The organism is Pediococcus inopinatus (assembly GCF_002982135.1).
In the GTDB taxonomy this organism is placed as follows: Bacteria; Bacillota; Bacilli; order Lactobacillales; family Lactobacillaceae; genus Pediococcus; species Pediococcus inopinatus.
In genome coordinates, this window is record NZ_CP019981.1 from 1612790 (window position 1) to 1670460 (window position 57671).

The window sequence follows — 57671 nt, forward strand, 5'->3', positions numbered from 1 at the left end:
TGTTGCTAGTGGCGTCCGTGCAGCCATGCCTCATGGAGCGGCCACAACAAAAGTAATCAATTCTGGCGAAATGATCACCATCGATTTTGGTTACTACGTAAATGGATATACTTCTGATATTACTCGGACAATTGCTTTAGGTGACCCAGATCCTAAACTAAAAGAAATTTACAATATTGTCAAAGTTGCCCAACAAAAAGTAATGGACGCGGTTAAACCAGGAGTTTCTGGTAAAACTTTGGATAAAATTGGCCGTGATTTTATTACTTCTAAAGGCTATGGTAAAGAATTTAATCATGGAATGGGCCATGGCATTGGTTTAGATATTCACGAATATCCTGAAAGTTATGGTGCTATGCCAGCATTCAAAGTTTCACAAAACGAGATTTTAACTGTGGAACCGGGAATCTATGTAAAAGATCTTGGTGGTATTCGGATTGAAGATGATGTTCTAGTTACCGCTTCAGGTTGCCAACGACTTTCTCAAATCACACAAGATTTAATTATTTTATAGTAAAAATGACTGTTTGCTTTGGATTTCAAAATCCATTTCAAACAGTCATTTTATTTTATAGTTTAATGTTTCGCAGTTCGAAGACGGCTTTGCAACCAAGGAACCATCCGACCATAAATAATTCCAGTCGCAAGTCCAACAACTGCCCCCTTAATCAGATTAAATGGTAAAACACCATACAGCACCATTTTAAGGGTTGATAAGTTAATTTGGAAACTTACTAATTTAAAATAAAGCGGCAATAAAACAAACAAATTAGCTAGGCTCATAAACACTGCCATTGATATGGTTCCTACAATAATTCCGCGGATCACATATTTAATTTGTTTACGAATTCCTTCTGTTACATGCTTACGAACCGCATAATAGATTGGCAATGCAAAGCACATTGTGGCTAAGAAATTCGCAATAATACCAATAATGCCAACCATGCTACTGTCTTTTGTAACAATGTCCAGTAGTCCTGCCACGGCCGTTGTGGCAATTCCTGCTCCTGGCCCATACATTAGCATGATGATTAGGATCGGTACATTCGCGAAATCAATTTTCAGGAAACTAAACCCTGGTAAAATTGGAAACCCAAACAACAATAAAATATATGAAATTGCAGCCATCATTGCAATGACCACCAAACGTGTAACATTTTTGCTACCCATGTGAGACATCCTCCTTGAATGACTCATCTCAGGTGACTTATTCGTATTCAAAAAAAAATGGTTCCTTATGCTGAAACAGAGCATAAAGAACCAATTGAATTTAAAGTACACAAATAACCCAATCTTCTTTATCTAGACTTTAACTATCGGTATCGGCATTTCACCGATTCAACCATCACAATGATGGGTCGTGGACTGTATAACCACCGGTCGGGAATTTCACCCTGCCCCTGAAGACGAACCTTATTTAATTTTCAAAAATAATATTACACTACTTATCTAGAAATAACCAGTAATCATTCTTATCAGTCCAAAAATTAAAATAACTTCCGAGTATGACATCAAAAACTCAAGTACGCTACTTTCAAATTTTATAAAATTATAAAACCCGATTAGTGCAAGATTTTTTGAGTGAAATTCATATTACTTCGATTTTTATAATAAAACTTAGTCTGACCTGACAATATGTCGAGATTCTTCACATATTTCCTAAATGGCACATGAGTCGTCAATGTGAAGGTAGTATGAAATCATGGACACGATTTAGTATAATTCCATAATAGGAAGGATTGTGTTTTTATGACCAAGAAAAAGTACTCAGTAGATTTTAGAAAAATGATTGTCAAGCTGTACCAGGATGGCGCCCCGGTAGCTGATCTTACAGACGAATATGGTGTATCAAATGTAACTATTTACAAATGGATTAATCTATATAAAGAAGACAAAGGAAGTGGAATTTCCAAATCAGATGTTTTAGCGTTGCAAAAACGTTTGAAACAGCTAGAAAGTGAGAATGACATCTTAAAAAAAGCCTTAACCATATTCGCCAAAAAGTAAACCCAGATGACTGGCAGACAGCCGTTGATATTAATTTGAAGCACCATAGTATCAAAGAAACCTGTAAAGTACTCTCAGTTCCACGCTCAACTTACTATGAACATCAGCAGAATCATGTATCGCCACAAGCCAAGCGTCGTAAGACACTTAGCCAGTCGATTAAACGCATTTACTTTAATTCTAGACGTATCTACGGGGCACCTAAAATTCTAAAAGCGTTACAAAAAGAAGGTAAGACTGCCAGTATTAAGCTAGTTCAACGATTAATGCGCCAAATGGGGTTAAAATCAATCACGCGCAAGAAGTGGCATTATCAACAAACTAATGATATTGATGCGACTGATTATTCAAATATACTCGCGCAAGATTTTCGTACAACCAGTCCAAATCAAAAGTGGTGTGCAGACATAACTTATATTCACACCAAAGCCAATGGCTGGTGTTATTTATCAAGCATTCAGGATTTATATTCACGTAAAATCATTGCCCATAAAATCAGCCGTCATATGACTGCTGATCTTGTGATCAGCACTTTTCAACAAGCCTTTGAAACTAGAAAGACGACTAATAACTTAATTGTGCATACCGATCTGGGTAGCCAGTACCGCAGTGCTGGCTTTGAACAGATCTTAGCGCAACACCATATTCGCCATTCTTATAGCAAGCGTGGCTGTCCCTATGACAATTCATGTTTGGAATCATTTCACGCCAGTTTGAAAAAAGAAGAGGTTTACCAACACCATTATCAGGATTTTGAAGAAGCAAATGCTGCAATATTCAGCTACATTGAGAGCTTTTATAACAGTGCTCGAATTCACAGTAGCATTGATTATTTAACTCCAAATGAAAAGGAAAAATTAGTCGCTTAAATTATACATAAAATGTGTCCAGATTCTTGACCTAAATCCAATGTTTTATTAGTGTTAAGCCAAGCCTCATTACTTGTTCTTATTGAATTCGCGTTATGGTTGATTCCCATAATTAATAATAAATTTGTAGATACTAACCCAACTAAAATAAAACTAATAAAATTAAGTTTTGAAAGATTAAAATTTGTATTTCTAAATGTCACATGAAAAGCATAATTGGCAATCAATATTGCAACTAACACCATAAAAATATAATTTCCAAAATACTCCCTTACACGCAAAGGACTTGCAACAATCAAATAAGGACCGGCTGTAATTCCTCCGGAAATTTGAAAAAATATGGCCAAACCTTTTAAATTTTTAGGTAACAAATACAATATCAATATGAGCACAAGAATCCAGAAAGAAGTCATTACAAAAGTATCCAAATATGCAATAGTCTTATTCAAGTTATTAACTATAAACAAAAAACTAACAGTCTTATAATCAATATATTTATTAATACCGACAAAGTAAACCAAATATCCAATAAGTATTGTCACAATTATTTTTCTAAAACGAATATTTTTATTTGAAAGTAAAATCATAATAAATAGAATGGCAATTAATACGTTTAACAAAAAGTTAAATGTCAAAAAATAAAAATGTGTTTAAAAAACATAATTATGCATAATTTGTAATATACTATGTGAGGTTTGCCTATAACTAGAATTACTAATCATATGATAGGACGGATTGATCACCATTAATATAGTTCCAATAATTGATCCGACAAAAGCAAAGTAATTATATTTACTGACTTTATCTTTCAAAACATATTTTTGAAGAATTATCATAAAAGCAACCATTAAAAACTGATAGATTGTCATACTTTCTAAAAACAATTGGCCACAAAGCATCAGAATCAACAAAAATACATCAAGTCCATAATTATCTTTAAGTCCTTGTTTATTAATCCAAATAAACGTTAAAGACGTCACCATTGGTGGCACATAATTAACAAATGCTGCATTCCACGCAATTACATCGGTAAAAATACCAGTCGGTATCAATAGAATCGCAAGTGTTGCCAAAATCAAAGAAATATTGTTTGATCCACAAATCTTATAAATCAAGTAAATTAAAAGAGTTAGAAATATACCATAAGCAAGCATACCAACAATCAAATGCCTAACTGAATAAATTTCAAGAATACTGCCCAAATATCTACCATTGCCACTTCCGCCAAATGTGGAGTTACCAACAAAAAAATGATGCAAAAGATATTGTCCCTTATCCCCTGCCCAAAAAAAGTCATCACTACATAATATTAGAAAATATCTAAAACAAACAAAAAATATAAAAATGAAGCTAAAATATATTCCTTTTGTGAATCTTTTTACCATGAAAAAGTCTCCTTAATTTCATTCATTTATTACCATTTCAGTAAGTAAACGTGAACCAATTAGCCGTCCATAAAAACGCGATTCTATTCATACACAGGGTTAATTTTAACTAGCTAACAATACACTCAACCATATTAAGAAAATTCGTCATTAGTCATTTATTGTTATTAGCACACCTGAGCACAACAGCATTAATTATATCATTATTTATAACAAATCAATTAATGGTATCGAATTTGACTTTAAATCACCAATTATTTCATCAAACCAGTTAATATTTTTTTGTTCAATTATAGTTAAGCAAAAAAATTCAGGAAAAAATTCACCTGACCACATTTGCAAATTCACACCAAATTCATGGTACTATATTAGAAGATGTGAAGGTAGTATGAAATCATGGACACGATTTAGTATAATTTCATAATAGGAAGGATTGTGTTTTTATGACCAAGAAAAAGTACTCAGTAGATTTTAGAAAAATGATTGTCAAGCTGTACCAGGATGGCGCCCCGGTAGCTGATCTTACAGACGAATATGGTGTATCAAATGTAACTATTTACAAATGGATTAATCTATATAAAGAAGACAAAGGAAGTGGAATTTCCAAATCAGATGTTTTAGCGTTGCAAAAACGTTTGAAACAGCTAGAAAGTGAGAATGACATCTTAAAAAAAGCCTTAACCATATTCGCCAAAAAGTAAACCCAGATGACTGGCAGACAGCCGTTGATATTAATTTGAAGCACCATAGTATCAAAGAAACCTGTAAAGTACTCTCAGTTCCACGCTCAACTTACTATGAACATCAGCAGAATCATGTATCGCCACAAGCCAAGCGTCGTAAGACACTTAGCCAGTCGATTAAACGCATTTACTTTAATTCTAGACGTATCTACGGGGCACCTAAAATTCTAAAAGCGTTACAAAAAGAAGGTAAGACTGCCAGTATTAAGCTAGTTCAACGATTAATGCGCCAAATGGGGTTAAAATCAATCACGCGCAAGAAGTGGCATTATCAACAAACTAATGATATTGATGCGACTGATTATTCAAATATACTCGCGCAAGATTTTCGTACAACCAGTCCAAATCAAAAGTGGTGTGCAGACATAACTTATATTCACACCAAAGCCAATGGCTGGTGTTATTTATCAAGCATTCAGGATTTATATTCACGTAAAATCATTGCCCATAAAATCAGCCGTCATATGACTGCTGATCTTGTGATCAGCACTTTTCAACAAGCCTTTGAAACTAGAAAGACGACTAATAACTTAATTGTGCATACCGATCTGGGTAGCCAGTACCGCAGTGCTGGCTTTGAACAGATCTTAGCGCAACACCATATTCGCCATTCTTATAGCAAGCGTGGCTGTCCCTATGACAATTCATGTTTGGAATCATTTCACGCCAGTTTGAAAAAAGAAGAGGTTTACCAACACCATTATCAGGATTTTGAAGAAGCAAATGCTGCAATATTCAGCTACATTGAGAGCTTTTATAACAGTGCTCGAATTCACAGTAGCATTGATTATTTAACTCCAAATGAAAAGGAAAAATTAGTCGCTTAAATTATACATAAAATGTGTCCAGATTCTTGACCTAAATCCAATGCCACAAATATATTGAAGGGGCCTTATTCATGATTTTTTCAAAACTAAATCGAAAATCAGCAATTTTAACAATAGCATTGGGATTCATATTTGTACTAACTATATTCTGTTCTATTATTTATAACGCCTCTAATCTAAAACTAGCATCATGGAGTCTTAGCACATTGAAAATGATAGGTGGCTTTCAAAAAACTAGTTTGGTACTTCTCGCCTTTTTTCTTGGGGAGGCGTTAAATTTTCATCAACTTAAATGGGTTACAGTACTAAAATTTTATACTGTTCTTTTATGCTTTTCCATACCACTTACGCCATTGCTTTTCAGCATCGACGTTTCAACTATAAATGTGAACACATTTATAAATTCATTCTTCCCTTTTTTAATTAAAAATTATTGGTTTTCAACGATAATTATTTTACTAATGATTTTTCTGACAATATTCAAGCGGAAATCGCAAGAACAAGTTAGCCACCCCGCAGGCGAAGTTGCGGGGCAAGTCAGAATATCTATTGAAGGTCAAGATAATAGCTACGCACTACATGATTTACGAATACGTGCTGCTTCAATTTGAAAAGCTTCTTTTGGGGTTTGATACTTCAAGATACGTCGCGGTAATTGGTTAAGACGACTTTCAACCATTGAAACCGTCTTGGGACCAATCGTATCTAATGAGTGTCCCTTAGGTAAATATCGTCTAATCATGCGGTTATGAGTTTCATTGGTTGCTCTTTCAAAGGAACTATACGGATGGGCATAATAGATGTCAGCTACGCCGTCTAAGACTGCATTCAAGGCTGTGAACTCCGTTCCGTTGTCAGCAGTAACAGATTTAATAAGATCACCAAATTCAGCACAAATTCCCTTAAGTGCATACGATACCGAATCAGCATCTTTGCCTTCAATCAAGCGAACAATATCATAACGAGTTTTACGTTCCGTGAAGGTCAATAATACACTTTCATGTCCACTTCGTTTACCAACTACAGTATCAATCTCAAAGTGGCCAAATTCCTTGCGTTTGTCGACCCTTTTAGGACGTTCCTCAATACTTTTACCAGCTAAACGTCGATGCTTGTTTGACCAGTGATGTTTAGTACGACGGTTAGCCTTCTCCACCAAATCAAGATTACGGATCTCTAACAATTGCGCATCGATATAGTTGTAGAGAGTTTTCGTACAAACCATCTCCGTGCGCTTAAACAGATGTTGTTGGTGGGCGAAGCCGACTGCTGCATCAGGTGACCAATCATCTTGGTGGAAATGATCATCAAAGTAAGCCAGAAAGTTAGTAACAAATTTAAATTTTAGAGGTCGATGACAGCGTTGTCGATTCGTTTGATACCGAACTTGGGCCGTATCAGGCGCATAAACGCTAAAGTACTGTTCTTTACCATTGAGTTTCTTTACCTGTTGAATGCGGCCACGCTTAAGCTCATTATTAATAGTTTGATGACAGACACCAATTTCAGCGGCAATTTGACGAGCAGATTTGCCTGCAGAAAGTAAGCCAGCAATTCTGCCTCGCTCAATTTGAGTTAAATGATGACCCTTTACGTGAGATGTGATAAGCTGTTCTTGCACCAAGACGAAAACCTCTTTCATTGTTTAGTGTGGGAACTTCAATGATACCTGATTTTTTCGTCTTGGTGTCTTTTATTTGGCCACTTTTAAAAGGTGGCTAACTTGATTATAAAATTCGCGGACAATATTCAAGTTAAAACCTTTGAAAATAAAAAACCAAACTGCAAATATTCTTTTTGTCGGTATATTGGCTTTATTATTAGTTGAATCCTTATTACTTACAAATCATCCAACCGCTAATATCACACTTTTAACGGGCTATGCATTTATACTTGGTGTCTACTTGCAAAATTTCTATCAAAAGATTGCAACTCCAAAAACAATAAGGATCATAGTAACCATCTTAGAATTAGTATCCATCGCTTTGGCCATTATTTATCAATCAGAAATAACCTTGATCTTCCTTCCAGTTGTTAGTCTTCTATTCATTTCCAGCTGGTCATCGTCCCTTTTTAACTATGATAAAGGTAATGAAATTTTTTCATCGACTTCGTCAGGCATGATTTTAGGACTTGTTTTGATCTTTTCTAATCCCTTGTCCAAACAGATTTTAACACGTTACTTTTCAGAACAGAGTCCAGCTTTGCTAGCAAACATTTTAAGACACGTAAGTCTCTTTTCTTTTTTCACCATACTAATAGCCATAATATATGCCTTTGTCATTTCCAAAGGCTTATCTTTACGTTTTAGTGGCGTTAAAAACAAATTGATCACTTTACCTGTTTCTATTTTTTTAATCAGTGGTTGCTACCTTATTTTTAATTACTCTCAATTTTATGGGCAGGGGCTTAAGACATTAATTTGGCGACAGAATGGTCAATTATACCTTGGCTTGCTCAACTTTTTTCTAATAACCTTACTGTACTTAATTATCCAAATCATTTTTAATCGATTTTGGTATGCTAATACTTCGTTTGTAATGTTAATGCTAATTTGGAGTTACGCAAATTTTGCAAAAATATCAGCACGTGATGAACCAATCATCGGATCCGACCTTGGATTAATCAAATCTCTTCCAGATATCATAAAAATGGTCAACGTAAAAATAGTCTTACTTTTGCTAGTTGGTCTGATTATTTTAATAATTGGATCAGCCTTTATGCAACGACATTTTTTAAAAGGCAAAATTTATAATTTACCAACAAGAATAATTTTACTGTTTGCTTCAGGCTTTATCTTGTATGGTTTTGCACAGACCGAAAATCAATTGAATTTGATTGCCTGGAAAAACCAAAAACCTACTAACGATAATATTTTCTTTACTGCCTTAAATAACTCAGGCTTTCATGCACATCCTGAATCTTTAGAATATTCTTCAAATAAATTTGGACCTGTTGTAACATTCTTTGGAACCGTAATTATAAAAACGATGGACAAACCAAATAATTACAACAAAAAATCGATTGACAACATTACACAAAAATATCAGGCTTTAGCAACTCAGATTAATAAAACACGAGAAAATAATAGTTTGAATTCACAAACAGTCATTTATGTTTTGAGTGAAAGCTATGCAGATCCAAGAATGGTTCCCTCAGTTAAATTATCAAAAAATCCTATTCCTTATGAACAAAAAATTGAACGAACTAACACTTCTGGACTAATGTACAGCTCTGGTTATGGTGGAGGAACAGCAAATATTGAGTTTGAAGCCTTAACTGGGCTTTCAATGAATAACTTTGATCCTTCTTTAGTCACACCTTATGTATTTCTAGTTCCAAAAGTTAGTAATTTACCGGTAATCACTGACTATTTCAAAACAAAGAATGCTATTCATCCTTATACTGGCACAACATATAATCGAACAACAGTGTTTAAAAAGTTCGGTTTCCAACATTTTTACAATTTTAATGGAAATAAACTTTCATACACAAAAAAGATTGGCAAATCTCAGTACGTTTCTGATGATTCGGCATATAAACAGCTTTTAAAACAAGTTAACTCAACAAAAAAAGGCCAATTTATTCAACTTTCAACAATGCAGAACCACATGCCTTATACTCCTGGAACATATGCAAAAAATGAATATAAGGCTACTGGTAGGCTTACAAATTACAGTCTAAAAAAAGTAGAATCATATTCACAAGGCCTCAATTATACTGATCAAGCGCTTAAGAAACTCATTGGAAGAGTCTCTAAAATGAAAAAACACGTCACTATTGTTTGGTATGGTGATCATTTGCCTGGACTGTATGATGGTCCAATCGTTGCAGGAAAAAATGCCACTAAGTATGATAATCGTTTACATCAAACTAACTATTTTATTTATAGTAATTTCAAGCATCAACCACTTTCGCATACCAAAGTGGTTTCTCCCAATATGTTCACACCAATGGTTTTTCAGCAGACTAATACAAAAGTTTCACCATATATTGCATTATTAACTGAAATAAACAGATATGTGCCGGCTGCCGAAAGAAATAAATTCATGAACAGCAATGGTCAATATATTCCCAAGAATTCACTGTCAGAAAAGTCAAAGAAGTTCTTACAGGATTATAAATTGATACAGTACGATATTACGGCAGGAAAACAATATTCCTTAAAGAATAAAAATTTTATAAAATAAAAAATTAAGACTGAAGCGCAAATTGGAGCATCGAGATTGCCTTAATTTTATAAAAGTCATCAACCCTTTGTAAAATAAAATACCAACTAAAAGACATCAAATATTACATTACTTTTGGATATATGTTTAAAACTGAAAGTTAAACTAAATAATACCGTTCATAATCAAGCTGATTACGAGCGGCATTATTTTTAGTTTCTACGACCTACGCACACTATAGTACACCCACAAGCCTAAAATTAAAAAGAAACCCATGATGGAAACAAAAATTGAAAATAATTGCATGTGAGTTGGAACATACTGTATCTTGAACTCATTTTTTGAAGACGAAGCTCTTACATTCAATAATTTATTTTTATCAACCTTAAACGGTACTTCGCTACCATTGCGTTTAACAACATAATTATTTTTATTATATACGTAGAAAGGTAAAGAAACATCACTCGATTTCCTTTGAACAGGAAGCTTGTATATCATTCCATTTGGAATACTCTTTATTTTTCTCATGGTCATTAACTGGCCATCTGGTAAAATAGCTCTGTGTTGAGCCACATTAGTAAATAGCTTGCTATTCCATTCATTAGAAGCTTCTTTTGTCTCCGGTATATAATCACTACCATAATTATAATTTGCCAATCGAGAATAATTCTTATCGTCAATTTTAAAAAAATGATTTTTATAATTACTAGTAGCTGCATTTAATGTGTAATTCAAAGTTGGAAGTTGTTCCCTTTGTTGAACAAAACTGTATATAGAACTCATATTGAGCATGAGCAGAATCAATGGTAATCCTGCAGCAACCCACTTTCTCTTTTCAGGTTTAAAAATAAATAGTATGACCTGAACACCTAGAACAGAAATAAAAAAGCTTGCAAGAAAAAAACACCGCCATGGAAACTGCATAGCCTTCACAGGTGTATTTTGAAAAATAAACCAGGGAAACAAATTTGTACAAGCCCACAAACTTAATACAGTCCAACCTGTCAACTGTGAAGTTAATTTATTCATCGGTTTGACCCGTAGCAACAAAATTAATATTGCAATTGCTACAATGCCAATGTTATAAACCTCAGGGCGATAAATAGATATACTGTTTGATATTGAATCTTTTAGAACATAAAAGGGATTCAGCGCCTCATTCTGTAATATGCGTGCTACCGGTAATTTCACAGTTGCACTACGAGATGTATACAAAAAGCTGTAAATGAATCCAAAAGATAACACTAGAAATAAAATCATGGCATTTAAGAATCTTAGGATAGTTAGCTTAATATTAGGAATCTTTTTTAAATTAACAATTACCATCAAAACAAAGCAAAAAGCAATCATTAATGCACTCAGCAAATGTGAATAAAGAATTAAGCTCATTCCTAACGCTAAGATTGGCCATTTTTTGGTATTACGAAACATCACTTCATAAAATCCCAAAAAAGCCAATGGAATGAAGGCAATGGCCAATAGCTCTCCAAGGTCAAAACGTGCAAACATATCCGTAAAACGCCATGTTGCAAAAAAGTAAAAGTTAGTAAAAATAAATGCTTGAAAATTTGACCCGGAAAAACTTTTATATGATAAATGTGCAATAAAACAAGTAAGCAAATTTATCAAAATAAAACCATCATATATTGCAGATACCGGGCTTTTAATTAAAATCCTAAGAATAGCAAAAGGATACATAAAAAGATTCGGATAAAATTGATCTACTGCAATTCCGGTCCTATTATATGCATATGTAGAAATAAACGATAAAAGATTATGTCCCTTTAAAACCCCAACAAGATTTTCAACTCTATCAATGTGAAAATGCAAGTCATCTCCCTTAAAAAGGAACCCAGATCTCTTGATAAGTATTATTGAAAAAATACTGATAAAAATGTAAAAAAATACAATACCTAAAGATAGAGAAACACTTCGCATAGATTCCTTTTTAACAACTTCTTTCGTTTGCATGCTTTAAATCCTCCAATTTCAAGTACATCAAATTACACTTTTTATAGTGTATCATACTTTGATAAATAATTTTTCCTCGTCGTTAAATATGGAATACTAATGCAAAATCAAAATGGAAAAATCAACCTCAACTTTTTAACCGCACTTACATTGGCATAACCGTTAATCAGAAACCGATTTCTATTTCTAATAAAAAAAATAAGTAATCTTAAAAGATTACCTACAATTTTTTAAATAAGTAATGGGATTCACCATAAATATTGAAAGCCACTACAATACTAAATAGTTAAGTTACTAGAAGGATTTCATACTACCCTTAAGAATTTCGTAACCCCGATTAGTTAATAGATAGGAACTGCCATCACTCGTAAATTGTAACCCTTCAAATTCGCGTTTAGCCGTGAATTGTGTCGATTGAACATCAGACTTCTTTAGCTTACCCAGCTTGCTAACGGGCACTGAAATAATACTATCGTCGGCAATCATGTACAATCGATTTCGTTTCTTGTTATAAGCAAGTGATTGCGTATGTGTACCAGGACCATACTTCAGGCCTTGCATGACTAAACTAAATTTAACAGATTTAGAGTAAATCTTTCCTTTGTACAGCTTTAAACCATACCCAGCCTGTTTAGAGTCTAAGTAGGCATTGCCATATTTGTCAAAAGCCAAATTTAAACCAGAAGCCACGTAACTATATTTACTCTTCAAGCGAAAATTGATTTTTTTATCCACTTTTAATGTACTAATTTTAACTTGTTGGACATTGGCATATGTTGATACGTGATTGCCAGAACTTGTATTTGTACCCAAGAACCACAAATGTGAAGGATCTTTGGGGTTAAATGCCAAAGATTGGCCATGGCCAAAGCCTTTAAACTTTGGACCGACTTTGATCGCTGCCAAAACTTTTTTATAGGTCGCATTTTTATTTTGAACTGGATATTTTTTTGCATTTGCATTGTAGTATGTTGCGCGCCGAATCATATCCATCGTACCAGACTTCATAGCTCCTAACGCCCGCAACGCCTTCAGATTATAACGAGTAATCCAGCCATATGATCCGCTAGTATTGAAGACATAAGCCGTATCTGCACTTGTCATTACCATACTTTGTGGATTTGACCAACTTAACCCTTTCCATTTAGTCACAGGTAAAAAGTAATTAGATTTAAAATCAACAACTTTATTGCTTTTTTTTGAATTATGCTTAATGGAGTCAGGTGTCATCTGAAAATGTGAATTATTATTGTATCCTGAAGCCGTTGAATACGAAAAGTTCTGTTTCAAGAAATAGTTAGAATTATTTAAATACTTGAACTTACTACAATTATATGAAGACAATGCGTTACTCTTTTGTGTATACGTGGCCGCCATTACTGCTGAAGTACTACCAAGTAAAGTCAACGCAGTAGCCATTGAAATAAATAACTTTTTAACAAATTTTCCATTCAAAACAATCAATCCCCTTATATTAATTAATCGTTTTTATTATAGCACTGAATAAAAGGAATTATTGTTCGACTGGTACATTGTTATCCTTTAAAACCAACTTAGTATCTTCATTTCCTTTAAGGATGGCAAATAAATGTTTGTTTGGCACATCACATACTTCTCCCAAATCAATTTCAAATCCGTTATCAACCGTAACAAGCCCAGTCAATCGATCTGAAATAAATTTTCGAATTGCTTGCGAAACTTGATCATGCTGATTCGTCTTTTCAACCGCAGCACTCAGTGTAAATCCTGTTTTGACATAAGATTCGATCATACTTACTTGCGCTAATGTATAATATGAATATTTTCGATGCTTACGTTCCTCAATACCATCATCAGGCGAAATATATCCTTTTTTCTCCCAATAACGTAACTTACGTTGAGAAACACCAGTAGCACGCGCAATGTCGCCAATTCCAAGCAAAAAATTATCTTTTTGCATAATTTTTTTCATGCGGCCTATAAAATCTTTATCAATTTCCATTCTCATCTTCATAACTCCCTATATGTTAGCTTTGAATTCCTTTTCATTTCTGTAATCTTACCTGACATTCATTATATATTTATTTACACTGTTGTCAAATAAGTTGACAAAAATAAGTTTATGACCTATATTATTCAACGTACATTTTTTAGATGAAAGGAAGAATTAACAAATGGGAACAGCAATAGATGAAAATGGAAAACCATATAACCGAACTTGGTTGATTGTGCTCCTTTTAGTTGGATCATTCTGTACGGTATTAAATCAAACAATTTTAACTACCGCATTTCCAACTTTAATGAAGGCTTTTGATATTAATACTTCAACGGTTCAATGGTTAACTACTGGTTTTATGATGGTTAACGGAATTATGATTCCAATTAGTGCGTGGCTAACTTCACGTGTAGATTCAAAGAAATTATACTTAGGCGCAATGACTACCTTCTTAATAGGTACCATTACATGTTATATTGCCCCTAACTTTGGGACTTTGTTAACAGGTCGATTGATTCAAGCTTTAGGTGTTGGAATTACAATGCCATTACTTCAGACATTGATGCTCACTATCTTCCCAGCAAACAAACGTGGTACTGCCATGGGATTAGCTGGCTTAGTAATTGGTGTTGCACCAGCAATCGGACCAACCCTATCCGGATGGGTTATTGATAACTATAGATGGCGGACGTTATTTGGAATGATTATTCCAGTTGTCATTGTCGTTATCATCGCTGGTTTTTGGTTGATGAAGAGTGTTCTTCCAACTAAGAAGAGTAAGCTTGATTGGTTATCTGCTGGTCTTTCTACCCTTGGATTCGGTAGTTTACTCTATGGATTCTCAAGTGTTGGAGACAAAGGTTGGGAAAGTCCTACTGTCATTACCACTTTAATTGTCGGTGTAATTGTTATTATCCTCTTCGGATGGCGTCAATTAACAATGGAACATCCATTCTTGAACCTCCGTGTTTTAAAAGTTCCAGAATTTTCAATTTCTGCCCTTTTAAGTTCTGTTTCTATGATGGCCATGGTTGGTGTTGAAATGGTGTTACCACTTTATCTCCAAATTGTTCGTGGCGACAGTGCTTTTGACTCTGGCCTTACCCTATTACCCGGAGCTTTAATGATGGGTGTTATGAGCCCAATTACGGGACGTGTGTTTGATAAAATTGGTGCCAAGCGCTTGGCAATTACCGGGATGTTCCTCTTAACAATCGGAACACTTCCGTTTGCCTTTATTACTAAGACCACGCCCGTACTTAATTTAATTGTTTTGTATACAATCCGGATGTTCGGAGTTGCAATGACAATGATGCCTGTTACAACCGCTGGTATGAACGCTCTGCCACTCAATATGATGAGTACTGGGACTGCCGTTAATAACACAATTCGTCAGGTTGCTTCTTCCGTTGGAACTGCAATTTTAATTAGTATTTTAACAAACGTAACTAAATCTGATATGCCTGGAAAAGGATTGCTTAAATCCGAACCACTTGCTTACAAGAACAGTGCCATTTCTGCAACCCTAAGTGGTTACCATGCTACCTTCTGGGCCGCCATTGCCTTTTGTGTATTAGGTCTAGTTGTAGCATTCTTTGTTAGTGGTCGGAGCCCGCGCTCGATCAAACCAGAAGCTGCTGATGGAGGTGACAAATAATGATAATTTATAGTATTGTTATTGCAGCCATCCTATTGTTCATTAGTATGGCTTATATTCCAAGTGCCACATGGAGAAACATCTTAAGTCCCATCTTTGCCGTAATTATCATCCTTTGTGCAGTCTTCATGGTTCGAAATGATCGTGAACATTACGGGATGCACAAGGTTGATACTACACAGACAAGCGATCTCGTTTCCGTTTCCCCTTCTAAAGAAATGAAAATGTTGCTTTATCAACCAGTTGGAACAGCTGGTAAAGAAAAAGTTTATATTTACAAAAAGAACGTGAGCCAAAAGAAACCAACTACGACTAACCCAGATCCTAGCAATACTACCAACACAGTTAAGACCGTTTCTGGTACCCCAACAGTTAAAACAACTACGACGCGTTGGGAATACAAGAACGATGCCTATCGATTCTGGTTTGGAATTGCTGGTAATGGTCACAAGCTCATTCGTCATCACAATACCTTTAACATTAACAAGGATTGGTTGACCTTAAGTAGTGCCCAAGCTAAAAAGCTTCAAAAACTCGCCAAGGAGAATCAAGCAAAAATGAAAAACGAAGGCAAGCAATATGTTGGAGCTCAGGTAAAACAAACAGTCACAGCAGCTATGAAGAAGAATCCAAAGATGTCTGCGGCTGATCAAAAATCCCTACAACAGGCAACTGTTAAAAAAGCAACGGCTGCCTATCAAAAACAAGCAACAGCTAAGATGATTGCTGAAGCTAAGAAGTGAAATTACCTTTAAAACATTTAAAAGCCACCTGGTGGTTTCGAACAACGTACTTGTTGTTTCGAGATACCAAGTGGCTTTTTCTAGTAAAATTATTTGATATTCGTTGAATTGCTAATAGAATGCAATTTGATGATCTGAAAAAGCTTAGCCCGTAATGAATCAACTATAAAAGCAACTATAATAACTAACGCAATACAGACAAGCCCATATAGTGGTACCCAAAACTGATCTTGAAATTTATAAGTCTGAAAGATATGATCCCACACGAAATGTCTTATGAAGGGGTTATCTGTCAACAGATAAGCTGAAAATACTGTTTTGGCTATTTTATTTATAATCGGGCTATAAAATTTTTTTGAACGTAAAACAATAAGAAAAATAGCAGCGGCACCAACAAAGCCTAATAGTTTATCGGTGAAATGAACACTGTTTGAACCATAGCCCATATGATAGAGAATGACCATTGATAACATCTCAAGTATCCAAATAATTATAATAGTCGCATGTAATCTCCAAGTTTTAATCGGCTTTAGTTTATCTTGATATTTACGCAAAAAAGTACCGATAAAATATACCACTATGAACGAAGCCAAATAATCCGACATCGTACCGTTTCGAAATAAGGATAAAGTATCAAATAACAGTAATGTAAATAGCAAAGCTAAATGCCCTCGAAAATCCAGTTGTACCGATACAATGTTTAAAAACGGAATTAATAATACAAGCATTATGTAGGCAGTAACAAACCAATACTCTTGACTGATAAATGGGAATAACGCTTTAATAACATTTTCAAAGCTTGGTTGCATTATATTTAACGCCCAAGTAACGACAAAAATCAGAATGGAGTAAAACCAAACTTCTTGCATAGTTACAAAACTATGTTTTAATTGCTTTTTTTCGTGTTCAATTGGATCAATATTTTTTTTTACCGAAAAGTAACTTGTGATCAGCACAAACGCATAGGCTCCAAATTTTCCTAATGGCTGATAGATCATAGTTAATGCATAGCTAAAAAGTCCATGATGCGATGTATCCCATTCGCTCCAAAGTGAAAAATGGGAAAGCAAAATAAATACAATAGACACAATACGGAGAAGTTCAATATTCGAATTTCGTTTCATATATAGTAAAAACTCCTTGTTATTATTTTGATAACATAAAAAAACAGACGTCAACAAGCGTCTGTTCCAGTATATCACTCAGCATTCATATCGATTGAATTATTTTTGGGGGGGATCTACTACAGCTTTCCTCTTCAAAAGAAAGTACACAAATATCATTAGAATAAATAAAGCCGTGATAAACGCTCCAATTAATTTACCAGGTGTTCTATAAACTAATTTCAGATTCACTACATTTTTGTGCTTATTTGGAACAACTCCTATAAATGCATTATTCACTTTAATAATTTTTGCATTTTTCTTATCAATAGTCGCTTTCCAACCTTTAGAGTATGGAATTGTAGTTTCAATTATGCCACTGCTTTTTGTTTTAATTCTAGTATTTAAACCATTGTTAAAGTAGCTAACCTTTTTATTTGATTTTGTTAACTTAGAAAACTTCTTTGTGAGTGAATGGGCATCAAGTTGAATCATTTTAATGCGGAATTTGTACTTACCGGGTTTTTCAAAACGGAGAGTAATATAATCGTTTTTGTTTTGAACGCCACCCATATTCACAACACCGGTAGTTATTTTTTTATAAAAGCTTAATCCTCCAGGATCATTAAAACCCGGCTGCGCTAATCTCTCTCTTTTGTTATTCATTGAGAACAACATGGACCAGGTATTCCTGTCACTACTTGAATTGTTAATGATATTTCCAAAGTTTTGATATCTTTTTAGGACTGATCTTTTCCCAGGTTCATAAGGCTCAAAACTTATCTTCGAAATATCCAAGTGCAATTCATTTTGCTGTTGCAACAAGCCTTTAGGCAATCTTAATTTCAAACTAGTATTACTCTTATTTGTATTATACGATATAACATTGGTTTTATTTTTGGAAAAGGAAACTACCTTGCTTTTTCTTTTGGCGGTTCCAAATTGGTGTAATACTGTTCCACCATTATTTGAGATCGATCCATGCTTCAAATCAGCAGGATCATTCACAGCTGCTGTGTACGCTAACCCAGCTTCTTTTACAGAAGGTAATTCTTTATTATAGGAATGCATATCTTGCAAATTTGACTGCCAAAAAGCTATCGGTAAAGACGAAATAGATTTGTGAAAATATATATTTTTTTGATAAAAAGTTGCCTTTTGTTCATACCCGTTAATTGCATAATTTGGAGAATTATTTATATAATATTGAACGCCCAAATATCTTAATAAAGTACTTCGACTATCCAAATGAGTCAATGGAACTAAGTTAGTACCATTAAGTATTTGCATATCAGATCCAAAATTAGTCAAGCTTTTGCTCTGAATTGAATAATAAGAGTTAATATAGCTGTATGGAGAGACAAGAGAGGCATTTTGCGAAATTACAGAAATTGGTGATTTCACGCCAATCGCCGACATCACCCTAGTATTAGTTTTTACATTTTTTTGATTATTATAGAATGGATTTCTTATAGACATTTTAGCCTGTCTAAATGGTAATAATTCTCTGCTTAGATTTCTTCCTCTGGGGTAAAAACTAAAAGATATCCAAATAATCGAATTAAGCATAACAACAAGGATGAATATTCTCGACCATTTTTTTCCAATATGATTTTTCATCAAGAGTATTAACAAAAGAACAAATAAAAATGCCAATGACAAAATATCTGCTGTCGCAGTTCCAAGTATTGAATCCACTAACGCAACATAAAAAGAAACTATCACACATGAATAGAACCAAAGTTTCTTTTCTTTATCACTAATTTTTGATAAATCGTCGATAAAAAATACAACTGATAATGCAAACGGAAATGTTAATAGGAAGGTCCAACGATTTGACGGAAGCGAAAATCCATTAAATATTGAAGCGAACACCGGTAATAAGAGCATTACTGTAGCAGCTATATAAATATATACGAGTTCTCTATATTTCCTGTAGTTAAAGATAACATGAACTATTGCAATGAAAACTAATGAGCTCCCTATTGAAGTGAGCCAAAATAAGTTAAATTTATTCCCACCAATAAGCAAACTCGGCAAATTTAAATAATAGCTCAAAGGATATTTTATGAGTTTAAAAATTCCAGATATACCCTCGGATCTTCCGGAATTTAACATACCAATCAATTCAGGGATAACCAGCCACGCCGATAAACCTACGCCCAGTATGGACGCACCACTAAATCTAGCAAGAATTGTAAACGATTCTTTTTTTATTTTTTGGAAATTTATTGCATAAAGCAGTATTACATATAGAAGTCCTCCAGTAACAAACATATATGCAAAATACAGATTATTTAATAGTATGAGCATGACAGTTAAAGCAAAAGGCATAATTTGTTTGCTAAAAAACAAAAGATTAATACTGTAAACAAATATTGGTAATAATATTAATATATTCAGAAAGAAAGGCTGATATGTTACCGAAAACAAAGCAAATCCACTAGATATATAGCAAATTGTGCCTGCCAGAGTGCTCACAAGTTTTCGATGTCCCATTTTCCATGAAATAATAAGAAAACTCAGACCAACAAAATACAACCTCAAAAGACTAACTATCTGAAAGCCTTTCACAAAAAATCTAGTCGGAAATAACGCGGTTATGTATGCAAACGGATCCCCCATAACATAAAATCCGAAGTGCTGAATTATATCTCCCCCAAGACCAATTTTCCAAGACCAATATTGAGGGTGTAAGGGATCCTTAAAAAAACGTAAAAGTAATTTGTGAAGTTCGTAATTTATTGGCACATGTTGTTGAATGACGTCATGATTTGAGAGTAAAGAAAGACCCAAAAAATAGAAAATTCCATAAGTCAATCCGATAATGATTAGAAAAACTAATGTATATTTCCAAAAAATTCCCTTTTTGGCTCTTCTATCTTCAGAATGCATCTTTTACCTCCAAGAAACTAATCTATTTAAATTGTTGCGCCTTGTTCTGAGTCTTTGTGTAAGTTGGATGCATAAGTACACTAGGATCAGAAATACTCTTTGTAATGGAATGACCTGAAACAGTCACAAGAGCAAAGAACACCATTATAACAGCAGCAACACCAATCAGCCACTTGGTTAGAGTGGTCATCTTAGTCGGTAAAACTTCTGAATAAAAGTTTTTATGAACTTTGCGTGCAGCCTCATGCTCACTAGTACCATGATCTTCTTGCTCTTTTTGTACTATTGACTTTTCATAAGCATCAATATCAAAATCTAATTGTAATTGTTTTTTATCTTTTTGATATTTACTGCGTTCTGCTGATGTTACTTTTTTAAAATCTGAAGAAAACTTGCGATAGTCATTTACATTTTTCTTAGTATCGCCAATTTCTCGTAACTCTCCAAAATGAATCCATGCTACACGATCACAAAGCATTTCAACCTGTTTAAGGGAATGACTTACAAAGACAATTGTTTTTCCTTCTTTTTTAAATTCTTGAATCTTTTTCAAACATTTTTGATAGAAAGTATCGTCACCAACTGACAAAGCTTCATCAATAATTAAAATATCAGGATTAATATGAACAGCAATCGCAAACCCTAAACGAGAGCGCATACCTGAAGAATAGTCCTTTACCGGCTGATTAATAAAATCTCCGATATCAGCGAACTCAATGATATCTTCCCGGACAGCAGCGATTTCTTCGAAAGTCAAGCCTTGCATCAATCCTTTAAGCCGAATGTTCTCTAATCCAGTTAAGCTCCATTTCAAACCAGCACTAATTGCTACAATTGAGGTATCACCCTTAACGTCAACAAATCCTGTTGTTTGCGGTATAATTCCTGAAATAATGTTGGATATTGTTGATTTTCCTGAACCATTAACACCAATAATTCCAAGTGCTTCTCCCTGATGAACCTCAAGACTAATTCCTTTAAGAGACCAAAAGTGAGGAACCTCATGACGCTTTTTAAGGCTAAAAAAAGTTTTTAATTTATCATTTTTGCTTTGATATAAATCATACTCTTTAGTAACATTTTCCAATTTGATTTTATAGTCTTCAGACATTATAAATTTTCTCCATTCTATCTAAATCAAATCCACGAAGTTTGCACGGAACTTGTTGTGCAAGAAAGTCCCAACAGCCATTACAATAAACACAAACATCCAAAATACTATTGTAATTGTCAGATTAGGTTCTTGCCAAACCCATCCACGATTTAGCATCGATTCACGCATTCCGTTAATAATGTAATAAAAAGGATTCAATTCAAGGATTCGAATTAAAATAGCAGGGAAATTAGATGTTGCAAAGTTAAAAAGTACCCCACTCATATAAAATAGCATCCGTAAAATAGACTGCAACGTAATTTGCCAATCACGAATTAAAACGGTAACGGTTGAATTGAAAATTCCTAACGCGTACATCAAAGCAATCATACAAACAAAATAATAAAGAAATTGAATCCAAGAAAACGTTGGCATCATATGGTTACAAAACATTAAGAAAATTGAAAAAGCAAGCATTGTCCAAAAACTGGCAAGATTACCCACAATCTTGATAGAAGGTAAAACGCTCACTGGAAATTTCATTTTCGAAACTAATCCAACTTGTTGATAGACACTTTTGGAAGCATCTAAAACCGTTTTATTCATATACAACCAAGGTGTAATTCCCAGGACCATCCAAGGCAAATATGGTACACCGGGCATTGGATCACCACGACGCAAGGCAACCCCAAACACTAAATAGTAAATTCCGATTTGAATTAGCGGATTCAAGAATTCCCATGCTAATCCTAAATAGTGACTTTGATAAGTTGCCTTATCATCAAATTTTGACATTCTTTGAATAATTTTGAAATTGGAAAATTGTTCAGAGATTATCTGAAACATCGTATGCATTATCCTAACCCCTTATTCTTTAATCGTTTCTTATTTCACATTCTGATAGTATAGTCGTTTAATTGAAAAGCGTCAATTTGTGTTTCAAAACCTTTCATACTATTTAAACATTTCCATAATAGAACTAGTCAGATTATGAAAAACCATAGTCTGACTAGTTTTCTTCCTATAACATCTAATCTAATATATTAGCTTTGGATTCAACATCCTCCATACGAATCCAAGCATTTTTCCCAAAATCAGTCTTATTTTCAATTTCAATCCAAGTATTTCCAACTTCGTTTTTACGAATTGGATCACGTAGCTTCGCTTGCATTTTTGTTGAATAAGAATCTGCTAATTTGTAATTATAGTTTGAAATAAACTTTGCTTGTTTCGTTTCTGGAATAGCTGACCATAATTGAGTTCCATCTTTAATTGTTATCTTCTGTAAATCATTTCTCTTTTCAGACACTTCATATTGTTCATCTCTTAGCACGTATTCAACCAACGTTTGTGTTGAATTGCCGTTCTCCCAAGAAGCAAATTTATCCAAGAATGCACTATAAGTTGATGTGTGGACGTATTTATCTGGGCTATTTAACATATCTTTTAACACTGGAATTAACTCTTCATTTGTTTTCACAATTGGGCCAGGAACCGTTTTTTGATAATCGATATAGAATCCACGAATGTCACCCGCATATTCGTCAAGATCATAAGCAAAAAACAAAATTGGTCGCTTAAGGTTGGCAAAGTCAAACATAACTGAGGAGTAATCGGTGATTAAGACATTCGAAATAAGATATAAGTCCGTAACATCCTCATAATCACTAACATTTAATACACGTTCTCCATAACTAGATAGGTCAAGTTGATTAGCAATTAAATAATGAGTCCGAATCAAAATAACTGTATTCTCAGGTAACTTCTCTAAAAGCTGATCTAAATCCAAATGTAATTTTGCACTATATTCATCTACGTGAACATACTCATTATCACGCCAGGTTGGGGCATATAAAACAACCTTTTTATCCTGACTAATTTCAAGGGCCTCTTTTATCTCACTTACCTGGCTATCTGTATAGTTATATAACATATCGTTTCTTGGATAACCGCTACTAATTAATTTAGTGAACGGTTTTCTAAACGCACGTTGCATAATATTATAAGAATATTCATTTGGAGCAACCAAATAATCCCAACGTGCAGAATCTCGAATAACTTGTTTATGGTAACTTCGTTGTGTCACTCCTGGCATTGTAACGTTCTGCACATCTGTTCCAATTGTCTTCAAAGGTGTCCCATGCCATGTTTGAATTAATTTAGCATCACGTGGCTTAGCCCAACGGAACGGACGCCGTGTGTTTGTAAACCAGTATTTGGCCTGCGCCTGTTTTAAAATGCCTTTATACCCAAAACGCACAACGTAAGGAATTCCATGAGTCTTGAAGTAATCGACATTTTTTCGATTAACATTCCAATAAAGTTTGTACTCTGGATGAGTTCGTTTTAGATATTCGTAAATTGCCTTTGGACTATCAGAAAACTGCGTTCCAAAAAAGCTCTCTAAAATAATGATATTTTTTTTCTTCAGTACTCGACTCAAAACATTCAAAAGGTCTGATTGAAAGTCATTTAGTTGCAACATTCGCAACACTTTATTTATAAACAAATGATGCACAATTGAATCCTGCGTTTCAGGTCGTAAACTCAGCATCTTTTCAGAAACAATTTTGCTTGCATCCCCATTACGCCCATACGTGCAGAACTTATCATAAAACCAGTCAATTTTAGATGCATAATTAGCCGTTAAATCATGGAAGTTTTGCAACCACTTTATAATTTCATCTGTAGTTTCCACGACTGGTCCTGGAACCGTTTGGTCATAATCAAGATAAACACCTCGATTATCGCCATTTAAGTACCAATCCTTATCATAAGAGAAGAAAATCATTGGCCGCTTAAGGTGTCCGTAATCAAACATTACCGAAGAATAGTCCGTGATCATTACGTCACTGATAAGATATAAATCAGCAATATCAGGATAATCGCTCACATCCCAAACAAACCCCTGGTGATCAACAAATGACATAGAATGAGCCACAAAATAATGCAACCGTACAAGAACAATGTACTCATCACCCAATTTTTCTTTGAGTTTATCTAAATCTAACTCAAAATCAAATCCACTATCATCGTTGTTCCTGAACGTTGGGGCATACAAAACTACCTTCTTATCCAACGGAATATGAAGATTCTTTTTTACATTTTCAATATAAGCCGAATTATTATGTTGATAAAGCGCATCATTTCGCGGAAAGCCACTTTCTACAATTTCGTGTTTAAAATCAAAAGCATGGGTAGCAGTATCAGCCATGTACTTTGAAGGTACCGTTAAAATATCCCATCGGTTATTCCGAATAGCAAAATTTCTTTGTACTCCAGCCGTCGCATTCTTAAAATGAGGTTCATCAAAGCCCATCGTTTTCATAAAGGTCCCATGCAATGTTTGAACTTCAATTTGTCCAGATCTCTTCGAATATTGATTTGGAAAATTCGTATTTTCAACAAAATACTTAGCCCTTGCCATGTAGTACCAATATTTAAATCCTAATCGTTTGACCCGTTTAGCCTTACCCTCAATTGGAATTTGATCATTAGTTAAAATCCATACAAATTTAAGCTCTGGATGATTTTTACGCAAATAGTCATAAATTGCCTTGGGACTACCATTAAAGTAATCACCCCAGTAGCTTTCAAATACAACCATTTTTTTATTGATTGGGAGCATCCGCATCATTGGATAAAGGATTGAATAATTGATTCCCCTCTGAAGCTTGGAGCGATCCATCCCAAAAGTGGTTTGTACTGTATGAAATTCCAAAAAACCATTGTTTGTGCACTGAAGATCAAACGTAAAGTGTTTATTCGTATAAGTATCAAGCTGATCACTAACTGCTTTTAAATCTATAACTCGAATGCGTTTCTGCGTCTCACCATATGCAACTACTAGGTAAACGCGATAATTACCAGATAAAACTTTTAAATTATTTGCCGCCACAAGTGGAATTTGAACATTAAAACAGCCATCCTCTACAAATTTCACTCTCCCAATTGACAGGTAGCGACTCTTCTTATTACTACTCAATAATTCAACGGATCCAGAATTTCCAAAATTTTCTTCATTCGAAGAAGCCGGAATATTCACTTTCATCTCAATAGCAAGATTGGTTCCCGTTTTAATCCAATTAGCACTTTTTAATTCTGCAAAAGGAACCTCTTGCATCAACCAAATTCCATCTGTACTGTTATAAGAAATAAAAACATCATAATCTTTGCCATGAATAATCTCTGTTTGGCGAGAATAATCCATTGCATAACTTTCTGGAACGTTTGTTTCTGCATCAATCAACACCAAATGTTGCATATTACCACGATATTTTTCTAATTCTTCACCGGATACAAGAAACTTTATCTGATGATCCGTATTCTTCTCAAGTTGACCAATATTTTCATCATTAATTTGTAAAGTTGGTTTTATGATGTTACTACAATCGGTAAAAGTAAGTAAAATTCCGTCATCACGACCAATTACATTCGTTAATGCAGTTATTTGGCTCTTACTTTGGTCCCGGGTTGAATTACTATTCAACATTTTTTGTACAACAAATGTCAAATCCCAATGACGATTATATCTTTGAATTAAATTAAGCCTTAATTTTGAATTAATAACTGAAGCTATTTTTTGGTTTCCATGAATAGGCTGTCCCGCAAAGGACTCAAACTTTTCTCCATGATACTGAAGAGTGATCTGAATTTTCCATGTCCCGTTTCCTAAAGTCGTCAGAGCGTCTTGAACATTAAAGGCAGCCTTATATGCGCTATATGGTGCATCCTCTTTTTTTAGATGGATATTACTAATGGATCGAACACGATTTATGCTAATCGCCATTTTTTTATTGGTATCAATATTAACTAAATTGGCAGTAATATGTTCGTTTAAGTTAGAAGGCGTTAACCAAATACGATGCAATTTTATAGACTTAGGATGAATATATCCTTCAATTTGAATTGTATCTTCAGTCGGCTGTGAGACTCTTTGAATCGTATTTTTAACATCAGCCCCTGAAGTAGCAGTGTGTGCCCGTTTCCCCCAGAAATGACGAACAAAACGCTTTGCAATGCTTCCTTTAAACCCTGAGTACGAATAACGTTTTAATTCATCAAAGTTTCCTTCTAAGAGAGCCCGATACTGTAACTGCATTTTAACGGAAAGTTGTTCATACAGATTACTCTTCAAAAGGCCCCAATTACGCAGAAAAATATAGGTTGCCCGTTGAAAATCAAAAACAAAATCATCATCCGCATCCGCAATATCATCCATAAACAGCGGAATATCAATCATCAATACTTTCACGTAAAAAGTATCGAGAATTCGCTGACTGACATGAGCTTTTAAAAAGTAATCACGAACCATATTGAGAATTTTGAGCCGATCACCGTATGGTTTCATTGCATTTTTAACTTGGGTAATAGACTTACTATCCCCATCTCGCCAACGCCAACGGTACACAACATTAGAAAGGATATCAATACTACTTTCATGACTGGCAATAACAAAAGCCCGCATAACAAACGGAATATCTTCATATAACATATTTGCTGGAAATGTCATGTTGTGCTCTCGTACCATAGGTAAACTATATAATTTATTCCAGCTTGTAGAGTCGTAAACTAATTCTGGATTTCTTTCAAGATCGGTTTGCTGAATCGTGTCCGAAATTGCTTTTTTATGTAAATAAGAAGGCTTATCCCTAAATTTATCAAAGCGTCTCACAAATCCAGTAGCAACTTGTGACCCGGTCATCGCTACCGAATTAATAAGATCTCGATAAGCGTTCTTTGGGACAATATCATCGCCATCAACAAATGCAATGTAGTCTCCCTTTGCAATTTTCACGCCTCGGTTACGGGTGTCGCTTAATCCTAAGTTTTGTGGGTTGTGATACGCATGAAAATTTTCATAACGTTCCCCATATTTATCCACAATATTTTTAGTTTTATCATTATCGGTCGAACAATCATCGATCATAATGATTTCGACTAACTTATATGTTTGATTTGCAAGTGAATCTAAGCATTCCTCCAAATAGTCTGCAACATTATAACAGGCCACAACAACGCTTAGCGCAATTGATTTAGACATTTTATTAACCTACCTATTCTTTCCCGTTCTATAAACATTAGTAATATTAGCATGCTGGCTAGTTCCATACAATGGAGAATACACTAAAACCATCGTCATATTATTTCGGTATCTTTTCTTCCATCTCACTCTCACTCATTACTTCAACCTCAAGTGTCTGCGCTTTCGTCAGCTTACTACCAGCATCGATCCCTGCAATTAATAAATCGGTTTTTTTAGATACCGAGCCGGTCACATTAGCACCTAAGTTTTCTAGCTTTTCTTTTAACTCTTCTCGAGTATAATTTTCGAGTTTACCAGTCAAAACAACCGTTTTATCATTAAAGTAATTATCTTCAACCTGAGCGGCAACCGGACCATTATACGTCATGTTTACACCCACGGACGCCAAATCCTCAATAGTCTTTTGGGCAGCCGTACTTTGGAAAAAGGTTACGATGTTGGCTGCTAAGATTCCACCAACCGCGTTAATTTCCGTAAGCTCTTCTTCTGAAGCCTGTTCCAATTTATCCATAGTTAAGAAATGTTCAGCCAAGATTCGGGCCATCTTCGTTCCAACCCCAGGAATTCCAATACCATTTACCAATCGCTCTAATGAGTTCTGGCGACTGTTGGCAATTGCTTCCAATAAACTATTAATTCGTTTTTCTTTAAAATTATCTAACTTAGCCAATTCATCAGGATCCAACGAATATAAATCAGCAAAGCTTCGTACTAATTTGTGATCAAAGAACACTTGGATCAAACGTGGTCCTAAACCATTAATATTCATCGCATTTCGTGATCCAAAATGCTCCAAACGGGCCACAATTTGAGCTGGGCAATCTGGATTAATGCAACGCAAGGCCACTTCGCCATCTAAATGAACCAAATCACGGCCACAGGAAGGACACTGAGTAGGAATCTCTAGCACCTGACTCTCAGCTGACCGTTTATCCAAAATCACTTCTGTAATTTCTGGAATTATATCGCCAGCTTTATGTAATTTCACTGTGTCACCAATTCGCACACCCTTGGCGGCAATCTGATCCACATTGTTCAGAGTTGCCCGCGCAACAGTTGATCCTGCCAATTGCACTGGATCCATAATTGCGGTGGGCGTTACCACGCCGGTTCGTCCAACGGTCCACTCAATCTGACGAATCACAGTTAAGGCTTCTTCTGGAGGAAATTTATAGGCGATTTCCCACCGCGGAACTTTAACGGTATGGCCAAGCTGATTTTGTAAATCCAACTCATTTACTTTAAGGACAATGCCATCAATCCCATAAGCTAACCGATCACGCTGGTCTTGATACTCATCAATAAATTGCCAAACTTCATCAAGATTTTGACAAACTCGCTGAGTTGGATTTGTATTAAATCCTAGTTCTGCTAAAACGTTGATGGCATCGTGTTGCGTGGTAACTTGTAAATCACCGAACGTGCTGATGGTATAAATGAATGTATCTAAATTACGAGCCTTAGTCACTTTTGTATCTAATTGTCTTAAACTCCCGGCGGCTGCATTTCGCGGATTGGCAAAGACAGCCTCTCCACGTTCTTCTTGTTGTTTATTTAAATCTGCGAAAGCCTGCTTTGGCATATAACACTCGCCACGAACCTCAATCGAGACTGGTTTGGTAAGCGTTTGGGGAATCGATGTAATGGTCTTTAAGTTCTTCGTGATATCCTCACCGATTGTACCATCGCCACGCGTTGAGCCTTGCACTAACTTACCATTCTCATAAACTAGCGAAATTGCCAACCCGTCAATTTTTAATTCCACATTATATGGAACCGGATAACCGACATTTTTTTGGATTCGATTATCAAATTCGACAAGCTCATCTTTCGAAAAAACATCCCCCATGGATAACATGGGAATGTCATGATGCACTTTTGTGAAGCCACTAAGCACCTCACCACCCACACGCTGGGTAATCGAATCTGGCGTCACGATCGATGGAAAGGCCGCTTCTAGATCCTGTAAATCACGATATTTTTCATCATAAACATGATCTTCCACTTCAGGATTATCTTTCGTGTAATAATCTGAACTCCATTGGTTTAAAGTTTCCCGCAACTGTTGTGCGGTGTCACTTGCCTCTTGCTCAGAATATTCAGTAATCAGTTTTGGTAAAGCCATCTTATTTCCTCCAACTATGGTAATGCAATGTCGAGTTCTACCGGACAGTGATCTGATCCAAAAATTTCATTATGGATTTTTGCACCTTGCAACTTTGTTTGTAAATCATTGGACGTAACAAAGTAATCAATTCGCCAACCCGCATTATTATCACGAGCATGGAATCGATAGCTCCACCACGAATAAATATCAGCCTTATCAGGATAGAAGTAACGAAATGTGTCGGTAAAACCACTATTTAGTAATTGCGTGAACTTTTCGCGTTCTTCATCCGTAAAGCCCGCATTGTGATGATTAGTTTTATCGTTTTTTATATCAATTGGTTCGTGGGCAACGTTTAAATCACCGCAGAAAATAACAGATTTCGTTTGCGCGAGCTTGTCAACATACTGCCGAAATGCATCATCCCACGTCATCCGGTAATCTAAACGTTTTAGTTTCGTTTGTGAATTTGGCGTGTAATTAGTGATCATGTAAAAATCTGGATACTCTAAGGTGATTAACCGTCCTTCGTGATCGTGGATATCAACATCCATGCCATATTTTACGCTGAGTGGCTTTGTTTTGGTGAAAATAGCCGTTCCTGAATAACCTTTGCGATCCGCATAATTCCAGTATTGATAATAACCGGGCAAATCCAGCTCAAGCTGACCTTCTTGCATTTTTGTTTCTTGAATACAAAAAATATCGGCATCAAGCGTTTTAAATGATGTCATAAAGTCGTGGGTCACGGCGGCCCGAATTCCATTGACGTTCCAAGAAATTAATTTCATGGTTTTAATTACCTCTTTAAATAGCTTTAACAACTCTATGCTTAGAATTATACCATTTTGCTTGGATTTTCTTAAAGTTATCCTTGTTCTTTTGTAAAACTTCAGGAATAAACAAAAAAAGTTCCGAAGAAAATATTTCAATTTTCTTCGGAACCAATTTTAAAAATTACATATCTTTCAAAATTTCAGACAAGGCTGGTTGACCAAAAATATTGTACGTTTTCTTAAATCGGTCAATCGTTGCCTGATCAAACTGATCTGGATCCAAAGGCATAAATGAGGTATCGACGGGATCCACATTTTTAATCTTGGCATCTACCACAATTGGACGCGTATTTCCAGACTTTTGTAATTCATCAATTTTATCAAAGGCTTCGCTCAGAGATTTCTGATCGGTGACCGTAAATCCAATGGCACCCATGTTTTCAGCAATGCCAGCCCAGTTAGCCCCCTGTAAATCAATCCCATAAGGAGCTTGCTTAGCTGCAAGCTTTTCATGCTGAATAAATCCAAAGACTTTATTTTCCAAAACAACATTCACTACGGGTACTTGGTATTTCACTTCGGTCAACAAATCTTGCATGACCATCGCGTAGCCACCGTCACCAGAAATTGTGAACACTTGACGATCTGGAAAACTTAATTTTCCGGCTAATCCAGATGGCAATCCGTAACCCATGGTGGCAAACCATGAAGATAGCGTAAATTTCTGATTTTTATTTAATGGGAGTTGACGAACGGCCCATTCAGTATTATTACCAACGTCTGCTCCAAAAATAGCATTATCATCAGCATGTTGTTTGATAGTTCTCATGACAGCTTCTGCAGGCAACCCTTCAGAATCATCATCTGCCAACGTATCCAACCACTTGTCCCAGTTTTGTTTATCCAAACGAGCGGCCTTCAAGAATTTAGTTGGTGCAATAGTCACCTTGCGATTAAGTAATTCTTCTAAGAAACCTTTTCCATCGCCTAAAATTGCTAAATCTACATCACGCTGCTTACCGATATCTGCCGCATTGTTGTTTACTTGAATCACTTTCACGCCATCTGGTAAGAAACGTAAGAATGGATAGTTAGTTCCGACTGAGATAACTAAATCTGCCATCTGAGAAGTTTCAAATCCAGGTTTAGTCCCTAAACGTCCACGAGAGCCCATAAAGTTAGGATGATCAGTTGGCATTACACCGGTTGCCGGCACCGTTGACAAGACTGGCAAACTATATTTTTCAGAAACTGCAACTAATTCTTTTGTTGCCCCTTTCAGACCAACTCCGGCCCACATAATCGGATGTTTCGCATTTTGAATAGCTGCGACAACTTTATCAATCGTTGCTTCATCAAATTTAGTTTGCATTTGTTCTTTGTAAATTGGGGCTGTTTTGAATTCAGCAAAGTCGATATCTTGACCAGATAAGTCATCTGGAATAATTACAACTGCTGGCCCTTTATGAGCGTACGCTGCCCGAATTGCTTGATCAACCACATAAGGAATTTGTTGGGCGCTGACCACTTGTTCATGAAAAACTGAGACATCCACAAACATTGGATCTTGATTCATCTCTTGGAAAAATGAGGTGTTCATGACGCCTGTTGCTGACTGACCCACAATTGCCAAAACTGGCGCATGATCCATTTTTGCATCATATAAGCCATTAAATAGATGGGTGGCTCCGGGTCCAGCCGAACCAAAACTAACTCCAATTTTGCCAGTTAGTTTTGCATCTGCAGAAGCTGCTAAGGCCCCCACCTCTTCATGGCGAACTTGAATATATTTAATCTTATCTTTTTCCTGGTACAAACCATCCACAGTATTATTGATAGAATCAGCTGTAATTCCGTAGATATGGTCTACTTGCCAGCTTTCTAATACTTTCGCTAAGGCTTGTCCAGCTTTCATTTTTGTCATGTTTGTTCTCCTTTTAGTAGTTAATCTAGATTCGTACACTTACTTTTCGTAAGTAGTTGAATTTAGTTTACTCACTTTTCTTGCAAGAAGCAAGCATTTTTATCCAAATTTTCAAATACAAAAAAATAAAGTTCATTCGGCGTGAATGAACTTTATTTCTAATTCAGATTTCATCGAACAACTAAAACTGAAACTGGCGAATATTTAGCCATATAAGCAGCCTGACTGCCAAAATGTTTTTCAATTCCAGACTTGGCTTGCGCGCCAATTACCAATAAATCAGGATCAACATCTGGGATCACGCGTTCCACGATAACTTTCCCCGGGTTGCCGTCCGCTACGAAACTTGTGACCTCTTTTATACCAAATCTTTCAGCAACTTTTTTATATTTTGCAAGGTGTTGCTTTATTCTTTTTCGCTGAAGATCTACATATTCCTTGCTTAGAGCCTCGTAAACATTCATATCCGCGGGCTCCAGGACAGAAACAATTGCCAAACTTGCATGATCATTTTTAGCCCGATTCATTGCATATCGGAAAGCTAATTGTGCGTCTTCCGAATCGTCCACACCAACTAAAATCTTTTTAAATTCTCTCGGATTCATAAAATCCCCCCCAATTTTAAAGTGATGACAGAGACTGCCAAACAATTTGAATGTTTAAAATCGTTAAAACAATTGTACACAACCATGCAAGAACAGTAATCCACATCTTATTAACGAACCGGTTCCCCATAATCTTTTTTGAAGAAGTGAAAATTGTTAATGGAATCATTGAGATCGGTAACGCAACGGACAAAAATACCTGTGAGTTAACCAATAAACTGTCGAGGGCACTTTCTTTCCCGCCATACAGAATCGTGCAAATTAAGACTGGAATGACAGAAATTAATCGTGTAATCAACCGGCGTGCCCATAAAGGCATCTTCATATGAATGAAACCTTCCATAACAATTTGACCAGTTAACGTCCCCGTAATGGTTGAGTTTTGTCCAGAAGCTAAAAGGGCAACCGCAAATAAGATGCTAAGGACCGGACTTGCCACTGCCCCTGCTAACTGATTATCTTGAAGTGCATTATACAAAGAAGTGAATGTTCCAAGTCCTTCACCATGACCAAAAAATAAGGCTGCACCTAAAACCAAAAGCAAACAATTAATTACAAAAGCCCCTGTTAACTGAATATTTGAGTCCCATGTAGAAAATTTAACAGCTTCCGCAACGGCATCCTCGTCATTATGATCAATTTTACGAGTCTGCGAAATTGAAGAATGTAAATATAAGTTATGTGGCATAACCGTGGCACCGACAATCCCAAGCGCCATTGTTAATTCACCTGGATGAATAATTTGTGCTTTCGGTATAAATCCACCAAACATTGCTGCCCAGTTTGGATTAGACACACCGACTTCATACGCAAACACCGCCAGAATGACAACAATCAAAGTCACCACAATGGCTTCAATTTTTCGAAATCCTAATTTTGTTAAGAGCAATAATAACAAAACATCGAAAACGGTCAGACCAACTCCAATAACTAGTGGAATTTTAAAAAGTAATTCTAACGCAATCGCACCGCCAATAACTTCAGCAATATCTGTCGCACAGATTGCGGCCTCAGTAGTCAACCACAAAATGATTCCCAGAACTTTTCCAGTATGCGCTCGTGTGGCTTGTGCCAAATCCATCTGTGTCACAATTCCCAGTTTAGACGCCATATATTGTAATAACATCGCGATTAAACTTGAAAGCAAGATCACAGACATGAGCAAGTATCCAAACTGCGCACCCCCACCAATTGATGTAACCCAATTGCCGGGATCCATATACCCAACTGCTACCAAAGCACCCGGCCCCGAGAAAGCCATTAACTTCTTAAAAAATCCACCATCTTTAGGAACTGGTACCGTACTATTTATCTCCTCCAAACTGGGTCCATTTGCATAAAACAATAACCCGTGTTTTTTTCCATTCCCCATATTTTCTAACATCAAAAATTCCCCTTTTTCAAGTTCATTATAGATCAATAGCAGGTATTGTAAATATATTTTTTAGGATTCCCTAAAATAAATAAACGGTTATATAATAAAAAAGATAGCAATCGTTAAACGATCGTTATCCCTTCCAACCTGCTTCATTATCAAAAAAGTTTACCCACGTAGTAATGAATGAACATCGTGATAATCCCAACAATAATATTTCGGATCATGGCCTTCTTTGGAATACCATTTCCTAGCCTTGCACTTAAATATCCTGTTAAAGATACTGCTAACAAAACTGCGATGATCGTCGCAGCTAACTGATAGCCTGCTGGGGCAAATGTCATTGCAACTAAAGGAAAGATACCACCAGATGCCGCTGAAATTAGTGAGGCGACGGCAGCTTGCCATGGATTCAAATAGTTATCGAGATCCAGATTATATTTAATACTTACCACTGTAGATAGTGCCTGATCTTTTTTTGTCAATAACTCATCCGCAATTGCTTTGGCAGTATCCACATGAACCCCCTTCACCTCATAAAATCTTGCGACGCGATCCTTTTCGTCCTCAGGTTGCGTTTCCAAAATTAAGCGCTCTTGTCCAACTACCGATTTTTCAGTATCTCTTTGCGAACTGACTGATGCATATTCCCCCGCGGACATGGAAAAAGCACACGCCAATAAATCTGACAAACCCGCTATAAAAATTGTGAATGAATTTGTTGTTGCAGCAGCCACACTAAACAAGACGCCTACAACAGTTAAAATTCCATCATTTGCCCCAAGAACTCCCGCACGTAGGGTGTTTAACCAGTTATCCATATTTTTTCGTTTTTTCATTGTTTATCCCCCCGTCACGCAAATAAACTACCAATCAGATAAGTCACAATCATTGTGATTAATCCGGAAATAACATTTCGTATCACACTCTTGTAACGAATCGCTTTTCCAAGCATTGCCGCAAGATAACCTGTTATGGCAAGTGCAATTACAACTGCACACACAGTCAGTATGATTTTATAATCGGTCGGGATAAATGTGATCGCCAGTAAAGGAAGTAATGAACCTGTCGGAAAAGCGATCATCGAAGCTAACGCTGCATAGTATGGATTAGTATAATTATGGATATCGATGCCGTATTTTTCCCGGACAACCGTGGTCAAACTATCTTTTTCCATCATCTCTTCTGTGGCTTTTTGTGCTAAGGTCTCGGATACGTTTGCATTCATAATTTTTTGTTTTACAAACGCAAATTCCTCTGCTCGATGCTTTTCTAGCGCTTCTTTCTCTAATTGAACCGTATGCTGCTGAGAATCTCGCTGGGTATTCACAGAAACATATTCACCCATCGCCATTGACACGGTGCCAGCGATCATCCCTGCAATTCCTGAAATAAAAATCGAAAAACTATTTGTTGTAGCACCAGCCACTCCAATGACAATCCCAGCAACAGATAAAATCCCATCATTGGCCCCCATAACACTGGCTCGCATGACGTTAATTTTCTGTGTTAATGAATACGATCTTGCTCTTTCTTTGCCGTTTACCATCATATAAAAGCTCCCTCTCATTTAGAATGGTGCTAACAAAGCCACTTTTATAATACTATTTCTTTTTAAAAATGCAAAATTGACTCGCTTACGTTTCGATGGTATTTTTTAAGTTGACTATTAGATTAAATGATTAGTGACGGAGAAATTAAAAATGCCTGAAATATTAGATTATTTAGATAATTACAACCGACCAATAACTTCTAAATTAAATATTGCGGATCAAATGATCTTTGCTCGATTACCCTTTTTGCCTTTAGCGGGCATTGTTTCTGAAGATCTAACCAATCAAATCTCTTTGCCAACAGCGATGAGATTAATAGAAAAAAGTTTATCAACTGTTTCAAAATATTTATTGCTGCCCAACGATCGTGTTTTAATCAAAAAGTTGGCCACTTCTTTCCGCTACCAAAATGTCATGCTTTCAGGATTCAGGGATCTTCATGAAAATGATTTAAGAACCCAATGTGCAGCTCTTTTAGTCCAGACGGAGCCTCACCAAAAAGTGATTAGTTATCGCGGTGCTGATGGCACGTCTTTAGGTTGGAAGTCAGATTTAAAAATCACTTACGATTTCGAAGAAAAATCCTGGCAAACTTTCTCACTAACTTATTTAGACCAGGTGCTTGGCAGTTCCAATGATGCCCTTCAACTGATCGGCTTCTCCAAAGGCGGAACAATGGCAATTTGGGCGGCAATAATGGCGGCCAAAGAAATTCAATCTCATATCCAGCAAGTTGTGAATTTCGATGGCCCACAATTTTCATCAGCCCCTAAAATTGCGGATTCATTAGCCATCGACTTTCATACCTATCTTCCGCAACTTCCATTTTTTGGCATTGGTTCTTCTTACCCTAGTTTGCCTAAAATTGTATTTAGCTCAGCCAGTGGAATTTGGCAACACGATTTATATAGCTGGCGTCTTCAAGATGATGCCCCGTTGGTGTTGGGGACAGCTTCAGTAATGAACTCTTTTTTAAATACTGATTTGCGCACTTGGCTACACAATCAAAAGCCCGAAGATGTAAATCAATTTGTCGAAATCTTCTGGAAAAGTCTAAATGACACACAAGCAATCACGGTTAATGATTTAATTAAGCATTGGCAACAGGTTACCAAAAATTTTCAGATCGCTAGTCAGTCTTGGAATTTAGAAGCCAAAGAAATGGGACAAAAAGCCTTGCAGGCAGCGTTTCGAATCATTGTGTCCTTTACGCGCTTTTAACAAATCTTTGTAAACGTGGTATGGTTAGAATATGAAAACTGAAAGAGAAAAAATGACCGCTGGTGAATCCTACAAAGAGTTCGATCCTGAGTTAATTGCCCGTCGCAAGCTAATTCGGCAAGAACTTCAAGAGATTAACCAGATTACTGACAATGAAAACAGAAATCATCGTTTTCAGAAACTTCTTGCAACCACCGGTGACAATTTCTTCGTGGAAAGTGATTTTAAATTCGATTATGGATTCAACATTCATATCGGCGACCACTTCTATGGTAATTATGACATCACGATGTTAGACACTTGCCCGATCACGATTGGCAGTTATTGCTACTTTGGGCCCAATGTTGGCTTATATACGCCAGTTCATCCGCTAGATGCAAAACGGCGCAACGCAGATGTTGAGATGGGCGCACCAATTACGATTGGTGATAGCGTCTGGATGGGCGGCCGAGTGACTGTCTTGCCTGGCGTAACCATTGGTGATCGGGTGGTTGTTGGTGCTGGATCCGTTGTCACCAAATCCATCCCAGACGATGTTGTCGTCGTGGGTAACCCTGCTCGCATCATTCATCATCTTGATGCGAATGGAGACGTTATTAAAAATTAAATTCAATCAATGAAAAAAGAGCGAATTCATTAATATTTGTAAAGCCCAAAACACTGTGCAGATATCCTCGATGGATAATTGTATGTTGTTTTTTTGTTTGTTCTAAGATTGAATTCTTCACACATTTCCTTATTCTTATTAAAACCTTTTTTTGGAAGCATGGCTTATGAAAACTGATCGCGTCTAACGCAGGATATCCTTCCCGTTGCGTGATTAGCTCACAAGATTTAATTGCTCCCCCAACACTTATTTATTTATTAGGAGGATTATTATTTTACACCACAGTAATATAGATAAAACCGTTTTTATTCCCACCGTTAGTCTCTTCGCCCTCGTTTCGCTTGGACTCATTCTTGGCGGATCTCATTTACGAGTTGCCCTTAGCAACTTAATGAATGGTATCACCGCTCACATGAGTTGGGCCTACCTCGGCATTTACATCATTAACTTCGTTTTCTTCATGTTTTTGGCTTTTAGCCACTTTGGAAAAATTAAACTCGGTCACGCCAACGACAAACCCGAATACAGCAGTTTTCAATGGGGGAGCATGGTCTTTGCCACTGCCATTGATGCCAGCATTCTCATGCTCAGTATGGTTGACCCACTCCGTTATGTTCAAAGTCCCATCTTTGGTGCTAAACCATATTCTGCTGCTGCTTACAGCAATGCCCATATGCTTGGCCAGTTTAACTGGGGGCCAATGGCTTGGATGATGTTTGCTTCGGCAACTGTCGCCATTGCATATGTGATGTATGTCCGTAATGTCCGTGTTATGCGTATCAGTTCTGCCATTTCCTTTTTGAAGGGCCCAGAACGTTACAAGAAAATCATTCGCCAAATCATTGATTTCTTAGTTGTATTTGGAATCATGGGTGGGATTGGTTCTTCTGTTGGGATGGAAATCCCTGTTCTGTCAAAAATCATCAATCAAATCACTGGTGTTCCTGACACCTTATTCTTAAAACTATTTATGTTTTTGATCTTATTCATCATTTTTGCAGTCACCGTCTTTCACGGAATTAAGGGTGGAATTGATCGATTAAGTGCCGCTCATATTTGGACCGCGATTGGATTTCTTCTTATCGTGTTATTTATCGGCCCAACTTTAACGATCTTCCGTGATGAAGGTAACAGTTTGCGTTTAATGGTCACCAAATTCATTACCATGAGTACAGGTACTACCACCACTGGTACTACTGATATTGTGAAAAATGAAACAATCTTCTATTGGGGCTGGTGGCTATCTTACATGCCCGTTATGGGATTATTTATCGCCCGGATTTCACGTGGTCGTACCATTCGCCAGGTTGTCGTTGGCATGTTAGGGTACGGTGCCCTTGGATGCATGAGTTTCTATGCTATTCTTGGCGGTTACTCCCTTTACTTACAGCAAACCGGTGTCATCGATTTAATTCACATTTTAAATACCCAAGGTCAAGCAGCTGCAATCGCTGCGATTCTCAGTACTTTGCCTCTCAAAATGTTAATGCTAATTATTTACAGCATTTCTTGCTTTATCTTTTTGGCCACCACAATTTCGTCGTCAGCATTCATTGTCTCTTCGTTTACGAGTCGGCATTTGGCACCTGGCGAACAGCCTAGTCAGTTCAACCGTTTGATCTGGGTAATTGTCTTTATTATCTTTTCATTCGGGATTGTCTTTGTCGGTGGTTTTAAAACGGTTCAAGCGATTAGTTCGATTGCAGGCTTCCCGTTGATTATCGTCTGTGCGTTTTTATTGATTTCTATTTGGCAAATGATTCGTCAAGATCAAAAAGTCATTCAGGCCAAGAAAAAGACCGTTTTGTTTATGCCGCATGTCACACCAGAAATTGTGCGTAAACAAAAACGTGTAGAAATTGCCTTAGCAAGCTATCTACGCGAACGACCTCGAGAACAAACTAGTCCAGAACTAAGTTAACCTTAAATTCAAAAAGCTCTAACAAATTGATCACCTTTGGACCAATTTGTTAGAGCTTTTATTTTTCCTTGATTAATGTTGTATAATCAAGGCACATTCACGGGGGAGATTACGACTATGGGGAATCAATTAATTCGTTTTACGCAAAAATTATCTAAACAACAATTTTATCAAGCTATCATCAGTACGCTTCGAATCTTATTACCATTTGAGTTTATTGGAATTGCCTTACATATTATTTACGAAACGGCATTTCATGAAAATGGGATTTTCGAGGCTATTTTTGATCTTCGTTCTAATCTACCTGCATTTAAGCCTCTTGGAATCACCCTAAAAATAACAACAATGCTCATCTTTTTATCAATTGCACTTTCAATCGCTTTTTTAGTAGCTGATCATTTCGTTTCCAGCTCAACGCGGCCCACAACCAGATATTTGGCTGGACTTACAAGTTTAACCATCTACTTTTTGTTGATTGCGGAGACCTCTCCTAGTCTAAATTTGCTGCAAATCTCTGAAAGCTCTGGCAACCTTCTCCTCCCGATTATTGTGGGTTTGATTATTGGTTTTTGCTTTACCAAACTGCAAGCCCATTCACACACGGGCTTTGGAAATAATTGGCCTACCATATTGACGCTGTTTATTTTTATTTTGCTTATTGGGGGCCTAAGCCTCACAGTCCATCAAACACAGTATTACGCATCCTTTTTCTACCAACAAATTTCTACGCTTTTAAATATTGGGGCGCATCCCTCTTTCCTTAAAATATTACTAGCTGTCACGCTCAGAAACTGTGCTCACTTTTTTGGTATCATTAGTGATTTCACAAATACAATTGCAAATCAATTTCCAGATCAAGGAGCTAATTTGGCCTATGTTATCGCCCATCATAACCTCTGGAAAATTCCTTACCCGATCACCTTTCATTCTCTTTATAATTCGTATGGCATGCTTGGTGGGAACGGAATGCTTCTGGCCCTGAACGCCACGCTATTATTTAAAATTAAAAATAAACGCATGCAATTTGCTGCCCGTCTTTCACTAGGCCAAACTTTGTTTGATCAAGGTGGCACTTTACTGTTTGGCATTCCAGTTTTATTTAATCCGATCCTTCTGATTCCATTTTTGCTTGCCCCTTTAATCAGTATGATGCTTGGCTACCTTTTTATTATGACCAAACTTGTTCCCCCAGCCACCTACATCATCCCACATGCCACTCCAGGCATCCTACGCGCGTTTTTAGGAACAAACGGCGACTGGCGAGCGCTTTTACTTAGCCTAGCCTGTCTCGCCATTTCTAGTGCCATTTATTATCCTTTCATAAACCTAATAAATCGAGCAATAAACGAGCAAGGAGATGTCAATCATGGTTAAATGGACAAAAGGGCTGTTTTTCGTTTTTTTGTTTCTGTTAATCGCCATATTGGGCCTCAAATGGACCCAACAAAATATGCGTAATGCCATCCCTGCAAACAATTCACGTGTATCTCCCATCATTTTGGTTCCCGGGAGCAGTGCAACTCAGGAGCGGTTTGACGCAATGGTAAACGAATTAAATCACAATACTGCCAGTGCCAGTAGCCTGTTAAAAGTGACCGTCCATGCAGATAACCATCTGACCTACAGTGGTAGCTTTCGGGCAGGAAAAAACCATCCCTACATTGTGATCGCATTTGCCAATAATAAAGATGGCTATTCAAATATCAAAAAACAAACTAAGTGGTTCCAATATGCCATGGTAATTTTGACAGCCCGTTATCACTTCAATAATTTCTCGGCAATTGGCCATTCTAATGGAGGTTTAGTCCTAACCCGATATCTCGAAAAATATTTTAACCGGCAAAAATTACGGATTAACACCCTAATGACGATTGCTTCTCCTTTTAACTTTTCGGAAACAAATATTGATAAACGCACCCAGATGCTGAGTGATTTAATTCGCGACAAATCAAAAATTCCAACTAATCTGGTGATGTATTCAGTTGCTGGAACCGAAAACTATAACAACGATGGTACGGTACCATTTGCGAGTGTGGAGGCTGGTAAATATATTTATCAAGATCAGGCCAAAAGCTACACACAAATCACAGTCACTGGTGAGGACACTACGCATCATGACCTGCCGCAGAATCGAGAAATTGTTAATTTAATTCAACAATATATTCTCGGCAGCCCTACAAAAAATCCACAACCAGAAGTGAATGTAGCTCCTCAGTAATCAATTATTTTTGCGTTTATCACACATAGATAATCTTTTTGATAAATAGTATACCCTTTTTAGTAATTGGCGTTATACTGTTCTGTTGTAAGGCATATAGCTTTTTAAATTGTACAGAAAGAGGTCAAAACTTTGGATAAGGTAAATCAAAATAGCACAACAAGATACGCATCTATGCATATCAGTGATGTCTATAAATATTTTGACACTAAAGAAACCGGCTTAACTTCTGAACAAGCCGCCGATTCATTGAAAAAATTTGGACCTAACACAATCCAACGTAGTCAAAAACAATCACAGCTCAAATCATTTCTGAAGAACTTCACAAGTTTGATGGCCATTTTGCTTTGGATCAGTGGATTCATTGCCATTTTTGCCAATATGACCGAATTAGGAATTGCGATTTGGGCCGTCAATATCATTAATGGTGTTTTTAGTTTTTGGCAGGAACATCAAGCTCAAAAAGCAACAGATTCCCTCCTGAAAATGTTACCAACTTACGCTCAGGTTTTACGAGATGGTAAGGCCCAACAAATTAACTCAGAAGATCTTGTTCCGGGTGATATCTTCATCATTCAGGCTGGTAACAGTATTTCAGCAGATGCCCGCATTATCAAATCTACTTCACTGCAGGTCGATGAATCAGCCTTGACTGGTGAATCCGTACTTGTTAGCAAACAAGCCGCCTATTCACATGGAGTCGGCCGTTTTTCTGAATCCAACTTAGTTTTTGCAGGTACCGTTGCTGGTAGTGGAACTGCGACTGCTGTAGCTGTGGCAACTGGAATGCATTCTGAGTTTGGTAAAATTGCCAAACTCACTCAAAGTCAAAAACATCATTCTAGTCCCCTTGAACTAGAACTCAATCATTTAACTAAACAGTTATCATTAATTGCGATCTTGATCGGAACTATTTTTTTCATTGCAGCAATCTTTTTTGTCCATTACCCGGTTGCTAAATCATTTATTTTTGCTTTAGGAATGATTGTAGCGTTTATTCCCGAAGGCTTACTACCAACGGTCACCTTGTCTTTGGCACAAGGTGTGACGAGAATGGCTAAGAAACATGCCTTAGTAAAAGATTTAAACAGTGTCGAAACGCTTGGTGAGACCACCGTAATCTGCTCTGATAAAACGGGAACCTTAACCCAAAACCAAATGACCATTGATCACCTCTGGTTAGCCAGCCACGAATACGCCGTCAGCGGTGAGGGATATGTGAACAACGGCCACATCCAATTAGATAACCAGGATGTTGATGTTTCTACACAGCCTGATTTACAGATGTTATTACGAGTTTCCGCGTTGAACAACGATACTAAAGTTGTCGCACCTGAAAAAGCGGGCGATAATCCGAAAATTATTGGGACACCAACCGAAGCTGCCCTGATTATCTTGGCAGAAAAAGCGGGATTAAACGTTGAAGAAGAGGCCAAAAAAGTTCCCCGAATTGGTGAATTACCGTTTGATTCGGATCGAAAACGAATGTCTACTTTCCATCAGGTTGATGGGAAAAATACAATTTGTGTCAAAGGCTCCTTAGATGGCATTTTACCAATTAGTGACACAATCCTAGATAATGGGAAACCTCGTCCAATCACCGATGCAGATTGTAAACAAATTAACGATGCAGATAAAAAATACGCGGCTGAAGGTTTACGTTCTTTGGCAATTGCTTATCGAGATGCCAGTGATGACGCCGACTTACCTGAAGATCCAAAAGATTGGACCATTGAAAATGCGGAACAACATTTGACGTTTGTTGGTCTAACTATCATGGAAGATCCACCCCGTCCAGAAATTTTTGAAGCCGTTCGTAAGTGTCATGATGCTAGTATTCGGATCATCATGGTTACTGGTGATAGTGCTTTAACCGCTAAAAGTATTGCCGTTAAAATCGGGATTGCGAGCGATAAAGCACGCGTCATCACTGGTGATGAATTAGCTGCCATGTACAAAGATGAGCTAAAAGAAGCTTTGAAGGGTGAAGTGATTTTTGCCCGAGTAGCCCCAGAACAAAAATATCGGATTGTTTCCACATTACAAAGTCTCGGCGAAATTGTGGCTTCAACTGGGGATGGTGTCAATGATGCCCCTGCCCTTAAGAAAGCTGATATCGGAGTTGCTATGGGGGTTACCGGAACTGACGTTGCTAAAGATGCTGCGGATATGATTTTAACTGATGATAACTTTGCATCGATTGTCGCAGCCATTGAAGAAGGCCGAACTGTTTACAGTAATTTGCAGAAGTTCTTGCTGTACATTCTAAACAGTAATATGCCTGAAGCTGCGCCCTCAATTATTTTCCTATTTACTCGTGGATTAGTTCCTTTACCTTTGACAGTTATGCAAATTTTGACTGTTGATTTAGGTACCGATATGCTTCCTGCATTAGGTTTGGGTGCTGAAAAAAGTGAACCTGGCATTATGAAACAACCACCCCGCGCACGAACAGCTCATTTATTAACTCGTGGCATTATTTTAAAAGCCTTTGCGTGGTATGGGTTAGTCGCATCGATAATTTCAACGTTGGCTTACTTCTTTGTAAACAAGCTCAATGGCTGGCCAAACGTCGCCCTTGCAGCTAGTGGTCACGTTTATCAAGAAGCAACTACCATGACGCTCGCAGCCATTGTCTTCTGCCAAATTGCGGCGGCCATCAACTGCCGAACCAAGCTTTCTTCCGTCTTTAGCATTGGCATTTTCAGTAACCGTCGAATTTGGGGTGGGATTATCTTTGAAATAGTTTTATTGGCCCTTCTCATTTATGTACCATTCCTACAAGGTTTATTCAATACAGCGGCCATTGGCGGAACTGATTGGTTATTATTAATCTGTATTCCAATTCCACTCGTCCTGATTGAAGAATTACGAAAATACTTTTTCCGAAGACGTGTTAAAAACTAAATAGTCAAAACAGCTTCGTATCCAATTTTGGGTATGAAGCTGTTTTTCGATTAAATTCTAATTTTCTTTTTTAACTTTCGTGGTATCGTTAACTTAATTTAAAAATGAAATGGAGCGATATTTAATGACTGCTTTAACTGATACGTTTAAACTCAGAAATGGCGTTAAAATCCCTAAGGTCGGCTTCGGTACCTGGCAAGTTCCTGATGGCGAGGTTGCTTACAATGCTGTAGCTAATGCCTTGAAGGCCGGTTACCGTCATATTGATACTGCTTGGCAATATCAAAACGAAAAGAGTGTGGGGAAGGCCATTCGTGATTCCGGAATTCCTCGTGATCAAATCTTTGTCACCACAAAATTACCTGCAAAAAGCAAAAGTTACGACGATAGTTTAAAGTTTTTTGAAGAAACTATGCAAAATCTTGGCCTAGACTACGTGGATCTTTACTTAATTCATGCGCCATGGCCATGGGAAGAAATGGGCGCAGATTATTCCAAGGAAAACGTCGAAGTTTGGCGGGCCATGGAAAAAATCTATCAATCTGGTCGCGCAAAAGCCATTGGAATTTCTAATTTTAATGTGCAGGATCAAAAAAACATTCTTGAAAATTGTAAAGTAGAACCAATGGTGAATCAGCTTCAGTATTATATTGGGTATACTGAACCACAAAACGTGAAATTTGCGAAAGAAAGCGGCATGTTAGTCGAGGCTTTCTCGCCTCTTGCCACGGGTTATTTGCTGAATAACGACACAGTGTCTGACATTGCCAAGCAAAACGGGGTGACTGTCGCTCAGCTGGCGATTCAATATTGTATCCAGCATGACATTTTGCCGTTACCTAAAGCTGTTAATCCTGCGCACATTAATGAAAATAAGGAACTAGATTTCGTAATTCCAGATACTGATATGGAAACATTGGATAGCTTGGTAGATACCGCACCGGGTGAAGATCATAACGAATAGTTGTGAATCACTGAAATATCAATAAGGAGACCTACCTGTGTTTAAAAATGCCGATCTCTTATTTCTACAGAGTGTGCCAGACGATTTCTCAGAAGCCATTGTGGAAAGTACCACTACTTCAAAAGCGTCTGTTTATGATCATGTTGCTTTAATTGAAGTGACTGCAACTAATGAAATTTTTGTGCTTCATACCCTTCCTGATACTGGCAGTATCCGAGAATCCTATGCTCACTTTAAAACACGTGATTGGGCCCAAATCGATTTATACCGATCCACCAAAGAAATTGATTCTTCGTTAATTATTAACCAAGCAAACCAGCTTCTAGACCAGACTTATAATTCGAGCTATATTCCTGGTGCACCTGGGTATTACTGTGCAGATTTTGTGTTTGAAGCATTTAAACACACCCAAATATTTAGGCTGGTTCCAATGAATTTTATGGATCCAACTCATACAGATATCTTGCCATTCTGGAAAAGTTATTACAGCAAGCTGGGATATCCAGTCCCAAATGGTGAGTTAGGGTTAAATCCTAATGATATGGTTCTACAAAACACAGTACGTAAAATTAAAAGTTTAAATCTAAAATAAAACATCGCCCAGAATAATCTCTGGACGATGTTTTTAATTAGTCATATTCGCAATAGTTGCATCCACTTCAGCCAAAACTTCTGCCCCACAATCTGTGATTTTTCGTTCTAACAGGTCTATTGAATTTAGTTGTTCAGTCATAATGGCGCCTTGCCGTTAACTACCGGACCATTTTCAAGATATTAATTTCAGAATATCTTGTACCATTGTAATGCCACACTGATATTTGGATTGGCCGTATAGAACAAAGTATCAGCACCACCTAATTGCAGGCCTCGCTTTTGGTAAAACTGGCAAGCATTCAAATTATCATCTTGTGCTTCCAATTGCAGCCCGATATAGCCGTTGTCACGGGCCCATTTTTCTGCGGCTGAAAATAGTTGCTGGCCAATGCCTTCATGACGATAGCCTTCTTTAATGGCAATGTTTTCGATATAACAAAATTTATTCCAATTCCGAAACATCCGAATTTGGCCCACGTTTTCACCGTCTAAATAAGCAAAATAAAGTTGCTTCTGGGGATCTGTTAGATACGATGCATCTGGCTTTTCTGCCGGAAATTTAGTTATTTTTGCAGTTTCAAAAGGCGTTTCACTGATTGTCCATTCGCCGTTTTTTAGGGTCGGATTTATGCGTCCTGTCAATTCAAATGGCGTGTTGGAAAGATCCCAGTCATCCATATTTGTTTCGTCTAATTCAACAATTTTAATCATTTATGTAATTCTCCTATTCTCTATGCCCTAAAGTATACCACCGCATAACATGCACGTTTAATAGAAATTGCAAAATCACCCTACTTTGTCCTAATATGAAAGTAGCTTTTCAAGAGAGAAGGATCCACCATGTCTGAAACTAATGTCAACGATGCGCGTTATAAACTATCACCATTTAAACCGTTATCTGCTGAGCAATTAAAACTCAAAAATAAAATTCTTGAATTTATCAAGCAACATCTTAACCATTCTAAGCATGCCGTTTTTACAATTTACGGAGAGGCTGGAACTGGCAAAAGTGTCGTTTTAAGTCAGATTTTCAATACCCTGCAAACCGCCGCTCGCAGTGATCCCGAAAGTGATATATACGGAACTAAAAACATCTTTTTGGTTAATCATCCCGAGCTCTTGAAAGTTTATCAAGAGATTGCCGGCGAACAGCCACATCTGTTTAAAAAAGATTTTGATCGCCCCACGACCTTCATTAACCGCCGCCACAAGGATCACGTCCTGTACGACATTGCCGTGATTGATGAAGCCCATTTGTTACTGTCCCGACCGGATCGCTATAATAATTTTGATCAACAAAATCAACTGACGGAAATTATTCACAACAGTAAAATTGTCATTTTAGTTTTTGACGACAATCAAGTACTCAAAACAAAGAGCTTTTGGACCCGTGAACGCTTAGCCAAACTAGTGCAACCTTATCCTCATGACAGCTACGTTCTTCATAATCAATTCCGAATGCAAGCCGATCCCAAGTTAGTGGATTGGATTGATGACTTTACACACGGCAAAATCGGCTCAATTCCTCTCCAAACCGGACAATTTGATTTTCGAATTATGGATGATGCCGAAGAGATGTATCAATTAATTAAAAATCAAAATAAAAGGGTTGGTTTGTCGCGGATTGTTTCCACAACTGGGTACCCTTCAAAGCTAGATGGCGGCAAGCATTATATTGTGGAAGGCAATTTTAAGTTGCCTTGGGATCAGTACAACTACTCCAGTCAGTCTTGGGCCGAAAAACCCGAAACGATCAACGAAGTCGGCTCAATTTATACCGTTCAAGGTTTTGATTTGAATTATGTCGGCGTCATTTTGGGTCCCCCAATTGAATATGTGGCTAGCACCGATCGCGTAACGGTCAATCTGGATAAAGTAACTGACAGTGAAATCTTTAAAAGACGGGCCGATTTAACCGACCCAAAAGAATTACAGGAAATCAAAATCAAACTAATTATGAACACTTTGAATGTGCTGTTAAAACGCGGTGTGCACGGCTTATATATTTATGCGAGTCAACCGGAGCTCAGAAAAAGACTTTCGCAAAACTAAAAAACACTAATTAACAGGAAAGTCTGTTAGTTAGTGTTTTTCAATTTTATTTAGTTGTAATATGAATCGTATTTTTAAACGCTTCGTTTAAGAAATCCCATAACGGTGTTGGAATACTCAATTCGTCTAAGTCGCTTGGTGATAATTCATAACGGATTGATTTTTCGTCTCCGGCCACAACTTTTTGAACCCAGTTTGGCTCCCGAATTAATTCTTGGCCCATTGCGGCAAATTCAAATCCAGCATCCATCACTTTTTCCGCATCAGCTGGTTTGATTATTTGCCCAACCACGATCATGGGCACTTTGTGATCAACTACTTTTTGAATTTTTTCAATAACTGGCTGGTTATCTGTCGAATCATTCAAAGAAGACTGCCAAACCTTATTTAAGGAAATGTGTAAATAATCAATTCCCGTATCAATTAAACGCGGAATTAAAGTCATTGTATCGTCAAGCCGAATTCCTGGATTTTCAATTTCTTCTGGTGAAATTCGATAGCCAACGATAAACGGAGCAGAAGCATATTTCGCCACAACTCGACGAACCTCTTCAACCACAGCAACCGGAAAATTCATCCGTTGTTCTAGAGAACCGCCCCATTGATCACGCCGCCGGTTAGAATCTGGGGAAAAGAACTGCTGAATTAAATAGGTGTTTGCGCCGTGAATTTCAACTCCATCAAAACCAGCTTGGATTGCGCGTTTGGTTGCAGATCCAAAGTCTTTAATGATTTTTTCAACTTCATGCTCACTTAATTTACGCGGTGTTTCCGAATTCGATCTGGCTGCTTTTACCGCACTGGCACTTACCGGTTGTTCTCCTCGTAAAACGGCAGTGTTGGTCATTCGACCAGCATCGAAAATCTGGAGAATCGCTTTAGCACCCTGACTCTTCATGGCTGTTGCCAATCGAGAAAGTTGAGGAATATCACGATCTTTTGTAACAGAGAGTTCGCCTTCAAACCCTTTACCTAAATCAGAAACATTAGCACATCCGGTAATCTGGATGCCGACACCACCCGCACGTTTTCGATAATATTCAATCTCATCATTAGACACAACGCCATTTTCAAAAGCGCTTTTCTCAGTCATTGGTGGCATGACAATGCGATTTTTAACGGTCGCCCCGTTTGCAAAAGTATAGCTATTTAAAAATTGATACTCTGACATACTTTCATCCCTTTTCATGTATAATCCTCGTTCATTATAGACCAATCCTTAGATATTACCGCCTATTTTGGTTTGGCCGTAATTTCTCACTTATATTAAAAATAAAAACAAGTCATCGAATACTTTCCGACAACTTGTCCACATGTTTTGTTGTGCCCCTGCCAAGGAACTTAATTATACCACGCGTATAAATCTTATTTGCCAAAGTACCCAATTACCATTCCTACGATCAAAATAACCAGAACGAATGTCGTAATCCATACATAGAGTTGGTCTTTTTCTTTCGCAAATGCATAAATGGAAACCACCACTCGTAAAACCGGTGTTAAAATTAGCAAAAATAGTCCTAACATAAGGATAGCAAAAGGCTTTAGTGCCACGATTCCGGTCAAGATCGCCTTTACTGTAATTGGATAGACATTCGCGGCGTACCCCGTTTTACCTGTAAATACTAGCAACAAAATGCCAATCAGGATAACAATCGCAGAAATGACAACCCCGACCCGTAAAACTTGGCCAATAACCAATTCAATCTGGTTCATTTCCTCAATTTTTTTCGTGTTTTCTGCTAAATTTTCTTTTTTATTTTGTGCCATTAGATGGTCACCCCAAATCCTTTAAGGAACATCTGTAATCCAATATAGAATAAAATTGGAATGAAGATCATCCGTAAAACGCGAGCCCGCAGATGTTTCATGATTTTGGAGCCAATTGCAGCACCAATCAAGATTCCAATGGCCAATGGCGCCGCAATCTCTGGTTTAATCGAGCCATTGAAGAAGTAAACTGTTGCACTAGCCGCCGCGGTAACTCCCATCATTAAATTACTAGTTGCACTTGATGGTTTCAATGGCATCTTCATAATTGTATCCATCGCAATTACTTTGAAAGCACCACTACCGATCCCAAGTAATCCACTTGCTAAACCGGCACCGAGCATCATTGTAAATCCACCGGGAACATTAGAAACTTGGTAGTCAATTTGTTTATCTACCGCATTATCATAATAGGTCCCATTTAATTTTAGTTTTGTAGAAAGAGAATCCGCTTGGATGTCTTCACTGACTTCTTTTCCAGCCCGCATCTTGCGAACCATATTCCAGGATGAAAATAAAAGTAACAACCCAAATAATATGTACAATACTTGAGACGACAGGACACCGGTCAAGATAGCCCCAACAATTGCCCCGATCGTGGTAGCAATTTCTAGAAACATTGCCACACGCAAATTAAGCATATCGTCTTTTAAATAAGCCACCGTCGCACCGGAACTAGTCGCAATCACGGAAATAATGCTGGCTCCAATTGCATATTTTATATCTAACCCCATTGCCAGCGTCAAGATCGGTGTGACAATCATTCCTCCACCAATGCCAAAGATTGCACCAAAAATACCGGCTGCCAATCCGACAACAATTAATAATAAGATTGTATTTATCATAAGTTTCTCCCCACTTTTCCTATATCCCCAATTTTAATGGAAAGGAGACCAACAATCAATAAACCTTAACTAATCAGACCGTTATGACTGATTAATTAAGGTTTATTTTAAAAACATTAAGAAAATCGGCTAAAAGCCCAAAATAAAAATCCACCAACCGCAAAAAGTAACCACCAATAACGGGCCAAAAAATCCCAAACAGACATTGGCGGTCTTGCCGCTAATTCTTCAAACTCTAACTGATCTTTTCCACGAACTAATTGGTCCAAACTAATTTCAAATAAATTACTAAGGTCAATTAGATTCTCAATTGTTGGCGGCTGTCCCCCTTGTTCCCACTGGTTGATTTTTTCTTCACTAACGTCTATGCGCTTCGCTAGTTCGGCCTGAGTTAACTTCAAACGTTTACGATTTTTTATGATCTCGGCTTGCAGTTCCATTATCATCACCCTTTTCTTTTAATTATGGTAACAATAAGTTATTAAGTAAAGAATAATGCCTATCAGATTAAATAAATTGCTTTACTTTTAGAACGTACGTTTGTATAATAATTTTAGAGAAAGGAAGTTTTAGTCATGAGTAATTTTGTAGGAACCATCACTTCACAAATTAAAGTCCTAAATTTAGCGCCACTAATTCGTTTTGAATTAACTAGTCAACAAGGTGCCAAGGTTAATTGTTTAATTCACCAGCATGCCTTAAATTTTTTAGCACTGGCCAGTAAGAATATGCACATTGCTGTTTTTGGTCATTACAACCGGCGGCATCAGTTTGTGGTCACAAGATACATGATGCGCTCAAGTGATATAACAAAAAAAGAATCCCAGAGTGCTTAAACACCACTCGGAATTCCATTTAATTTTTAAAACTTAACAACACTTGGACTAGGTTGTTTAATCCCTTGTTCAAGAATTTCAATATCCATTAAGGTCTCTTCGTCACTAACCAGTTTAGGTTTGCCATTCATAATACTGTCATACAAAGTATCGTAAATCCGCCCATAATCCCCTTGAACAGTTGGGATCTGTTTTTCAATCCAGTCACCATTTTTATTATGATATTTCACATGTCCGAATTTATCAGGAGTATCTTCGCCAAAATCTGGCGCATCAGGCATAATACCTTGCTTCAAGTCATTTTCCTGTTGGTCAATATCATATTTTAAATAAGAACCGGTTGTGCCATGCAAAATAAATCGAGGATATGGTTCAGCCACTAATGGGTTCGTCTTGACGGTGACCTTTAACTTACCGTAGTGAAGATCCATTTGATAATAATCATCAAGTGTACTTGCCTCGTTTTGAATCGTGCGAATATCATATGCCACAGATTCCGGCTTCCCAAACAATGCCAACATCTGATCTAGCATATGAATTCCTAGCCCATAAAAAGTCCCATTGATTTTGTCTCCAATATGAACCTGATCATCTGGACGATATTTATCCATATGAGATTCAATTTCAAGTGGCTCGCCAACATAGCCGCGGTCTAAAACCTTTTTTAAAGTTAAATAATCACTGTCAAACCGCCGATTTTGATAAGGCATCGCAATTAAGTCTCTTTCTTTAGCTAAGCCCAGCAATTGTTTTGTTTCCGCAACTGTCTTACAAAATGGCTTTTCAACAAGCACATTTTTGCCACTTTTCAAAACTTGTTTGGCAAAATCAAAATGGGTATCAGCAGGTGTACATATCGTAATTAACTGAATCTCATCATCTTTTAAAACCTCGTCTAAATCCGTTGTAAATTTAATTCCCATATTTTGATAGGCAGTCTCTCGTTCCGGATGACGCCGACGATTGTAGATGTATTTAACCTGAATATTTTTTCGCTGGCTTAAATAGGGTAAGTGATACCGATTGGCGCTTTTACCAAAACCAATAATGGCCATTTTTAAAGTCATATTTTTATGATCTCCTTCAACATCAAGATACCCTAATCATAAGCGATATGGAAACCGTTTTCAATAATTTCAAAAAGAAATTCATCACCTAATTTCTGCTTAAAAAGATTATGTGCTCTTAGTAAACAGTTCTGTGGCCATAACCTTTCCTTAGCATCCCGTGCAAAAAAGCTACCGTTTAATCTAGGAAAATTTCCGAATCCATAACAGTATCTTCATATTTGTCCTCTAGTATATGAATATCATTTAAGAGGAAATGGAGTTTGATAATTATGATTTACGCACAAATATTAGCCGGAGGTAAAGGCACCCGCATGGGAAATACGCCTATGCTAAAACAGTTCCTACCTCTTGGAAAAGAACCAATTTTAATTCAAACAATTGAAAAATTTGTTTTAGAAGAACGCTTTAAAGCCATTATTGTGGTGTGCCCAGCTGATTGGGTAACACATACAGAAGATTTAATTCACAAATACGTCACAGATTCTCGAGTGGTTGTTATCACAGGTGGTGCCGAACGAAATGACACCCTAATGAACGGCATCGCTTATATTGAAAAAACTTTTGGGTTAAATGATGACGATGCGGTCGTCACCCATGATGCAGTCCGTCCTTTTATTACCAAACGGATTATTGACGATAACATCAATGCAGTCATGCATCACGCGGCTGTTGATACGGTTGTACCAGCAATTGATACCATCGTTCGTGGGGAGAAGGACCAAGCTTCAGAAATTCCCATTCGTGAATATATGTATCAAGGCCAGATACCACAAAGTTTTAATATTAAATGCTTAAAAAAAGCATTTAATCAGTTAACAAATGCTCAAAAGGCAGTTTTATCTGATTCATGCAAAATTTGTCTTCTAGCTGGAGAAGAAGTTCACATGGTTCGTGGCGAGGTATCCAACATCAAAATCACCACGCCATATGATTTAAAAATAGCTCAAGCAATTGTAGAAAAGCGGGTGATTATTTAATGCTAAATCAAGTTTATAGATTAGTGAGTGCACGTCAATTTGAAGCACAAACCATTGATGAAAACTTATCTTCAGATGAAATTATTGTTCGGCCAACCCATTTATCAATCTGTCAGGCTGATCAACGTTATTTTACCGGTAGCCGTTCCCAAGCGGTCCTTAATAAAAAATTACCAATGGCTCTAATTCACGAGGCGATTGGTCAGGTTGTTTATGATCCTCAAAATAAGTTTTCTGTTGGCGAAACGGTGGCTATGATTCCTAATACCCCTTCGCAAAAAAGTACTGTTATTAAAGAAAACTATCTTTCCAATAATCATTTTCGTTCTAGTGGCTATGATGGTTTTATGCAGGAATATGTATTTTTGCGTCGAGATCGGGCCGTTAAGATTCCAAAAAGTTTTGAACCCAATATGGCTGCCTTTACCGAAATGATTTCTGTCGGCGTTCAGGCCCTCACAAATTTAAAAGAGACCATAGATGCAGATGAAGGGATTATTGGTGTTTGGGGAGATGGTAACTTAGGTTATATCGTCGCCTCACTAGTAAAATCATTTTTCCCACAAAGCAAACTGGTTATTTTTGGTCGTCATCAATACAAATTAGATTATTTCTCTTTTGCCGATAATACTTATTTAGTAGGTGACGTCCCTCCAGAATTAAAAGTGAGCCACGCCTTAGAATGCACTGGTGGTTCAGGTAGTCAGATTGCCATTGATCAAATCATCAATCACATTCATCCAATGGGAACCATTATGTTACTGGGCGTTTCTGAAAATCCAATTGAAATCAATACCCGTATGGTCCTGGAACGAGGGTTAACTTTACGAGGATCAAGCCGTAGTAGTCGTACTGATTTTCAGTCTGCAATTGATATTTTATCAAACGACAATCAGACTCGTGATCGTTTGTGCAACTTAATTGGTGTCACTCAAAAGGTAAGTTCAATTAAAGAAACCATCAATTTTTTTGAAAAAGAAAGTGCTAGTTCCTGGGGAAAGGCTGTGATGCGATGGGAAGTTTAAAGCGAATAAAACTGACGTTATTAAAATTCTTGTACAACACTAACTATCAATTTTGTTATTATATTTTTCATCCTCGTCCCAAACGAGTGACCTTTGCGACCATGCGAAATACCCAGTTAGTCGACAACCTTAAACAACTATATGAAACTTTCGAAAAAAATGGTGAGTACGAACTAAAAATATTTTGTTTTCATTATGATCGCTCCAGTAAAAGTCGGCTCCAATTTTTCTGGGTCTCATTAACCGCCGTCTATTACATTGCAACTTCCCATTTATTCATAATTGACGATTACTTTTTCCCACTTTACTCTCTCAATAAACATAAACAAAATGTGGTCATTCAGCTATGGCATGCAATTGGGACTTTAAAGAAGATTGGCCTGAGTCTCCCCAACGCCAGTGATAGTGTCATCAAGCCCCACACAAATTACGATTGGGTCGTTGTGAATACACAAGAGGATCGCCAAGCATATGTGGATGCTTTTGACATTAAAAAGAGCCAAGCTTTACCCCTTGGGTCTCCCATGCTAGATACACTCGCTAAAACGACAACTAGCTTAGCGCCAAACCACAAAAAACGCTTATTATATTCACCCACCTATCGGACAGATGATGCTAACCAGGTACGAACTGCTGTAGATGCCTTGATTAGTGCCGCGCCCACATTAAATGATAACTGGGAAATTTACATTTCAATTCATCCCTATGTTAATATGAAGAAAAACATTCAAGATTTACCCAAAAATATTCATCTATTCCAAGATCCGGCATTAGTAAAAAGGCTGATGCAAACGGTGGATGCTTTTATCACCGACTACTCGTCCCTCTTGCTTAACTTTAGTTACTTTGAGCGTCCCATCTTATTATTTACTCCCGACTATCAAGACTATGCGAAACAACAGGGATTTTATGTTGGTTATCTTCAATATTTGAATGCGCCCAATTTTCAAACAGCCCCAGCTATGATCGACTTTATTAATAATAAGCTTCCAAAAATTAATCTCAATTACGTTCGCCAATTAAAACAAAAAAATTTTCCAAAACAAGATGGTCGCAACAGTGACCGCGTCTATCAATTCTTAACCTCAATAAATAGGTACGGTGAGCAGAAATTATGAGACAACTACTAAGAAGAATTAAAAATAAATTACGCCGAATATTTCGACCAACCCAAACAAACGCAATTCTACAAGAAGAGGTGAAACCAAATTATGATGCGCCCCACTTGGTTGAAGGTGTCAATTCGCTGATTAAGCGCCGCGTGAACACCATTGATTTTAATGGTGCTTATTTTACAATTTCCGGAACGGCGTTTTTCGAAAAGTTTCCAGAAAAAGATGAAGAAAAAATCATCAAAAGTCTGGTTCTTTCTAAAGACGGGGTTGATGATATCGAAATTCCCCTCGTAAATCAATCCAGTGACGACGCGCGCTTTCCAGTAGCGGGATACTCAGGAGTGGCTAACTTCGCTGTGATTAATAAGGGAAAGCCGCTCGAACCTGGTCAATATAAGATTCAAATTCAATTAAAACAATATCTTTCCGATGGCTGGTTAATTCAACGAACATCCGTGGGTAAGATTTTGGATTGCGATCATGATTTAAGCTACATCACCAACATGACAAGTTATTCTGCAAAGAAGAATTCTCAATACCGGTTAATCTTTAAGTATAATTTTGCGGCTAACTCATTGGAAGTTAGTTCCAATATTCTCAGTGAAATCAACCCACTTGAAAACGAATTGAATACTGATTTTGTTTTAGAACGGCCCTTGATGCGCGGGCTAAAGCGTCGTGTGTTGAAAATTGCCTATCGTTGGTATCATATCCTGCCCGTAAATCAGCACAAAATCTCATTTGTATCTGACAGTCGTACGAGCATTTCTGGAAACTTCGAGTTTATTTATCAAGAGCTCCTAAAACGAGACACTAAATTCAAGATTTCATTTTATTTAAAACCCAGTATCAAGGCCAAAAAATCTTGGCGGGAAGTTTTCACACTCGCAAAAGCGTTTGCGACCAGCCGCTATATCCTACTAGATGACTTTTACCCCACGATTTACCCGCTTACCATTCGCCATAACGCTGATCTAATTCAGGTTTGGCATGCTGTAGGCGCGTTTAAGACCTTTGGCTACAGTCGGGTTGGCATGCCCGGCGGGCCTAAATTAGACTCTTTAAACCATCGCAACTACACCAAAGCACTCGTTTCTTCAAAGCACGTAGCCGACAAATATGCAGAAGGCTTTGGAATTCCAGAAAAAAACATTGTTACCACCGGAATTCCAAGAACAGACGTCTTTTTTGACCAAGAGTATCAGACTAAAATCCGCCAAAAATTACAAGAAGAATTACCTTATATTAAGGGCAAAAAAGTTATTTTGTTTGCCCCCACTTTTCGAGGTAATGGCCAACAATCAGCCTATTATCCGTTTGAAGATATTAACTTTAATAAACTCTACAAAACGCTCCATAAAGACTACGTTTTTTTGTTAAAGATTCATCCCTTTGTTCAAAATCAACCAAATATTCCATACAAATACGCTGATTTTTTCCACGATGTTTCCGACTTTCGTGAAATAAATGATTTACTGATGGTTGCTGACGAACTAATTACCGATTATTCCTCCGTTTGTTTTGAATATGCGCTGTTAAAACGTCCGATGATTTTCTTCGCACCAGACTTAACAGACTACATGCAAAAACGCAGCTTTTACTTTGATTACTTGGACTTCATTCCAGGTTCATTAGCTGAAACTACCGACGAGTTAATTGCACAAATTCAACACGAATCTATTGATAAACAGAAGTTAGACTCATTTGTTGATTACTTCTTTGATCAACC

At 37.1% G+C, this 57671-nt stretch carries 47 protein-coding genes and 1 riboswitch (2 of these 48 running past the window's edge); of the genes, 22 read left to right on the forward strand and 25 right to left on the reverse strand.

The features are described from left to right. Positions 1–514 carry the final stretch of an aminopeptidase P family protein gene (locus PI20285_RS08200; RefSeq protein ID WP_046872078.1) on the forward strand. The gene continues 560 nt to the left of window position 1, outside the view, so the window shows 514 of its 1074 coding nt (coding positions 561–1074); its start codon lies off the left edge, out of view; its stop codon occupies positions 512–514. A gap of 62 nt (positions 515–576) precedes the next feature. Here the strand turns inward: PI20285_RS08200 and PI20285_RS08205 are convergent, their stop codons facing one another. After that, positions 577–1170: an ECF transporter S component gene (locus tag PI20285_RS08205; RefSeq protein ID WP_046872079.1), complete on the reverse strand. Its 594-nt coding sequence runs from the start codon at positions 1168–1170 to the stop codon at positions 577–579. Positions 1171–1287: 117 nt separating this feature from the next. Then, a riboswitch (FMN riboswitch) is annotated at positions 1288–1412 on the reverse strand. A 337-nt stretch (positions 1413–1749) separates the two neighbouring features. Here PI20285_RS08205 and PI20285_RS08210 point away from each other — a divergent pair. Then, positions 1750–2007 carry a transposase gene (locus PI20285_RS08210; protein WP_017866964.1) on the forward strand — a complete coding sequence of 86 codons (258 nt, stop codon included), beginning with the start codon at positions 1750–1752 and terminating at the stop codon, positions 2005–2007. Then, positions 1992–2876, forward strand: coding sequence for an IS3 family transposase (locus PI20285_RS08215; protein WP_105782191.1), 885 nt, complete (start codon positions 1992–1994; stop codon positions 2874–2876). Before PI20285_RS08210 ends, PI20285_RS08215 begins: the two co-directional genes overlap by 16 nt. On the opposite strand, the gene PI20285_RS08220 is transcribed toward PI20285_RS08215, so the two are convergent. Together PI20285_RS08220 and PI20285_RS08225 are read right to left on the reverse strand one after the other, a co-directional pair. Beyond that, positions 2873–3463 (reverse strand): hypothetical protein, encoded by a 591-nt coding sequence (locus PI20285_RS08220; RefSeq protein ID WP_158694989.1) that lies wholly within the window; start codon positions 3461–3463, stop codon positions 2873–2875. The two genes, PI20285_RS08215 and PI20285_RS08220, sit on opposite strands and share 4 nt — an antisense overlap. 63 nt (positions 3464–3526) lie before the next feature. Next, positions 3527–4261 carry a DUF6056 family protein gene (locus PI20285_RS08225; RefSeq protein WP_156406550.1) on the reverse strand — a complete coding sequence of 245 codons (735 nt, stop codon included), beginning with the start codon at positions 4259–4261 and terminating at the stop codon, positions 3527–3529. A 443-nt stretch (positions 4262–4704) separates the two neighbouring features. Here PI20285_RS08225 and PI20285_RS08230 point away from each other — a divergent pair, with 443 nt between their 5' ends. Beyond that, positions 4705–4962 (forward strand): transposase, encoded by a 258-nt coding sequence (locus PI20285_RS08230; protein ID WP_017866964.1) that lies wholly within the window; start codon positions 4705–4707, stop codon positions 4960–4962. Next, on the forward strand, positions 4947–5831 hold the full coding sequence (locus tag PI20285_RS08235; protein WP_105782191.1) for an IS3 family transposase: 885 nt from the start codon (positions 4947–4949) through the stop codon (positions 5829–5831). The genes PI20285_RS08230 and PI20285_RS08235 overlap by 16 nt, the downstream gene beginning before the upstream one ends. 568 nt (positions 5832–6399) lie before the next feature. Here the strand turns inward: PI20285_RS08235 and PI20285_RS08245 are convergent. Further along, the gene (locus PI20285_RS08245; protein WP_105782225.1) at positions 6400–7473 is read right to left on the reverse strand and encodes an IS30 family transposase; all 1074 of its coding nucleotides are present in this window, start codon (positions 7471–7473) and stop codon (positions 6400–6402) included. A 121-nt stretch (positions 7474–7594) separates the two neighbouring features. Between PI20285_RS08245 and PI20285_RS08250 the strand changes: the two genes are divergently transcribed. Beyond that, positions 7595–10021: an LTA synthase family protein gene (locus PI20285_RS08250; RefSeq protein WP_057772737.1), complete on the forward strand. Its 2427-nt coding sequence runs from the start codon at positions 7595–7597 to the stop codon at positions 10019–10021. A gap of 198 nt (positions 10022–10219) precedes the next feature. Here the strand turns inward: PI20285_RS08250 and PI20285_RS08255 are convergent, their stop codons facing one another. The 3 genes from PI20285_RS08255 to PI20285_RS08265 all read right to left on the reverse strand — a co-directional run bounded on the left by PI20285_RS08255 (position 10220) and on the right by PI20285_RS08265 (position 13958). Continuing rightward, positions 10220–11971: a hypothetical protein gene (locus tag PI20285_RS08255; protein ID WP_056986375.1), complete on the reverse strand. Its 1752-nt coding sequence runs from the start codon at positions 11969–11971 to the stop codon at positions 10220–10222. Positions 11972–12265: 294 nt separating this feature from the next. Beyond that, complete coding sequence (locus PI20285_RS08260) at positions 12266–13426, reverse strand: hypothetical protein (RefSeq protein WP_052694443.1); 1161 nt, start codon at positions 13424–13426, stop codon at positions 12266–12268. Positions 13427–13484: 58 nt separating this feature from the next. Beyond that, positions 13485–13958 (reverse strand): MerR family transcriptional regulator, encoded by a 474-nt coding sequence (locus PI20285_RS08265; protein ID WP_046870622.1) that lies wholly within the window; start codon positions 13956–13958, stop codon positions 13485–13487. Positions 13959–14124: 166 nt separating this feature from the next. Here PI20285_RS08265 and PI20285_RS08270 point away from each other — a divergent pair, with 166 nt between their 5' ends. Continuing rightward, positions 14125–15603: an MDR family MFS transporter gene (locus tag PI20285_RS08270; protein ID WP_046870623.1), complete on the forward strand. Its 1479-nt coding sequence runs from the start codon at positions 14125–14127 to the stop codon at positions 15601–15603. Then, a complete protein-coding gene (locus tag PI20285_RS08275; RefSeq protein WP_046870624.1) occupies positions 15603–16346 on the forward strand; it encodes a DUF4811 domain-containing protein in 744 nt (247 codons plus the stop codon). The genes PI20285_RS08270 and PI20285_RS08275 overlap by 1 nt, the downstream gene beginning before the upstream one ends. Positions 16347–16435: 89 nt before the next feature. Here PI20285_RS08275 and PI20285_RS08280 read toward each other — a convergent pair whose 3' ends face one another. From PI20285_RS08280 to PI20285_RS08335, 12 genes are all read right to left on the reverse strand, one after another. Continuing rightward, positions 16436–17470 carry an acyltransferase family protein gene (locus tag PI20285_RS08280; RefSeq protein ID WP_046872460.1) on the reverse strand — a complete coding sequence of 345 codons (1035 nt, stop codon included), beginning with the start codon at positions 17468–17470 and terminating at the stop codon, positions 16436–16438. Positions 17471–17569: 99 nt separating this feature from the next. Beyond that, a complete protein-coding gene (locus PI20285_RS08285; RefSeq protein ID WP_057772735.1) occupies positions 17570–20344 on the reverse strand; it encodes a YfhO family protein in 2775 nt (924 codons plus the stop codon). Positions 20345–20366: 22 nt separating this feature from the next. Further along, positions 20367–21455 carry an ABC transporter ATP-binding protein gene (locus PI20285_RS08290; protein ID WP_057772733.1) on the reverse strand — a complete coding sequence of 363 codons (1089 nt, stop codon included), beginning with the start codon at positions 21453–21455 and terminating at the stop codon, positions 20367–20369. A 21-nt stretch (positions 21456–21476) separates the two neighbouring features. Continuing rightward, positions 21477–22292: an ABC transporter permease gene (locus tag PI20285_RS08295; RefSeq protein WP_046872457.1), complete on the reverse strand. Its 816-nt coding sequence runs from the start codon at positions 22290–22292 to the stop codon at positions 21477–21479. Positions 22293–22467: 175 nt separating this feature from the next. Continuing rightward, entirely contained in the window at positions 22468–27480 is a 5013-nt protein-coding gene (locus PI20285_RS08300) for a bifunctional glycosyltransferase/CDP-glycerol:glycerophosphate glycerophosphotransferase (RefSeq protein WP_057772732.1), read from the reverse strand. A gap of 100 nt (positions 27481–27580) precedes the next feature. Beyond that, the gene (gene ligA / locus PI20285_RS08305) at positions 27581–29608 is read right to left on the reverse strand and encodes an NAD-dependent DNA ligase LigA (protein ID WP_056985940.1); all 2028 of its coding nucleotides are present in this window, start codon (positions 29606–29608) and stop codon (positions 27581–27583) included. Between the two features lie 14 nt (positions 29609–29622). Continuing rightward, the gene (locus PI20285_RS08310; RefSeq protein ID WP_046871149.1) at positions 29623–30381 is read right to left on the reverse strand and encodes an exodeoxyribonuclease III; all 759 of its coding nucleotides are present in this window, start codon (positions 30379–30381) and stop codon (positions 29623–29625) included. 166 nt (positions 30382–30547) lie between these two features. Then, on the reverse strand, positions 30548–32290 hold the full coding sequence (locus PI20285_RS08315) for a thiamine pyrophosphate-dependent enzyme (RefSeq protein WP_057772730.1): 1743 nt from the start codon (positions 32288–32290) through the stop codon (positions 30548–30550). A gap of 170 nt (positions 32291–32460) precedes the next feature. Further along, a complete protein-coding gene (locus PI20285_RS08320; protein WP_057772728.1) occupies positions 32461–32895 on the reverse strand; it encodes a universal stress protein in 435 nt (144 codons plus the stop codon). A gap of 16 nt (positions 32896–32911) precedes the next feature. Continuing rightward, positions 32912–34267 (reverse strand): Nramp family divalent metal transporter, encoded by a 1356-nt coding sequence (locus PI20285_RS08325; protein WP_057772754.1) that lies wholly within the window; start codon positions 34265–34267, stop codon positions 32912–32914. Between the two features lie 161 nt (positions 34268–34428). Continuing rightward, positions 34429–35109, reverse strand: a complete 681-nt coding sequence (locus PI20285_RS08330) for a VIT1/CCC1 transporter family protein (protein ID WP_057772726.1) — start codon at positions 35107–35109, stop codon at positions 34429–34431. Positions 35110–35123: 14 nt separating this feature from the next. Beyond that, positions 35124–35822 (reverse strand): VIT1/CCC1 transporter family protein, encoded by a 699-nt coding sequence (locus PI20285_RS08335; protein WP_057772724.1) that lies wholly within the window; start codon positions 35820–35822, stop codon positions 35124–35126. Between the two features lie 151 nt (positions 35823–35973). Between PI20285_RS08335 and PI20285_RS08340 the strand changes: the two genes are divergently transcribed. From PI20285_RS08340 to PI20285_RS08375, 8 genes are all read left to right on the forward strand, one after another. Further along, on the forward strand, positions 35974–37044 hold the full coding sequence (locus PI20285_RS08340) for an Mbeg1-like protein (RefSeq protein ID WP_057772722.1): 1071 nt from the start codon (positions 35974–35976) through the stop codon (positions 37042–37044). 31 nt (positions 37045–37075) lie between these two features. After that, on the forward strand, positions 37076–37651 hold the full coding sequence (locus PI20285_RS08345) for a sugar O-acetyltransferase (RefSeq protein ID WP_057772720.1): 576 nt from the start codon (positions 37076–37078) through the stop codon (positions 37649–37651). Positions 37652–37958: 307 nt separating this feature from the next. After that, a complete protein-coding gene (locus tag PI20285_RS08350; RefSeq protein WP_082623241.1) occupies positions 37959–39572 on the forward strand; it encodes a BCCT family transporter in 1614 nt (537 codons plus the stop codon). Positions 39573–39689: 117 nt separating this feature from the next. Continuing rightward, positions 39690–40946, forward strand: a complete 1257-nt coding sequence (locus tag PI20285_RS08355; protein ID WP_057772718.1) for a PTS transporter subunit EIIC — start codon at positions 39690–39692, stop codon at positions 40944–40946. Then, positions 40939–41790: an alpha/beta hydrolase gene (locus PI20285_RS08360; RefSeq protein WP_231908619.1), complete on the forward strand. Its 852-nt coding sequence runs from the start codon at positions 40939–40941 to the stop codon at positions 41788–41790. The genes PI20285_RS08355 and PI20285_RS08360 overlap by 8 nt, the downstream gene beginning before the upstream one ends. Before the next feature lie 174 nt (positions 41791–41964). Continuing rightward, complete coding sequence (locus PI20285_RS08365; protein WP_057772752.1) at positions 41965–44697, forward strand: cation-translocating P-type ATPase; 2733 nt, start codon at positions 41965–41967, stop codon at positions 44695–44697. 124 nt (positions 44698–44821) lie between these two features. Next, positions 44822–45661 carry an aldo/keto reductase gene (locus tag PI20285_RS08370; protein ID WP_057772714.1) on the forward strand — a complete coding sequence of 280 codons (840 nt, stop codon included), beginning with the start codon at positions 44822–44824 and terminating at the stop codon, positions 45659–45661. A gap of 37 nt (positions 45662–45698) precedes the next feature. After that, positions 45699–46253 (forward strand): YiiX/YebB-like N1pC/P60 family cysteine hydrolase, encoded by a 555-nt coding sequence (locus tag PI20285_RS08375; RefSeq protein ID WP_057772712.1) that lies wholly within the window; start codon positions 45699–45701, stop codon positions 46251–46253. 188 nt (positions 46254–46441) lie between these two features. On the opposite strand, the gene PI20285_RS08380 is transcribed toward PI20285_RS08375, so the two are convergent. After that, entirely contained in the window at positions 46442–46966 is a 525-nt protein-coding gene (locus PI20285_RS08380; RefSeq protein WP_057772710.1) for a GNAT family N-acetyltransferase, read from the reverse strand. Positions 46967–47095: 129 nt separating this feature from the next. On the opposite strand from PI20285_RS08380, the gene PI20285_RS08385 reads away from it, so the two are divergent. Further along, positions 47096–48307, forward strand: a complete 1212-nt coding sequence (locus PI20285_RS08385; RefSeq protein ID WP_057772708.1) for a DUF2075 domain-containing protein — start codon at positions 47096–47098, stop codon at positions 48305–48307. A 46-nt stretch (positions 48308–48353) separates the two neighbouring features. Here the strand turns inward: PI20285_RS08385 and PI20285_RS08390 are convergent, their stop codons facing one another. The 4 genes from PI20285_RS08390 to PI20285_RS08405 all read right to left on the reverse strand — a co-directional run bounded on the left by PI20285_RS08390 (position 48354) and on the right by PI20285_RS08405 (position 51359). Next, positions 48354–49478, reverse strand: a complete 1125-nt coding sequence (locus tag PI20285_RS08390) for an NADH-dependent flavin oxidoreductase (RefSeq protein WP_057772750.1) — start codon at positions 49476–49478, stop codon at positions 48354–48356. Between the two features lie 194 nt (positions 49479–49672). Further along, a complete protein-coding gene (locus PI20285_RS08395; RefSeq protein ID WP_057772706.1) occupies positions 49673–50074 on the reverse strand; it encodes a DUF1634 domain-containing protein in 402 nt (133 codons plus the stop codon). Continuing rightward, positions 50074–50919, reverse strand: coding sequence for a sulfite exporter TauE/SafE family protein (locus tag PI20285_RS08400; RefSeq protein ID WP_057772704.1), 846 nt, complete (start codon positions 50917–50919; stop codon positions 50074–50076). Before PI20285_RS08400 ends, PI20285_RS08395 begins: the two co-directional genes overlap by 1 nt. Positions 50920–51035: 116 nt before the next feature. Then, entirely contained in the window at positions 51036–51359 is a 324-nt protein-coding gene (locus PI20285_RS08405; RefSeq protein ID WP_057772702.1) for a helix-turn-helix domain-containing protein, read from the reverse strand. 135 nt (positions 51360–51494) lie between these two features. On the opposite strand from PI20285_RS08405, the gene PI20285_RS08410 reads away from it, so the two are divergent. Beyond that, entirely contained in the window at positions 51495–51755 is a 261-nt protein-coding gene (locus tag PI20285_RS08410; RefSeq protein ID WP_057772700.1) for a hypothetical protein, read from the forward strand. A 26-nt stretch (positions 51756–51781) separates the two neighbouring features. Here PI20285_RS08410 and PI20285_RS08415 read toward each other — a convergent pair whose 3' ends face one another. Then, entirely contained in the window at positions 51782–52822 is a 1041-nt protein-coding gene (locus PI20285_RS08415; RefSeq protein ID WP_057772698.1) for an oxidoreductase, read from the reverse strand. A 272-nt stretch (positions 52823–53094) separates the two neighbouring features. On the opposite strand from PI20285_RS08415, the gene PI20285_RS08420 reads away from it, so the two are divergent. The 4 genes in view from PI20285_RS08420 to PI20285_RS08435 are tightly spaced (each overlapping or abutting the next) and all read left to right on the forward strand, a layout consistent with a single transcriptional unit that may run on beyond the window. Continuing rightward, complete coding sequence (locus tag PI20285_RS08420) at positions 53095–53802, forward strand: IspD/TarI family cytidylyltransferase (RefSeq protein ID WP_057772696.1); 708 nt, start codon at positions 53095–53097, stop codon at positions 53800–53802. Then, a complete protein-coding gene (locus PI20285_RS08425; protein ID WP_057772694.1) occupies positions 53802–54827 on the forward strand; it encodes a ribitol-5-phosphate dehydrogenase in 1026 nt (341 codons plus the stop codon). Before PI20285_RS08420 ends, PI20285_RS08425 begins: the two co-directional genes overlap by 1 nt. Then, on the forward strand, positions 54815–55945 hold the full coding sequence (locus PI20285_RS08430; RefSeq protein ID WP_057772692.1) for a CDP-glycerol glycerophosphotransferase family protein: 1131 nt from the start codon (positions 54815–54817) through the stop codon (positions 55943–55945). The genes PI20285_RS08425 and PI20285_RS08430 overlap by 13 nt, the downstream gene beginning before the upstream one ends. Further along, a protein-coding gene (locus PI20285_RS08435; protein ID WP_082623239.1) for a CDP-glycerol glycerophosphotransferase family protein crosses the window boundary here: on the forward strand, positions 55942–57671 show its 5' portion. 139 nt of this gene lie beyond the right edge of the window; the window shows 1730 of its 1869 coding nt (coding positions 1–1730); it begins with the start codon at positions 55942–55944; its stop codon lies beyond the right edge, outside the window. Before PI20285_RS08430 ends, PI20285_RS08435 begins: the two co-directional genes overlap by 4 nt.

Bases quoted from the DNA above. Each gene is read 5' to 3' on its own strand.
- PI20285_RS08285 (WP_057772735.1), bottom strand. From the start codon at position 20,344: ATGCATTCTGAAGATAGAAGAGCCAAAAAGGGAATTTTTTGGAAATAT.
- PI20285_RS08230 (WP_017866964.1), top strand. From the start codon at position 4,705: ATGACCAAGAAAAAGTACTCAGTAGATTTTAGAAAAATGATTGTCAAG.
- PI20285_RS08225 (WP_156406550.1), bottom strand. From the start codon at position 4,261: ATGGTAAAAAGATTCACAAAAGGAATATATTTTAGCTTCATTTTTATA.
- PI20285_RS08365 (WP_057772752.1), top strand. From the start codon at position 41,965: ATGCATATCAGTGATGTCTATAAATATTTTGACACTAAAGAAACCGGC.
- PI20285_RS08415 (WP_057772698.1), bottom strand. From the start codon at position 52,822: ATGACTTTAAAAATGGCCATTATTGGTTTTGGTAAAAGCGCCAATCGG.
- PI20285_RS08315 (WP_057772730.1), bottom strand. From the start codon at position 32,290: ATGACAAAAATGAAAGCTGGACAAGCCTTAGCGAAAGTATTAGAAAGC.
- PI20285_RS08220 (WP_158694989.1), bottom strand. From the start codon at position 3,463: ATGATTTTACTTTCAAATAAAAATATTCGTTTTAGAAAAATAATTGTG.
- PI20285_RS08290 (WP_057772733.1), bottom strand. From the start codon at position 21,455: ATGTCTGAAGACTATAAAATCAAATTGGAAAATGTTACTAAAGAGTAT.
- PI20285_RS08420 (WP_057772696.1), top strand. From the start codon at position 53,095: ATGATTTACGCACAAATATTAGCCGGAGGTAAAGGCACCCGCATGGGA.
- PI20285_RS08400 (WP_057772704.1), bottom strand. From the start codon at position 50,919: ATGATAAATACAATCTTATTATTAATTGTTGTCGGATTGGCAGCCGGT.
- PI20285_RS08370 (WP_057772714.1), top strand. From the start codon at position 44,822: ATGACTGCTTTAACTGATACGTTTAAACTCAGAAATGGCGTTAAAATC.
- PI20285_RS08205 (WP_046872079.1), bottom strand. From the start codon at position 1,170: ATGGGTAGCAAAAATGTTACACGTTTGGTGGTCATTGCAATGATGGCT.
- PI20285_RS08280 (WP_046872460.1), bottom strand. From the start codon at position 17,470: ATGAAACGAAATTCGAATATTGAACTTCTCCGTATTGTGTCTATTGTA.
- PI20285_RS08395 (WP_057772706.1), bottom strand. From the start codon at position 50,074: ATGGCACAAAATAAAAAAGAAAATTTAGCAGAAAACACGAAAAAAATT.
- PI20285_RS08385 (WP_057772708.1), top strand. From the start codon at position 47,096: ATGTCTGAAACTAATGTCAACGATGCGCGTTATAAACTATCACCATTT.
- PI20285_RS08265 (WP_046870622.1), bottom strand. From the start codon at position 13,958: ATGAGAATGGAAATTGATAAAGATTTTATAGGCCGCATGAAAAAAATT.
- PI20285_RS08325 (WP_057772754.1), bottom strand. From the start codon at position 34,267: ATGGGGAATGGAAAAAAACACGGGTTATTGTTTTATGCAAATGGACCC.
- PI20285_RS08245 (WP_105782225.1), bottom strand. From the start codon at position 7,473: ATGAAAGAGGTTTTCGTCTTGGTGCAAGAACAGCTTATCACATCTCAC.
- PI20285_RS08310 (WP_046871149.1), bottom strand. From the start codon at position 30,381: ATGAAATTAATTTCTTGGAACGTCAATGGAATTCGGGCCGCCGTGACC.
- PI20285_RS08390 (WP_057772750.1), bottom strand. From the start codon at position 49,478: ATGTCAGAGTATCAATTTTTAAATAGCTATACTTTTGCAAACGGGGCG.
- PI20285_RS08355 (WP_057772718.1), top strand. From the start codon at position 39,690: ATGGGGAATCAATTAATTCGTTTTACGCAAAAATTATCTAAACAACAA.
- PI20285_RS08335 (WP_057772724.1), bottom strand. From the start codon at position 35,822: ATGATGGTAAACGGCAAAGAAAGAGCAAGATCGTATTCATTAACACAG.
- PI20285_RS08345 (WP_057772720.1), top strand. From the start codon at position 37,076: ATGAAAACTGAAAGAGAAAAAATGACCGCTGGTGAATCCTACAAAGAG.
- PI20285_RS08430 (WP_057772692.1), top strand. From the start codon at position 54,815: ATGGGAAGTTTAAAGCGAATAAAACTGACGTTATTAAAATTCTTGTAC.
- PI20285_RS08360 (WP_231908619.1), top strand. From the start codon at position 40,939: ATGGTTAAATGGACAAAAGGGCTGTTTTTCGTTTTTTTGTTTCTGTTA.
- PI20285_RS08300 (WP_057772732.1), bottom strand. From the start codon at position 27,480: ATGTCTAAATCAATTGCGCTAAGCGTTGTTGTGGCCTGTTATAATGTT.
- PI20285_RS08380 (WP_057772710.1), bottom strand. From the start codon at position 46,966: ATGATTAAAATTGTTGAATTAGACGAAACAAATATGGATGACTGGGAT.
- PI20285_RS08410 (WP_057772700.1), top strand. From the start codon at position 51,495: ATGAGTAATTTTGTAGGAACCATCACTTCACAAATTAAAGTCCTAAAT.
- ligA (WP_056985940.1), bottom strand. From the start codon at position 29,608: ATGGCTTTACCAAAACTGATTACTGAATATTCTGAGCAAGAGGCAAGT.
- PI20285_RS08330 (WP_057772726.1), bottom strand. From the start codon at position 35,109: ATGAAAAAACGAAAAAATATGGATAACTGGTTAAACACCCTACGTGCG.
- PI20285_RS08295 (WP_046872457.1), bottom strand. From the start codon at position 22,292: ATGCATACGATGTTTCAGATAATCTCTGAACAATTTTCCAATTTCAAA.
- PI20285_RS08255 (WP_056986375.1), bottom strand. From the start codon at position 11,971: ATGCAAACGAAAGAAGTTGTTAAAAAGGAATCTATGCGAAGTGTTTCT.
- PI20285_RS08275 (WP_046870624.1), top strand. From the start codon at position 15,603: ATGATAATTTATAGTATTGTTATTGCAGCCATCCTATTGTTCATTAGT.
- PI20285_RS08340 (WP_057772722.1), top strand. From the start codon at position 35,974: ATGCCTGAAATATTAGATTATTTAGATAATTACAACCGACCAATAACT.
- PI20285_RS08270 (WP_046870623.1), top strand. From the start codon at position 14,125: ATGGGAACAGCAATAGATGAAAATGGAAAACCATATAACCGAACTTGG.
- PI20285_RS08210 (WP_017866964.1), top strand. From the start codon at position 1,750: ATGACCAAGAAAAAGTACTCAGTAGATTTTAGAAAAATGATTGTCAAG.
- PI20285_RS08405 (WP_057772702.1), bottom strand. From the start codon at position 51,359: ATGGAACTGCAAGCCGAGATCATAAAAAATCGTAAACGTTTGAAGTTA.
- PI20285_RS08425 (WP_057772694.1), top strand. From the start codon at position 53,802: ATGCTAAATCAAGTTTATAGATTAGTGAGTGCACGTCAATTTGAAGCA.
- PI20285_RS08320 (WP_057772728.1), bottom strand. From the start codon at position 32,895: ATGAATCCGAGAGAATTTAAAAAGATTTTAGTTGGTGTGGACGATTCG.